Here is a 57671-nt window from a genome sequence, read left to right on the forward strand (position 1 = left end):
ATTTCCATATGTACGTAAGAGAAACTCATATATCATAAAAATGACTCTGCAGTCGTCAATGCGCAGAGTCATTTCTTATTTCTATAATAAGTAAAAACCAATCCCCATAATAATATATGCGGCCAAAAGCGTCGCTCCTTCAAACCAATTTGTCTCTCCATCATTAGAAAGAATAATAATTAAAAACACAGATGTTACCATTACAATCAGTTCCGGAAGCGTAAAGACAAGCGGCATACTTTCAGGAAACAGTAATGAAATCAACACTAACAATGGCGCTACAAACATTGAAATTTGCAAAGTCGAGCCGACAGCAATCTCCACTGCAATATCCATTTTATTTTTAACAGCAAAAATAATCGCTGATGCATGCTCAGCTGCGTTCCCGACAATTGCCACAATGATAATACCGATAAACAGTTCCGTCCAACCAAAATAATTGCCGACAATGTGAAACGTATGTACAAGCTTTTCTGAGATATAAGCAACGGCGACTGTTGCAAGCAGTAAAATAATTAAAGCCTTCTTCCTCGACCACTCCGGCACTTCCTCTTCCTCTTGACTGCTTGAAAACTCATCTGCATGCTGATAAACACCACGATGCGTCACTAATTTGAAAAATAGAGCCGCCAAGTAAAGTAAAATCATAATGATCGATATGCCGACACTTAAAGACATCGTCTGCCGATCCGTCATTGTCTGAGAAAAAATTTCTGGAATGACGAAGGCTACAATGACCGCAAAAACAAGCAATCCCGCGTTATGACGCGCATCATACACATTAAATTTCTGCGTTTTATACTTTAGCCCCCCGATAAAGAACGATAATCCAGCAACAAGTAACAAATTACCAATCACCGATCCGGTCAGTGAAGCCAATACAACGCCGACTAGACCGGCTTTAATGGAAAAAATCGCGATGATTAGCTCGACAGCATTACCAAATGTCGCATTCAGCAGACCACCGACGCGCGGCCCCATAACGACTGCCAAGCTTTCTGTTGCCCTTCCCATGAAACTCGATAAAGCTATAATCGTTAAACAATAAATAACAAACATAAGAATACTCGACCAATTCAGCAGACTTCCAGCTATCGATAAAGGAACTCCTGCATAAACAAGAACTAAAAATATTTTATTAACCATAATCATTGACCTCACTTTCCGACAAACATCAAAGCATAGGTTGTCCTAAAATTCTCGATCTTATGATATTCCCCGTTGATGATAAAATATTTCACGAAAAACTATCCAACTTTCAAATTCAGTAGTAACATAATTTTTAGAAAAATATAAAAGGTTGGGTAATATGATCAATAATCAACTAAGGTTCATCATACTTGTTGCAATTGTCAGTATATCGGGGTTTTCCCAAGGAATGCTAATGCCTCTGATTGCCATTATTTTTGAAGGGGACGGCGTACATTCGTCCATTAATGGGCTGCATGCGACCAGTCTTTATATCGGGGTGCTACTGGCCTCGCCATTAATGGAAGCACCGCTGCGACGATTCGGCTATAAGCCGCTTCTGCTTGTTGGAGCCGCTTCAGTGGCAATAGCTCTGGCATTATTTCCGATATGGAAATCATTCTGGTTCTGGTTTCTGCTTCGACTGATTATCGGGATTGGAGACCATATGCTTCATTTTGCGACCCAGACATGGATTACCTCTATCTCACCGGAAGCAAAGCGAGGACGTAACATCGCTATATATGGTTTGTTTTTCAGTCTCGGCTTTGCGTTCGGTCCGATGATGGCCAATATGGTCAAAATTCATGAAGCAATGCCATTTATTGTTTCATCTATTATTACGGTAATTGCTTGGCTAGCTATATTACTGTTAAAAAATGAGTTTCCCAAATCAACAATCGACACAAGTTCTTTAATGGGAACATTTAAGCGATTTAAAAGCGTATTTAAATATGCATGGGTAGCATTACTTCCACCAATGGGCTTCGGATTTTTGGAGGCGTCTTTAAACGGAAACTTCCCGGTATATGCCTTGCGGAACGGTTTCGATGTCAATGCGGTCGCCATTATTTTGCCGGCCTTTTCAATTGGGAGCATCATCTTCCAAATGCCGCTCGGAATGCTCAGTGATACATATGGACGAAACAAAGTGCTGAAGATTATTCTTTCGCTTGGCGCAGCCGTTTTTCTCGTTGCAGGATTCATTCAAGGCTCTGTCCTCGGGCTGCTCATCTGCTTCGGTCTTGCCGGAATGATTGTCGGCTCTACTTTCTCACTAGGTATTAGCTACATGACCGATTTATTGCCAAGAGATTTGTTACCGGCCGGAAATTTAATGTGCGGGATATTTTTCAGTCTCGGAAGCATGATTGGTCCATTCATAGGCGGGCTGACAATTCACTACTTTGCGGGCGGCTCATTCTTTTATTTACTAAGCATCATGCTGATGGTGATTCTGATTTGTATGTTTTTGTTCAAAGGAGAGACAAAAACAGCATTACACACTCAATGAATGGTGTGTAATGTTGTTTTAAAAATAAAATAATCCTCTCACCGTAAAGTGAGAGGATTATCTCGTTAATGATAGCCGTTCTGCCCGTTAGCAGAGCTTGACGTTTTATGCTTTGGCTTATTTTTGCCTTTTTGTTTCTTTTTCTTAGACATCGTTCCAAACGCCCTTTCCTTCAAATGTGCTAAATATTTTTGCACACCTTTAGTATCGGAAAGCTTGTACGAAACTATGTTGACAAAAAAAGCTAATCAACTCTGCTCCCCATGGCATTGATCTCACTGCCGAGAATGATGACAAAAGCAAGAATATAAAACCAAAGCATCAATATAATGATGCCGCCCAGACTGCCGTAAGTATTACTGTAATGTCCAAAGTTATTAACGTAATATGAAAAGCCGATTGAACCGATTGTCCATCCAAATGTCGCAAATAAAGCTCCCGGCAAAACAAGACGCTGTTTCATCTTCACACTTGGAAACACGCGATATAAAATCAAAAACATAATAAACAGCACAAGCGTACTTAATACCCAGCGGATAGCATCCCACACATCTAAAAAGGCTTGATTAATGCCGATATGCGAAAAAATATATATTGCGATTTGCTTTCCGAATACGGGAAGCAACAGAACAAGTAAAAATACAAAAATCATTCCAATTGTCAAAGCCATTGAAATGAGTCGGGTAAAGAAGTACTTTCTTGTATTGACAATGTCATATGCCACATTAAATGCCTTTGTAATTCCATTCAAAGCATTCGATGCTGTCCAAAGCGTACCAATAATACCGACAGACAATAATGTTCGGCTGCTTGTCATAATGCGATCCAATTGAGAAGTGATTATCGCCATAGACTCCGTCGGAACATATTCACTTAAATAGGTAATGATATAGTCCTCAGTTATAGGAAGATACGGAACAAGTGTGAACAAGAAAATCAAGAGCGGAAAAACAGATAATAAAAAGAAAAAGGCCAATTGAGCAGCCATCCCCGAAACATCATGTTCCATTGTTCGTTTAAAAAGCATTTGTCCAAAAGCAAAGCTTTTTTTTACATTTATCCTATTCAATGCAACACCCCATCGAATAAAAAATCGAATTAATCCTGTTCTTGTTTAACAGAACCGGCAACAGCATCCTTCGTCTCCTTCACAACCGATGCCAATTGAGGAGGAATCTCCTTCAATATTTCTACCTGGTTTGCGATAACAGATACATCTTCGGTTACACTTTCAATAGTGGCTCTTACCTTATCGGATGTTTCCTTAATTTTATCCGTAACGATTTCCGGATTCTCCACTAAATTGTAAGCAGCCTTCGCCCCTTTTTTCGCACATGCAACAGTCGCCTCCCTTGTTTGGCGATCAAGCATGCTAATAGCTGCACCCGCAAGAGCACCTATTAAAATTCCTTTCCATAGCTTGTTTTTACTAGTTGTAGTATATGCCTGCTCCTCTTGATTCATGATATTTGCCCCTTCCATTCTTAATTCAGGTGATGTTCTTCTTTAATTTTCTTTAAAAGCTGCTCGCAGCCTTTTTTCACAAGATCGTGCACCTCTTCAAAGTTCCCAGTGAAATACGGGTCCGGCACATTTTTGATTGCCGTATCCGGCACAAGGTCCAATAAGCGCACAATTACAGCGTCACTCTCTCCTGTTTGAAAGCTTTTCATGTTTTCCATATTACTTTCATCCATGCCGACAATATAATGAAAAGTTTCAAAGTCAGAAGCCTTCATTTGTCGTGCTTTCATCCCTTCATAGCTGACTCCTTTTTCATCAAGCAAATCACGCGTGCCCTGATGCGGCGGATGTCCAATGTGCCAATCTCCTGTACCTGCAGAGTCGATCACGATTTTATCTTCCAGCTTTTCTTTTTTGACTAAATCGCGAAATAATGCCTCTGCCATCGGTGAACGGCAAATATTCCCGAGACAAACGAATAAAACATGTACCAAATTGTCCACACTCCTAGTGATGTTATTCCATACTTACATATTAGTATACTTCCTCTTATTTTTCCTTTCTTTTTTCATGCTATGAAATAATTCATAACGATGTGTAGCAGTTCGTTGACAAGAAAGTATAAGTATGAAAATATGGAATGAACGATAGGGAGAAAGGAAGAGTATAATGGATTTAACTCAAAATACGGCCGAAAACGTGGAGTATATGATAGAAAAGATTAAAGAAAAGCTGCGAATGATGAATATCGGGGCTGTTAAGTCTACTCATTTCAACAGTGATATGTACGATGAACTTCATGATTTATACAAAATGGTTATGAAAAAACAAACATTCAGCCCAAGCGAAATGGAAGCGATCGCTGCTGAACTTGGAAATTTAAAAAAATAACTACTCAGAGTTGCCAATATGGCAACTCTTTTTTCTTCTGACAAAAAACGCCCTCCCTTCATATAACTTGTCGAAAGCTTTTTTGAACATTTTATGACAATTTTATGTATTTTAGGTAAATTTAGTTATATACTATTATTAATTAACAGCAATGTTAAGCATGATCATTCATATCCTTAGGAGGAGTTAGAATGACAATCGTCCACATCTTACATTTTTCAATACCTATTGGAAGCATGCTTGTAATCGGTTACTTGCTTGATAAATTGAGCAAACCCGATCCTAAGCTGCAAAAACAAAATGAGTAACCCTTTATAGGCTGTTACAACGCCAATTAAAGTTCACCTAATAATTCCCCGTTATTTTCCCATAACAATCTGTTATGGGCTTTTTTATGAACAAAAGCGCAAGTGCCCCGTTTAGCACTGTATGAACTGGAGGCCGCCGACCAAGATAAAGAAAACACGAAGAACGATAGTGATTCGATATTGACTTATCGAAGGGAGGTTGCCGAAGGGCAATAGGTGCTGGGCGCTGGAGCTAGACGTCGCTACACTTTTCCCAACTTATACACAATGTAGATTTTTCTAATTTCCAATAGCAGTAGAAAAACCGTTAACGGTCCTTTTCTAAAAACTAAAAAAGACTATTCAGGATGTAATCTTCCCAAATAGCCTCTTTTTTTACATATCCAATTGTGTTCTTGGAGCAATTAAAATTTCCACACGTCTGTTTTTCGCTCTTCCGTCTTCTGTTTCGTTTGATGCAACAGGTTTAAATTCGCCATACCCCTTTGCACTAAACCACTCCGGATTCAGCTGATTATTATCTAAAAGAATTTTCATAAAGTTAACTGCCCGAAGAACACTCAAATCCCAGTTAGATGCAAATTGCGAGTTTGAAATCGGTATATTGTCCGTATGCCCGCTGACAATAATACTTCTGGGTAAATCCATTACTATCAGGTCCGAAATTTCTCTTGCTATGTGCATATCTTGTACCCGAATGTCGGCACTGCCCGATTCGAATAAGACATTATCACGAATTACAACCAATAAACCTTCTCCGGTTAATTTTGTATCAAGTACTTCTGTTAAATTACTTTCCTCAATATACTGGTTCACTTTTTCCTGAAGTTCAGCTAGCTCCTGCTGATCTTTTTCTTCTAATTTCCCGTTGCCTTTCTCCCTATCAACAAGCGCACCTTCATTGTCTTTTGATGGAGGAGAGGAACCGTCAATAGGAGAACTGAATTCTAAAACACCAGTTCCGCCAGCGAATACATCATTAAATGATTTGGAAAGTTGCTGAAATTTTGTGGCATCAACAGAACTCATCGCAAATAGCACAATAAATAAAGCTAATAATAGCGTTAAAATGTCGGCATACGGAAGCAGCCATGACTCATTAATATGTTCTTCATGGTGCTTCTTTTTTCTGCGTCTAGCCATTTCGCTTCACATCACCTTCTAGCCATCTTTTACGATCCTCAGCCGGCAAGTAAGATGTTAGCTTTTGTTCAATTGTACGAGGCGCTTCACCTTCAATGATCGATAACACACCCTCAATCATCATCGTTTTGATTTTCACTTCTTGCCTTGATTTGCGTCGTAACTTATTGGCAAAAGGATGCCATAATACATAACCCGTAAAAATCCCCAATAATGTCGCGACAAAGGCAGCCGAAATAGCAACACTTAATTCATCTGTATCTGCCATATTGGACAAAGCAGCTATTAATCCGACAACAGCCCCTAGTACTCCCAACGTCGGAGCATATGTGCCTGCTTGGGAAAAGATTGCCGAGCCGGTCTGATGACGCTCCTCCATCGCTTCTATTTCTTCTGTTAATATGTCTCTTATGTAATCTGCACTCTGTCCCTCAACTGCCAAGCTTAAACCGTTTCGTAAAAATGGATCTTTGACATTTTCAGAAATTCCTTCAAGTGCCAATAAGCCTTCCTTACGTGCGATAACAGCCCAATCAGAAAAAGTTTTGATCAACTCTTCCGGAGCCACTTCGCTCTTTTCCTTAAAAATAATTTTAAATAACTTCGGTACTCTTTTGATCTCATTAGCAGGAAATGCAATTACAACTGTCGCAACAGTCCCAAGTATAATGATTAGAATGGCTGCCGGATTAATCAGCGCGCTTAAGCTGACTCCTTTTAGCACCATCCCTACTCCTACTGCAATAACTCCCAGTATAACTCCAATAATAGATGTCTTATCCATGAAAACTCACCCGACTTTACTATATTCTATCTATTTATCATATCGGTAAGAATTTTGAAAAAGTGAGTATTTTTAATATATTTAACAAGAAAATTTTAGTTTTCGTAATATAATTCATAAAATTCATACGATTAGTTGTGAAAATATAGTTCCAGAACTTCAGTTAGAAAAAAATATATTATGTTTTAAATCCTCTTACCAGGGACCAAAATATATGGGCGCAAAACCTACCTACTAATACAGAAGATTTTCTTAGAGAATTCCTAGTTCTTTCAAGACAATCTTTTTTTATGTTCTTCCCTATTAAACAAAGTAGTACAGATCATATTTTCTCCACCTTTTTATAGTACAGATAAAAAATATTTACTAGTACAGTTTTATATGAACCGCTTTCAAATGATTCACCTTAAATTCATTATTTTAATATTAAAATAATGAACATCTATAGTTTTTATAGAAAAATTTAGAATAACAATAGATGAAAGCGTTTAAATTCATTATTTTAATATAACTATTCACAAATCGTCCACAATATATAATGAAATAACGCTTCCATGTGTAGTATTCTTTGTATATAATCTGTTATATAGTTAAACGAATAACTGTATTAAACAATTATAAATTATATAAAAAACACTGAAGGGTGGAATACTAAATGCAACAATGGAGAGGCTTCCAAACTGGTATTTGGAACAAAGAAATCGATGTACGTGATTTCATTATCAAAAACATCACAGTTTACGATAAAGACGATTCTTTCCTGGAAGGCCCAACTGAAGCTACAAAACAACTTTGGGCTCAAGTTATGGATCTTAACAAACAAGAACGTGAAGCTGGCGGCGTTTTGGATTTAGATTCTAAAATTGTTTCAACTATCACTTCCCACGCTCCTGGATACTTAAACAAAGAGTTAGAACAAGTTGTTGGTTTCCAAACTGATGCTCCATTCAAACGCTCTCTACAACCATTCGGCGGAATTCGTATGGCTGAGCAAGCTGCTGAATCATATGGTTTCCACGTAGATGAAGAAGTAAAAGAAATCTTCACTAAATACCGCAAAACACATAACCAAGGTGTATTCGATGCTTACACAGATGAAATGCGCCTAGCACGTAAAGCTGGTATCATCACTGGTCTTCCAGATGCATACGGCCGCGGACGTATCATCGGTGACTACCGTCGTGTAGCTCTTTACGGTGTAGACTTCTTAATCGAAGAAAAGAAAAAAGACTTACGCAACACAAGCAAAGTAATGTCTGAAGACACAATTCGCCTTCGCGAAGAACTAAACGAACAAATTCGTTCACTAGGCGAATTAAAACAAATGGCTGCTGCTCACGGATTTGATATCTCAGCTCCAGCTAACAATGCTCGTGAAGCATTCCAATGGTTATACTTCGCTTACCTTGCAGCAATTAAAGAACAAAACGGCGCTGCAATGAGCTTAGGACGTACTTCTTCATTCCTTGATATTTATATCGAGCGTGATCTTCAAGAAGGTACTCTAACAGAACAAGAAGCACAAGAAATCGTAGACCACTTCGTTATGAAGCTACGTCTTGTAAAATTCGCTCGTACACCTGATTACAACGAGCTATTCAGTGGAGACCCAACTTGGGTAACTGAATCAATCGGTGGTGTGTCTCTAGACGGAACTCCATTAGTAACTAAAAACTCATTCCGTTTCTTACACACATTATCAAACCTTGGACCAGCTCCAGAACCAAACTTAACTGTACTTTGGTCAACAAAATTCCCACAAGGGTTCAAAAACTTCTGTGCGAAAATGTCGATCCAAACAAGTGCGATCCAATACGAAAACGACGACTTAATGCGTCTTGAGTATGGCGATGACTATGCAATTGCTTGCTGTGTATCTGCTATGCGTGTTGGTAAACAAATGCAATTCTTCGGAGCTCGCGCTAACTTAGCAAAAACTTTACTATACGCTATCAACGGTGGTGTAGACGAAAAACTAAAAGTTCAAGTATCACCTAAGTTTGCACCTATCACTTCTGAAATCTTAGATTTCGACGAAGTAATGGACAAATTCGATACAATGATGGATTGGATCGCTGAACTTTACATCAATACACTAAACGTTATTCACTACATGCACGATAAATACAGCTACGAAAGAATTGAAATGGCATTACATGACACTCAAATCCTTCGTACAATGGCGACTGGTATCGCTGGTCTTTCAGTAGTAGCTGACTCTTTATCTGCTATTAAATATGGTCAAGTTAAAACAATCCGTGACGAAAACGGTATCGTAGTTGACTTCGAAACAACTGGCGACTATCCAAAATACGGTAACAATGATGACCGTGTAGACCAAATCGCAGTTGAACTAGTTGAAAACTTCATGACTAAACTGAAAAGACATGCTACTTACCGTAACTCATTAACTACAATGTCAATCTTAACGATTACATCTAACGTAGTATACGGTAAGAAAACTGGTAACACTCCAGACGGACGTCGCGCTGGCGAGCCATTCGCTCCAGGTGCTAACCCAATGCACGGACGTGATACAAAAGGTGCTCTAGCATCATTAGCTTCAGTAGCTAAATTGCCATACAAATATGCATTAGACGGTATCTCTAATACATTCTCTATGGTACCAAAAGCGCTTGGTAAAGAAGAAATGAGCCAAGAAGCTAACTTAGCGGCTATCCTTGATGGTTATGCATCTAAGAAAGGTCACCACTTAAATATCAACGTATTTAACCGTGAAACTTTACTTGATGCTATGGAACATCCAGAAGAATACCCACAATTAACAATTCGTGTATCTGGATACGCAGTAAACTTCATCAAGTTAACTCGCGAACAACAAATCGATGTAATCAACCGTACTTTCCACCAAAGTATGTAATTTTAAAAGCGGAAGTGACCGGTTAGCACCGTATGAACTGGACTGCTTCAACTGAAGATAAAGGAAACTCGAAGAGCGCAGCGATTGGATGTTGACTTATCGTAAGGAGGAGCGGGAAGTTCACTAGGTGCTGGTCACTGCAGCTGGATATTACAAAAGCGGAAGCACCCCGGTTAGCGGCAGATGGACTGGAGCTCTCCGACTGGAGATAAAGGAGATACGATGAACGTAGTGAATCGATATCGACTTATCGCAAGGAGGATAGCGAAGGACACTAGCCGTTGGGGTGCTGCAGCTGGACGATATAAAAGCGGAAGTGACTTTTTCACTTCAACTGGACAAAAGCTAAAGTGAAACAAACTCCCCTCCTGACCCCCACTCAGCGGGGAGTCAGGAGGTTTTTTTATGGTAACGGGAAATATTCATTCAGTAGAAACATGCGGAACAGTTGATGGACCAGGAATTCGTTATATTGTATTTACACAAGGATGCATGCTGCGCTGTCAGTATTGCCATAATGCAGATACATGGTCGATTGGAACAGGTAAAAATGTCACTGTCGATGAAATCTTAAACGATTTGGAGTCTTATCGTCCTTTCTTTGAAGCTTCCGGTGGAGGTATTACAGTAAGTGGCGGAGAACCTCTATTCCAAATTCCATTTGTGACAGAGCTATTCAAAGCTTGCAAAAAGAAAGGCATTCATACGACAATCGACAGCTCAGGCGGTTGCTTCTCTGAAAGACCTGAATTCTTAGCCCAACTTGACGAATTATTGGAGTATACAGATTTAATTCTTGTTGACCTAAAACATATCGACCGGGAAAAACATAAACGATTGACTGGTAAATACAATGACCATATTTTAAAATTTGCTCAATATTTATCAGATAAAAACATCCCTGTTTGGATTCGCCATGTTCTTGTTCCAGATGTCACTGATTTTGACGAGGATTTAGAAAAGCTTGGCGAGTTTATCGGTACATTGAAAAATGTACAAAAAGTAGAAGTGCTTCCGTATCATAAATTGGGTGTGTATAAATGGGAAACTCTCGGTCTAAAATACCCTCTTGAAAATACAGAGCCACCTTCTGATGAACGTGTCGAAAATGCGTACAAGCTGTTGACACAGCATCTAAACTTGTCAGTTCCTGCAAAATAAGCAATTATTGTCCGGGAAATATCAGATATTTTGACGAAAAAAGGCAGCCGTGATATCAATCACGGCTGCCTTTTTTCGTCTTAAGAAAGTATATATTTTTGAACTAATATGGCGGTCCAACCTTACACCCCGGTGACGGTTTTTCTTTTTACTTCACTTCTTGCTTTTGCACACCATACACAGACGCATATGTTTTCCAGCCTCCACTTACATTAACTACATCATAGCCATGAAGCGATAATATACGGCTTGCTAAGTATCCTCTCAAACCAACTTGGCATGATACATAGATTGTTTGATTTTGCGGCAATTCATGCAGACGATCACGAATCTCCCCTAAAGGAATATTAATTGAATGAGGAATGTAGCCATTCTCTCTTTCATGTGGGTCTCTTACATCGACTAATAACGCCCCATCTTTCACAAGCTCATCTATCTGATTATAGTGAACAACTTTCGCATCGCCATCCACTATATTCGATGCGACATAACCGAGCATATTGACCGGGTCCTTCGCTGATGAAAACGGCGGTGCATATGCTAATTCCAAATCAGCCAAGTCATATACCGTCATACCGGCTTTAATAGCCGTTGCCACGACATCCACTCGCTTTTCAACGCCGATTTTACCAACCGCTTGCACACCATAGATTGTTCCGTCTTCTTTATTAAATGTCAGTTTTAATGAAATCGGACTGCCTCCCGGATAATAACCGGCATGGGCTGCCGGATGAATATGAATTGCTTCGTATTGTTTTCCTAAACGTTTCAATGTTTTCTCGTTATGCCCTGTAACAGCGACAGTCAAGTCGAATACTTTTGCCACTGCTGTGCCGAGGATACCTTTATACGGTGTCTTCTTGCCGTATAGATTATCAGCGACAATACGACCTTGGCGATTTGCCGGTCCAGCTAGTGGAACCATTGTATCAAAATCAAAAATGTAATCTTTCGTTTGAATAGCATCACCGATTGCATAAATGTGCTCATCACTTGTTTGCAATAATTCATTTACAACAATGCCGCCACGCTCACCTATATCCAAGCCAGCTTCTTTCGCTAGTTCACTTTCCGGTCTGACGCCAATCGACATAATCGTTAAATCACTCTCAAGCTCTTTTCCACTCGCAAGCACAAGACGACCACCACGCTCTTTAAATTGCACCACTTGATCGTTAAATAAAATTTCTACACCTTTTTCTTTCAAATGCGCATGAACAAGGCTCGCCATTTCATAATCAAGTGGACCCATCACCTGATTCGACACTTGAACAACCGTTACTTTCAAACCGCGGTGCACTAAATTTTCTACCATTTCAAGACCAATAAATCCCCCACCTATCACAACCGCATGCTTCGGATTTGTTTCATCCACGACAGCTTTGATTCGGTCTGTATCCGGAATATTTCTCAAAGTATAAAGATGCTCCGCTTCATGTATACCTTCTACGTCAGGCACAATTGCACGTGCTCCAGGTGACAGAATCAACTCATCATACGATTCTTCATACGTTTCACCAGTCGCTAAATTTAAAGCAGAAACTGTTTTTCTATCTCGATTGATTGATATTATTTCAGTTTGGTTGCGAATATCTAAAGCAAACTTCTTCGACATACCTTCTACCGTTTGTACAAGGAGCTTTTGACGATTTTGAATAACTTCTCCTATATAATAAGGCAGTCCGCAATTGGCAAACGAGATGTGTTCTCCTCTTTCAAATAACACAATATGTGATTGTTCATCTAATCGTCGTAACCTTGCAGCTGCTGTCGCTCCGCCCGCTACACCGCCTACGATCACTATTTTCTTCGTCATACCTATTCCCCCAATAACTCTCTAATTTTATATTAGCTTCATTATATACCCCATAGGGTAATATGTAAACCTCATTAATGTTTAGATTTATTGAACATCGGAGGAAGTTGAAGCCAAACATTAAAACACATTTATTTTTTTTATTATGATAAACTTTTATAAAGGAGGATGAAGTATGAATTTAAATGATTGGTTTAATAATGGTATTACAGCTGAGCAATACATAAATAATATGAGCATAAATAAGGAAGAAATGCTAGCAATCAAACAGCACTATTCCCTGAAAGAACCAGATGCCATTCATTCACTGCAAAATCGTCATTTGCGGGCGCTTGTTCTAACTGCCGATTGGTGTGGGGATGCAATGGTTAATCTTCCTATCTTTATGACTATTGCTGATCAAGCAAATATTGATGCAAGATATTTCATTCGCGATGAAAACATGGAGCTTATGGATCAGTTTCTGACAAATGGAACCGCTCGCTCCATACCTATTATTGTATTAATAAACGAAGACGGCAGTGTTCATGCAAAGTGGGGCCCTCGAGCAAAAAAGGTGCAACATCTTGTAGACGAAAGTAAATCTGCGCTCCCACCAAAAGAGCATCCTGATTTTGAGCAGGCTTTCAAACAATTCATTCAAAAAATGACTGTCCTTTATACAACGGACAACGCTATTTGGGAAGTAATTGAAGAGGATATGCTATCAGTTTTCACTAATAACTGACTTTCCATTAAATCCCTATTCGTATTTACTGTCGATGTAGATTTAATATGATAAACTTATTTGTACAGGTTTCGACAATGATTTAAGGAGTGATGTCGCTAATGCGAGTAGTTTTCTTAAAAGTAGAAGGTCATGTACAAGGAGTAGGATTCCGTTATTTCACCTCCCTCATTGCCGAAAACCATCATATTAAAGGCTGGGTTCGTAATACACCAGACGGAAATGTAGAAATTGAAGCAGAAGGCAAAGAGTATAACATTGAAGCCTTCATTAAAAACATTAAAGAAGGGCCTCGCTTCTCAAGAGTAGAGAAAGTTACAGTGACAGAACTCGATCAACCAAAAGATTATAAAAAATTCGAGCTGCGTTACTGATATATATAAGTCATGTTTATGTAATACTATGGAAAGATAACTAGAAAAGGCATTTTTCTAGTTATTTTATTTGGAGGAAATCATCTTGGATATCGTTCATCAAGTTTTATCCACCTATTCATCTTTTTTCGATTTGGATATGTGGGTGCAAGTGCTGACAGACCCCGTATCATGGGGCTTGATTGGTTCTTTAGTTGTCATTGAAGGATTGCTGTCAGCCGATAATGCACTTGTATTAGCTGTTTTAGTGAAGCATCTGCCGGAGAAGCAACGAAAGAAAGCTCTTCTTTACGGTTTGATTGGCGCGTATATTTTCCGATTCTTATTTATTGGCATCGGTGTCTATCTTGTGAAATTTTGGTTCATTAAAGTATTAGGCTCTGCCTATCTTGGCTGGCTTGTTTATAAATACTTCCGCGATAAAAAAGCAGGAGAACATGAAGAAGAGACGAAGAAATTCAATAAAAACAGCTGGCTCGTCCGCACATTCGGAATGTTTTGGGCAACTGTCATTTCTGTAGAACTGATGGATGTTGCCTTTTCAGTCGATAGCATTTTAGCGGCATTCGCAATTTCAGATAAAGTATGGATTTTATTATTGGGCGGTATTCTAGGCATTTTAATGATGCGTACTGTTGCTGGTCTATTCTTAAATTTGATTGTGAAAATACCAGAACTTGAAACAACGGCATTCATTTTAATCGGCATTATTGCCTTAAAAATGTTAGCGAGCGTCTTCGGATTCGAAATGTCCCATGCTGTTTTCTTCACGATTTTGCTGGTAGCATTCACTCTAACATTTATTGTTCATTTCTTGAATAATAAGCGTAATGATGCAGCCAAACAAGAAGCTGCTGCTGCGGCAGAGAAAAACAAATAAAGAATTCCAATGAAACAGGCTGTCTTATAAGTGTCACCACACTTTAAGACAGCCTGTATTTTTATATAGCTTTTAAAGCCTGCTGAAGGTCGTGCCATATATCCTGCCACGCCTCCAAACCGATTGATAGCCGAATGAGCTGATCGGTAATCCCCATCTCCAACCGATTTTTCTCCGGGATTCCGGCATGGGTCATCGAAGCCGGATGCTGAATTAACGTTTCTGTATCCCCAAGACTGACAGCAATCTTTAGCAATTTCAGTTCATTCAGGAATTTTTGCGCATCTTGCTTACTTCCGACAATTTCAAAAGAAATCAAACCTCCTCCTTTTTTCATTTGCTTCTTCATAATTGAATAATCGGGATGATTTTCGTCCTCGGGAAAATAAATCGCCTTTACTTTTTTATGTTTTTTCAGCTTTGTAAAAATCCTTTTGGCATTTTCACAATGGCGATCCATCCGGACCGGCAATGTTTTTAAGCCTCTAAGCAAGAGCCAAGCATCAAATGGCGACAGAATACCTCCCATATCCTTATGTGTTGTTTTTCTGATTAGATTGATTATTTCGTTTGACCCGACTGCCATACCCGCTACTACATCACCATGTCCGCCGATATATTTCGTGGCGCTATGAACAGCTACATCGCATCCGAGCTCTAATGGTTTTTGCAAATAAGGCGTCGAAAACGTATTATCTACTACAACCTTAATACCTTTCTTCTTCGCAAACTCTGCAACCATCTCCAAATCAATCACTTTCATCGTTGGATTAATCGGTGTCTCTATAAAAATACAAGTAGTCTCCGGGCGGACAGCCTTCTTTAACTCCGCCTCACTCGAAAGCCAACTGAACGTATGCTTTATTTGATATTTCTCTTCCATCATTTTTAGCAACCCGAACGTACAACCATATAAACCTTGTGAACAAACGATATGATCACCTGCTTTTGTTAAGGAAACAAGTACAGCTGAAACAGCCGCCATCCCTGAACTAAAGGTTAAAGCGGTTTCTCCACCTTCTAACAGAGCCATTTTCTCTTCCAACGCTACCACAGTCGGGTTACCTAACCGAGAATATATATATCCTTCTTCCTGTCCGGCAAAGCGTTGTTCCCCCTGCTCCGCTGTTTCAAAAGCAAACGTTGAAGTTTGATATATCGGTACAGATAAACTACCTAGATGATTTGCCGCTTCATATCCATGATGGATGATAGCTGTTTCAATATTTTTATAAGACTCCTTCAATCCCATCACTCCTTCTCCACCACTCTTTAATTCCGCTTATTAAAGTATATGAAGAAGACTAGCCGGATGACTAGAAAAACCGCCACCGGTCCTTTTCTAAGTAATGCTTCCCTTATAAAGAAAAAGCCGATACGGAAAGTCAAAGATATGACTTCTCGTATCGACATGTCTACATTATTTCTTATTTATTTTGAATCCAGGCTTTTTTACAGGGCGCTGTGGCTTGTTTTCACGTTTCGCTTCAACAATTTTCCCTTTATAGAACTCTTTCTTCTCTACTTGAAGATCAAGCTTTTTCGTCAATTGTTTTAATTCTTTCTCTTCCGATGGCGTAATGATGCTGATGACTGTTCCGTCATTGCCCGCTCTTCCGGTTCTTCCTGAACGATGTGTGTATTGCTCAAGCGTTCTTGGCAAGTCATAGTGGACAACAGTAGTCAGTCCTTTTATATCTAATCCTCGCGCTGCCACATCTGTGCAAAGAAGCATTGACACTTGACCTTTTCGGAAACTTTTCAAAGCGTTTTCTCTTTCACTTTTGCTTGATTCAGAATGCAAAATCGCAATCGGAAGTTCCTTGAACTTCAATTTGCTTGAAACAAGGTTCATATCACCAATGTCCTTCATAAATACAAGAGCTTTTACGTCCTGCAGACGGGCAATTCTTTCAAGGTAAGCAATTTTATCTCGTTTTTCACAAACGAAATACATATGGTCGACCTTGCCCATGAATTGGTCATCTCTCTTAATCGAAATATCAATCGGGTTGTCCATTAATTGCGCCAATGCTTCCATAATATTCGGCGTAACAGTAGCTGAGAACAGTACCACTTGGCGCTCCTTCATCGTTGACTTAACGATGCCTGCTATAGTATCGAAATGTTCCGGTACAATCAGTGTATCGCCTTCATCTAATACAATTGTTTTAACCGCATGCATTTTCAGCTTTTTCTGCTGTAATAGTTCCTGCACCTTGCCGGGAGTTCCAACAATGATATGCGGCTTTTTCTTTAGCTTCTCTAATTGTCTTTTTAAGTTGGCACCGCCAATAAAAGAGGCACTACGGATGTTAGTTTGTGCCGTCCATTTAATGATTTCCTGATGAATTTGCATAACAAGCTCGCGTGAGGATGCCAATATCACCGTCTGCAACTGGATTGATTCAGCATCGATATTAGCCAATAAAGGAAGCAAATAAGCTAATGTCTTACCTGTACCTGTCGGTGATTGCGCAATTAAATCGCTGCCGTTCATAATAACCGGATAGGCTTCTTCCTGAATAGCTGTTGGTTTTTGAAATCCTTCTTTCTTCCAAGTCTCCTGCAAGAAGTCGGGAAGATTATTTATAAATGATGAGTTCATCAATATTTCTCCTTAAAATCTTTATTCATTGTTACAACTACAATATTTTCAACTGTACCATATTTCAATTGATTTGATAAATCATTAATCCATTCACAACCTATATAATACAAAATTATATTCGAATAAGTTCCCACATATTGCATGCCCTTTAAAGCAAGAACGAACTATACTTGCATATGTTCAGAAAAGTATAGAAAAATAATGATTATCTTGTTATACTTCTTAAAACAACATGACGAAAGGAATGAAACTATGCAAAAACTTTCAAACAAGCAACTTGTTTTAATGAGTTTTATGCTGTTCTCGATGTTCTTTGGAGCAGGAAACTTAATTTTCCCTGCCTTCCTTGGACGCGCTTCCGGCACAGAAACTTGGCTATCGATGGCCGGATTTATTATATCAGCAGTCGGTTTACCCATTTTAGGTGTTATGGCCATTGCAAAAATCGGAAGTTTAAACTCTTTAGGCAACCGTGTATCACCGATGTTCGCACTTATTTTTCCTATTATTATTTACATATCCATTGGACCTTTAATGGCGATTCCAAGAACTGCGACTGTCTCCTTTGAAATGGCGGTAAAACCTTATATTTCTAACAGCTCTCAAACAATGACAATTGCACTTATTATTTATTCCGTTATCTTTTTCTCTGTAGCGCTTTGGCTGAGTCTTTCACCAAGCAAACTAATTGATCTATTCGGAAAACTTTTAACGCCTACTTTACTGATCCTGTTATGTATTATCTTTATTAAAAGCTTAATTACACCGTTAAGCGGTGCGACAGCCCCAACAGCTGATTATAGTGAAGCTACTCTTGTTAAAGGCTTTCTTGACGGCTATTTGACAATGGATTTATTAGCTTCCCTTGTTTTTGGCATTGTCATCGCCAATACAGTTCGCCGGCAAGGCATCACTGATAAGCGAAGTCTTTCTTACTCAATGATGGTTGCAGGAATCGGAGCCGGCATTTTGCTTACGCTAATTTATTGCCTGCTTGGTTATTTAGGAGCTTCAAGCGGAATCAAATTCGGACAAACCGACAACGGTGCTTCTGTTCTGTTGCAAGTAATGGGACAATTGTTCGGCAATTTCGGGACAGTATTTCTTGGACTGATTTTCTTCATTGCCTGTCTATGTGTCGCAATCGGTCTAATTATTTCATGCAGTGAATACTTTTCCATGAATATACCGCGTTTGAGCTACAAACAATGGGCAATTATTATTACAGTTATTAGTGCTATCATAGCTAATTTAGGGCTAAATGCGATTCTTTCCTTCTCAGTGCCGGTTTTAGGATTAATTTATCCTGTGGCTGTTGTTCTAGTCATTTTAGCGATGATTGATGAAATGATTAAGAGCAAAAAATCGATTTACGTATGGAGCATTACTTTAACCGCTCTTTACAGCCTTGTTTCAACAATCAACACTTCTCTACTGGATGCTCAATTAGATGTTTACTTGCAATACATTCCTCTTCATTCAGTCGGGGTAGGCTGGATATTACCGGCTATAATAGGTATTGTGATTGGTGCTATTATCCCACAAACTAAAACTGCTTCTTAACTCTATAAGATATGCTTTCGCTTATGTGAAAGCATCTTTTTATTTACCTAAAAATACTATAAAATCTATAAAATACCATTTTATGATAAAATGTTATAGTAGTCATCTAATTGAATATGGGGAAGGGTGAATTTGCATTGAGTAGTTCATTAACAAAAACGAAAGAAACCACTATTTTTCATCACTCCGGCAACAGCATTCAAACAGCCGACCGAGAGATTTCTATTATTGCCAAATTCGAAGAGCCTCTTGTTGTCGTTCTGGGAAATGTACTGAGCGCCGAGGAGTGTGATGAACTGATTATGTTGTCCAAAGACAAGATGCAAAGGTCAAAAATCGGAGTGACAAGAGAGGTAAACGACATTCGCACAAGCAGCGGAGCTTTCATAGAGGATGATGAACATCCTACTGTCGCCGCAATCGAAAATCGGATCTCTGAAATTATGAATATACCCGTCGAGCACGGCGAAGGTCTTCATATATTGCACTATGCCCCTGGTCAAGAATACAAAGCCCATTTTGATTATTTTTCTGCCAAGAGAAAAGCTGCTGCAAACAATAGAATCAGTACACTTGTCCTGTATTTGAATGACGTTGATGACGGCGGTCAAACTATTTTTCCGAAACTTAATCTATCCGTATATCCTAAAAAGGGTATGGCTGTTTATTTTGAGTACTTTTACAGTGATCAAGAACTAAATGAAAGCACATTACATGCCAGTGCACCAGTCATCAAAGGCGAAAAGTGGATCGCTACCCAATGGATGAGGAAACAGAGAATAAGATAAGTCTTAACTAAAAAAACACTCTATGAAACAGACATTTTCCTATACCTGCTTCATAGGGTGCTTCTTCACTTTATTTTTGAATTACATATGTAATAACCAGATTCTTTGGTATATCCGCATGTGATTCGTAGCTTTTAAATCTTTCACATGTAAATAACTCATATGAAAACTCATGAGCTTCCGACGGAATGATATAATTCGCTCTTAAAATAGCAAACAGCTTTTCCATCGCATCTTCTACGCTTAAATACGCACCTGTCTTATTACATTTCAAACCTTCAACACAAGTCTGGACGACATTTTCACCAATTGTTTCATCTCCATAAACAACTGTGACATCCAGAAGCTCTTCAACTTCTGTATTTTCCAATTCAACCTTTGTTGTGATTTTCATACCCTTCACCCACCTATGTGATCAGTCATTGTCCTAAGTCCGAGTTCGTTTGCTTTATTACTAAGTCAATCATACCATCTAATCTGCATTTAATTGTCAAATAAGTATTCTGGCAATGTTAAAATTAAGTGAATTCTTAAATTTAGGTGAACGTAAAACCGTTACCGGCCCTTTTTCATTTTTGATTTCACGCCTAGATATCACTTCAATGAACAAAACACTGCTACTCTAATCCGGCTTTGATTAGTTCAGCATAATATCCATTGCTCGCTGCTAATTCACGATGTGTGCCTATTTCAATAATGCGTCCGTTTTCCAAAACAATAATTTGATTGGCTTCACGAATTGTGTTTAAACGATGAGCTATAATAAAACTTGTTCTTCCCTCCATTAACCTCCCCAACGCTTCCTGAATATGCAGTTCAGTAATAGTATCAATATTGCTTGTCGCTTCATCCAAAATAAGAATGGACGGTTTGGCCAACATCGCTCTTGCTATCGAAATCAGCTGTTTTTGCCCTTGGCTAAGACTATTTCCTCCATTACTCAAAATAGTATCGTATCCGTCAGGCATAAGTTCAATAAAGCTGTGTGCATTGGCTTGTTTTGCCGCTTCGACGATTTCTTCATCACTGGCATTTAATCGGCCATATCGAATGTTCTCTCTTATGCTGCCTTGAAAAAGGAATGACTCCTGTAAAACAAACGCCATATGTTTTCTTATACTTTCACGGGTATAATCACTCATTTTCTTTCCATCTATCAAAATCTCACCAGAATCATAGTCATAGAAACGGGAAAGCAAATTGATAATTGTTGTCTTTCCGGCTCCGGTTGCCCCGACCAATGCGATACTTTCCCCTTGCTTCACTGAAAATGTCACATTTGAAACGGTAGAGCTTTCGCCATTATACGAAAAGGAGACATTCTGAAAAGAGACGTCTCCCCTAATATTGATCAAATCTTGCTTGTCCTTTTCATCATACGCTTCTTCAGCTAAATCTAAAATCTCAAATACTCGTTCTGCACCAGCGATAGCAGACAGCATCGTATTGAATTGATTTGCCAAATCATTCAAAGGACGGGTGAATTGTCTGGAAAACTCTACAAAAACGACAATCACACCAATCGTAATCCACCCTTTCAGTGCAAAGAAACCTCCGATACCGGCAATGATTGCAAAGCTGGCGTTATTAAGCACGTTCATTACTTTAGGTATCATACCTGAATATATAAACGCCCAAAAGCCTGTATTCTTCAGTTTTTCAGATTTAGAGCTAAACTGTTCATATACATAATCTTCTTGCGAAAAGGCTTTGACAATCGTTAAACCGGAAATACTCTCCTGAATTAATCCATTCAGTTCGCCCAAATTACTTTGCTGTCTTTTAAATAAAATATTTGTACGCTTCGTAATCCACTTCATGCCATAAAACATCAATGGAACAATTGTGAATGTTATTACTGCCAACAACGGACTCAGCCATAACAAAACTGAAACGGTGCCGATAATTGTCAGCGTACTTGATAACACTTGAATGACAGAACTGTTCAATGTAGAGCTGACATTTTCAATATCATTCGTCACACGGCTCATTAATTCACCATGTCGTCTTCTATCAAAAAATGAAATCGGCAGCTTATGGAATTGGCTGAACAACTTGCTTCTCATATGAAGGACCGTTTTTTGCGCAATCCCAATCATAAAATACGCCTGCAGCCACATTGTTAAGGAATATCCGGCATAAATACAAATTAATAGAATAAGTATCCCTGCAAGCCCATCCAGTTCCATTGCGACAATATAATCATCGATAATTTTCCCGATTGTCAACGGTCCAAGCAATGACAGCGCAGAACTGCAAACTACCAAAAAAAGCACAACATAAAATAAGCCCTTTTCTTGCATTAACAACTGCCAAACACGCTTTAAAGTGGAACGGCTGTCTGCAGCACGCTTTTTCTCAGTTTTAACCGTCTTCTTCAAATCTTCTGCCTGCAAAATCTTTTCATAGCGGAACGGTTCACTTAGTTGTTTCCATGACATGACGTTCACTCCCCTCTTCCAGCTGTGATTTCAAGATTGCTTGATACAGCGCTGAATGTTCAGATAGCTCAGCATGTGTGCCTTCAGCAACTTTCTCCCCATGCTGCAGCAAAATAATGCTGTCAGCATGCAAAGCTGTACTGATTTTTTGCGTGATAAAAATCTTCGTACTATTATAAGCTGCCACATCGTGAAGCAGCCGCTTTTCTGTCTTGCTGTCTAAAGCGCTTGTGCTGTCATCGAATAACAGTATTTTCGGATTGCGAACTAAAGCTCTTGCAATCGTCAGTCTTTGCCGCTGTCCCCCTGAGAGGTTAACCCCTTTTTGCCCGATCATTGTGTCGAACTTTTCTGGAAGCGATGCAATACTGCTGTAGATTTGAGCATGCTCACATGCTTTTGCTATCTCTTCATCACTTGCATCACGATTTCCCCAAAGCAAATTCTCTCTTATTGTTCCTGTAAACAATAACGACTCTTGAGGGACAATTCCTATTTGTTCTCGAAGTATACTTTGCTTCCAATCCTTTACATCACGGCCATCAATTGTCACTTTTCCTTCGATCACATCAATTAATCGAGGGATTAGCTGCATGAGCGTTGTTTTTCCGGAGCCAGTAGCTCCTAATATAGCTAACGTTTTTCCCGCTTCTAAAGTGAAACTGACATTTTGTAGCGACCACCTCTTTTGGTCCGGGTACTTAAAACTGACATTCTCAAATGTGATTTCTCCTTCAATTTGTGCTGACTCGCATGCTATTTCCTCATCTCTCATGTCACCTTCTATTTGCAGCACTTCATTTACGCGAGCAGCGGAAGCTTTAGCCCGTGAAAAGACCATAATAATAAAAGAGAATACAGAGAGTGCCGAAGTTATTCTTGTCGCATAGTTAACAATCGCTACCACTTCACCGACATTTGCCGTACCAGATAGCATATCTCTGCTGCCAAACCATAGCAGAAGAACGATTGTTATATTCATAAGCAATAGAAGCACCGGCATCGTAATCTCCATGAAGCGTAAAACTTTTACCGTTCTCTCCTGTAAATCTTCATTTGCCTGATCAAAACGGTTTACTTCATGATTTCTTCTAAGAAAAGCACGGATTAACTTCATTCCTGCCAAATTTTCGCCCATTACATTATTAACCGAATCAAGCTTTTCCTGAACAGAAGCAAACATCTTGCTTCCCCTATTCATTACGAAGACAAGGAAAGCGAACAATATCGGCACTACAGCCGCCAAAAATAAGGCAAGCTTAGGATAAACAACAAAAGCCATCACAAGGCCTCCAATAATTAAAAGCGGCGCCCTTACCATTATCCGAAGCAGCATGAACATTGTATTTTGCAGCTGCTGAATATCATTGGTCATTCTCGTAATAAGCGAACCTGCCGGAAATAGCGAATGCTGCAAATAAGAGAGTTCCTGAACCTTTCTGAAAATATTTTTTCTTACATCGTATGCAAAACTTTGGCTAACATGCGATGCATAAAACGTATTGAAGACCCCTGCTGCAAGCGCCAATACAGAGAAGGAAAGCAAAATGCCTCCCCACAGATAAATGACTGACAAGTTTTGCTCCAATACTCCCTCATTAATAATTTTCGCCATCAGCAGCGGCTGTAACAGCTCTATTACCAATTCAATAAACATAAAAAATAGAGCGAATCCCGCTGCAAGTTTATATGGTCGAACATGTGACCATACACTTTTTTTCATACTATCCCCCCTTATGTTCAAATCTGCTTGTATTTTTATTCACCTAGCAAAATGAAGCAATATGCTATACTATAATTACTGTTCTATATAGGAATTAAATTTTCTTATTTACATATACCATTAAGAAGCTATACGTATTGAAGGAAGGAATTACATAATGAACTATTTAAGTACAGCCTTGAATTTTGTTTTAATCCTGAATATTTTGCTCGCTATTTTCGTCGTTTTCCGAGAAAGACGAGATGCTTCATCTACTTGGGCCTGGCTGCTTGTCCTTTTTTTCATCCCGATTGTCGGTTTCGGGTTGTATTTATTGTTCGGGCAAAACTTAAAGCGGAAGCATTTATTTCAGTGGGATGACCAAAAGAAAATCGGCTTAAAGGAAATGATCCTCGAGCAAGTAAAGGAATTGAAAGCCGGCACATACCCATTTCGTAATCAATCTTCCAAAAAACATTTCGATCTAATCTACATGCACTTAATGAATAACGGTGCGCTGCTATCTGAAGATAACGATGTCACTATTTTCACAGACGGCCAAGAAAAATTCTCTAATTTGATTAAAGACATACGTGAAGCAAAGCACTTCATCCATTTACAATATTACATAATCAAGAACGACCATTTAGGGAATGAAGTATTATCTGAGCTAACCAAGAAAGCCAAGGAAGGCGTCAAAGTCAGAGTATTATATGACGAACTCGGATCTCGAGGTTTAACTTTATCGAATAAAGCATTAGTTGAACTAAGAAATGCCGGAGGAGAAGTAGAAGTATTCTTTCCAAGCAAACTTCACTTAATTAACCTTCGCCTCAATTATCGAAATCACCGAAAGCTCGTTATTATAGATGGTAACATCGGCTATGTAGGCGGTTTTAATGTAGGCGATGAATATCTTGGGCTTAATCCGAAGTTCGGTTATTGGAGAGACACCCATTTACGTGTGACAGGCAGCGCTGTTTATTCCATGCAAATTCGTTTCATACTGGACTGGAATCAGGCATCTCACCGTAACGATATCGCCTATGAGCCATCATTGTTTCCTGACTATAAAAGAACCGGTCATGTCGGGATGCAAATCGTCACAAGCGGTCCCGATTCAGATTGGGAGCAAATAAAACAAGGTTACATAAAGCTCATTTTATCAGCTAAGAAAACGATTCTCGTGCAGACTCCTTATTTCATTCCTGATGTGAGCCTTTTAGATGCTCTGCGAATCGCTTGCTTAACAGGAAAAGATGTCAAAATCATGATACCGAATAAACCTGATCATATTTTCGTTTATTGGGCTACTTATTCACATATCGGACTTCTTCTGGAAGCCGGAGCAAAAGTGTATATATACGAAAACGGCTTTATCCATGCCAAAACAATTGTCATTGATGAAGAAGTCGCCTCTGTCGGCACAGCTAATATCGATGTCCGAAGCTTCAGGTTGAATTTCGAAGTCAACGCCTTCATCTACAGCAATGATGTATCGAATAAGCTAAGTCAGGCCTTCAGTAATGATTTGAAACTGTCACGCCAACTTACTCTTGAAGACTATAATAACCGTTCGCTTAAAATCAGATTTAAAGAATCAATATCCAGACTGCTTTCGCCTATATTATAAAGAAAACTTGCCTTTGGTGAGCCTGATAAGGCGAAGGCAAAGGTCTAGTTGCACTTATACTATAAACCTAAAATTGGCGACTACGTCGAATCTTCAACCTCGTTGCCAATTTATAAGCATTCCTATAGTATAAGAAAAACCGGTACCGGTCCTTTTTCAATTCTGAATTCACTCCTCGCTACTACTTCAATGAAAAAGGAGACATGCGGGAGGACTAAGCTGCCTCCCTCGTGAAACCCGCCTTTGGTTTCACGAGGGAGGCAGCTTAGGCCCAAGCATGGCAGGTATAAGGTTAGACAGCCATCTAAGTTCAAAAAGATATACTTATTTTGTAGGAAAAACCGGTACCGGTCCTTTTTCATTTTCAAATGATAAAAAGGCTTTGCATGGATGCACACATTCCTCTGCAAAGCCCTTTTCTTTTAATAACAAATCCGGTTTAAATAACCTTGTTCTATTTCTGTTTATAAATTAAACAGTAACTGCTCCGACAAAAAAGGCATTATACAGTGCTTGCACCGCTTTTTTCTCATGGACCGCTTTGATTCCGAACATCATAGATACCTCTGATGAACCTTGATTAATCATTTCAATGTTAACACCGGCTTCTGCCAGCGCCTGTGAAGCACGAGCTGTCGTACCTACGTTATGACGCATTCCCTCGCCCACAATCATCAATAAAGAAAGTCCATGTTCAACTTCTACTTTGTCAGCTTGCAATTCACCATAAATACGAGCTACAATATTTGCTTCTTTTTCTTCATCCATTTGATTCTCTCTTAAAATGACCGTAATATCATCGATGCCGGAAGGAATATGTTCATATGAAATTTCATTTTCCTCAAGTATTTGAAGAAGCTTGCGGCCAAAACCAAGCTCTCTGTTCATTAAATACTTACTGATATAAATACTGCAAAAACCTTTATCAGATGCGATTCCAGTTACCGGACCATTTGAATTTTCCCGATCATTAACAATAAACGTACCCGGAGCTGACGGATTATTCGTATTGCGCACATTTACAGGAATACCAGCACGGAAAGCTGGAATTAACGCCTCATCGTGAAAGACGGAAAAACCGGCATAAGACAGTTCGCGCATTTCACGATATGTAAGTTCCTTAATTTCCTTCGGGTTACTAACAATTGTAGGATTAACAGAAAATACGGCATCCACATCTGTGAAATTCTCATACACATTCACTTTAATTCCATTTGCTAAAATAGAACCGGTAATATCCGAACCGCTTCTTGAAAATGTTGCAATATGCCCATCTTTTGTGAATCCGAAGAATCCCGGGAAAATAACAATCCCCTCTATATCACGCAATTTATACAACTGATCATACGATTCCGGCAGCACTTGCGCATTTCCGGGCTCATCACTCACAAAAAGTCCAGCATCCTTTGGATTTACGTATGTTGCTTTCGTCCCCATCACTTGGAAATAGGCAGCAATCAGCTTCGCATTGTTGTCCTCTCCGCTTGCTTTCACTGCATCTAAGTATCTTTCCTTATTGCTGCGATCACCATCGATCACTTGCAGAAAGTCTGCTTCAATTTGTTTTATAACATCAGCAGGAAGATTTAACTCAGTCGCAATACTTCCATATCTATCAATCAACATTTTCAGTTCATTTGATAAATCTTCGCCGTTTATTCGCTTCTCTGCGCAGGCAATGAGAAGGTCTGTTACTTTAATATCTTCAGACGATCTTTTACCCGGTGCTGAAACGACAACAAATTTCCTTTCAGGATCACTCGTTACGATTCCATAAACTTTCTCCAACTGCTCACCCGAAGCCAGTGAAGATCCGCCAAATTTCACTACTTTCATCCCTACAACTCCTATACGTTAAATCGTTGAAATTTTTATACTATTATGAACTTTATAGACTTAAGATGCAACAAATATATTTAAATTAATTAACTGCTCTAGCTGTTGATTATTCCTTATCTTTCTCTTCAGGAGCCGGCGGCGGTATGCTGATTCCTGTACCGTAATAACTTGGAACCTCGCCTTCAATGAAATAGTCGCCTATTTTTACGCTTTGCTTAATCGGCTCGCGATCTGAGTAAAAAGGAATAACGATTTGCATTTCAACCTCTATATCGACAAAAAGCTCAAAGAATGTGTTATTAATGCCGCTATGTGTCATCTTTGTACGGATTTGAGAATCGACATCTCTGACAAGCGACAACCTCACCGGCACTTCCGGACCGGAATTGGCGAATAAGTTGACATTTGTAGCAACACCGAGCGGAATTCGATATACAATATTTTGCATTTGACTATCTGTTCCCTCTTCACCCGGCTGCTCATTCTTTTTTAATCCTAAACGTCTCTCAATATCCTCTGTCGTTGTCGTCAGCGCTTCATTATAAACTTTCGGGTTAAAACTGAAAGTAGATGCGCGACCTTCCCTATGATTCTCTAAAATCAGTTCATCCATATCGATTTTACTTGTAATATTTGCATCAATCGATGCGATGATTGCTTCTGTAGCAGTACGCTGCAGTTCTACCTTCGCTACATTATGAATTATTGGCGTGATACGTTTTTCCACAAAATATAAGGAAATAAAATTAACAAGAAGAAAAAGCAAGAGTGAATACAAAAAAATCTTTTTCCACCCTAAAGGCTTTCTGCGAAAAATTATACTTCTGCGGTATCCCCATCGCTTCACTTACTACCAGCCCCTTTGCATCATACTTATGCCTATCGCGAGCATAAAATGAATACAAGTGGCTATTCTATTAAAGGATTTTGCTTAAGAATGCTTGTGTCCGTTCATGCTGCGGATTTTCAAACAATGCTTTCGGCTCGTTTTCTTCTACTATATAACCACCATCCATAAAGATAACGCGATCGCCAACTTCACGGGCAAATCCCATCTCATGCGTCACAACAACCATCGTCATTCCTTCAAGAGCAAGCTGCTTCATTACTTCAAGCACCTCTCCTACCATTTCCGGGTCAAGAGCAGATGTCGGCTCATCAAACAGCATGATTTTCGGCTCCATCGCCAAAGCCCTCGCAATCGCTACACGCTGCTTCTGCCCGCCTGAAAGCGAATCCGGATAAGCATCAGCTTTGTTTTCCAAGCCAACTTTTCTTAACAGCTCCAAGCCTTTTTCTCTCGCCGTTTCCTTTGAAACTTTCCGGACCTTCGTCGGAGCAAGCATAATATTCTCGAGCGCCGTCATATGCGGAAATAAGTTGAAGTTTTGAAAAACCATTCCGACTTCCATGCGCAGGTTATTGACATTACTTTTTGGATCGGTAATGTCTGTGCCTTCAATATAAATATGGCCTTCTGTAATTTCCTCCAATAAATTAATGCAACGTAGAAATGTCGACTTTCCCGATCCGGATGGCCCTATGACTACAACCACTTCCTTCGGCATAACGTCTACAGAAACACCTTTTAATACTTCATTCTTCCCGAACGTTTTCTTTAGATTATCAACCTTTATCATGACTTATCCAGCCTCTTTTCAACACGATGTAATATGAAACTTAATGTTAATGTAATGACTAAATAAATAAGAGCTGCTGTTAAATATGGCTCCCAAACAGCAAAGTGCGCACTGCTCATATTACGTGCATAATACATAATTTCCGGCGCTGTAATGATTGCGGCTAACGATGATTCTTTTACCAAAACAATAAATTCATTACCTAATGGAGGAATGGAGCGTTTCAATGCTTGCGGCAAAATAACGTATCTCATAGCTTGAATATGAGACATCCCTAATGAACGAGCTCCCTCCATCTGACCTTTTTCAATGGATTGAATACCGCCGCGGAAAATCTCGGCAATGTACGCTGCGGAGTTTAAAGAGAGAGTGGCAATAGCAGCTGCTATCGCATTGGTTTCACCGGTAAATAGCGGTATAACACCGAAGTGGATCAATAACAATTGCACAAAAAGAGGTGTCCCTCTAAAAAAAGCAATATAAGCGACAAACGGAAATGCCACCCATTTGTTGCGCATCATCTTCCCTAGCGCAATGAATAAACCTATTATCGTCCCAAATAAAATCGATACAATCGACAGCCCAATCGTCAGTAATGTTCCTTTCCAAAGGAGCGGGGCATAATCGATGATTAAATCAAAATTAAAATTCATAGTTGTTCCTCCTGCCCAAAACAAGCTTCAGTATATGCCAATCAATGTAAAAATCGCGCTGTCTATTAGAAAAACCGGCACCGGTCCTTTTTCATCATGAATATGCTACTTAGGTTCGGCTCAATGAAAAAGGAGACATGCAGGAGGACTAAGATGAATCACACAAGAAACCCGCCTTTGGTTTCTTGAGGGAGACAGCTTAGGACCGAGCATGGCAGGTGTAAGGTTAGACAGCAATCTAAGTTCAAAAATATAAACATTCTTATCTTTTAAAAACCGGCACCGGTCCTTTTTCATCATGATTATGCTACTAACATTCATCTCGTTGAAAAAGGAGCCATGCGTGAGGACTAAGACAGCCGCTCCGTGAAACCCGCTTTTAGTTTCACAGAGTGGTTGGCTTATAAAGGAACATCGGCTAAGACCGCCACGTCCTGTGGCAACGCCGATGTGACCTACATCCTGTAGGCCTCCGAGCATGGCAGGTGTAAGGTTAGACACTGATTTAAGTTCATATTTATACGTTCTTTAGAACGAACGTGTTTTTTGAAAAATCAAATTATTGTTGAGCTTTTAAGTCTTCAGTATCCGGCTTCTCTCCAAACCATTCTTCATAGATTTTTTCGTAAGTACCGTTCTCAAAAAGTGTATTAATGGCTTCATTAATTTCTTTCTGCAAATCTGTATTGCCTTTAGCGAACATGACACCGTAGTATTCATTCTCAAAGCTATCGTCAGTTATAACTTTAAGTTCCTCATCAGGATTGCTTTTTGCATAAGCTTCCAACACCGGCTGGTCTGCAATGACTGCATCCGCTCCATTTTGAACAAGCTCCATAATAGCCAATGTGTTCTCTTCAAAACGCTTCACATTTGTACTTGTTTTACCTAATAATTCAGTAGCGATAAAGTCTCCGGTCGTCCCTTGCTGAACTGCAATGACTTTATCCTTTAAGTCTTCTGAACTTGCAACTGTACTGTTCTCAGGAACAAGAATTTTGTTTGTTGAACGATAATAAGGAACAGAAAAATCAAATTTTTGCCTACGCTCATCATTGATTGTAATAGATGAAATAGCCATATCCGCTCGCTTAGATTCCATCTCAACAAATAACGGATCCCATCCGATATGTTGAATTTTCAGTTCGTAACCTGCTTCTTTTGCTACTGCTTTAATGAAATCAACATCAAAACCTACTACATCATCCTTGTCCATATATTCCATAGGAGCATAGGCCGCATTTGTTAAAACTTTTAATGTTTTCTTCTCTTCGCCTTCCCCGCTGCTGTCATCAGAAGATCCGCAACCCGCTAATATAGCTAAAAAGGCACATAATAACGTTAAGCTCAACATCCATTTCTTCATACATCCATCTCCTTATTTGAATAATCTATCAATTCAGATTTATTACATTATATTATATTTATACAATAATATGAATAATTAATTTTAATAAAAGCACATTTTTCTTTTAATCTGTCACTATACGGTAACTATACGGTAACTCTCGGTTTGAGCTACATCCTCTCTCAAATAGTTTCACTAATACTCTACATGTACATCTACAATGATAGAATAACTTTTTCTGCCATTCTAATAGTTTAGAAGTATGTAAGAAAAAATTAGTTTATGATTCCGCTTCTCTCAGCAAAGGCATAGAGCAACAGCGAAAAGAACCGCCGGATTTAATAATTTCCGAAAAATCGACTTCCTCTACAATATATCCCCGCCTCCGCAGTTGATCATTCACTCTTTTATTCGTCGGCAAGCTTATGAGCTTCTTATTGCCCAAATTTAAAATATTTGTTCCTAAAGAAAATTGTTCTTCCTCTGTAATTTCAATAAGCTGATATCGTTCTCTGAGCCATTCAAGATCCTCTTTTGCAAATGCCGGAGAATATATAAGTGCTTCATTTTTCGAGAGAATGTTAAATACACAATCTAAATGAAGAAAGCAATCGGCAATCTGAAGTTTTTTAACTTTGCAATTCAATAAACTGCCCAATTCTTGTACTGCAGCTTCAGATGTTCTCTTACTGATTCCTACATAAACCACCTCTTCATCAATGATTACATCGCCTCCCTCAATACTTGCGGTCATCTCTAGAAATGGAAGATGACAGCTTTGCAGCCAATCCTTCAGCAGACTCTCCTCACCTTTCCTTATGTCATGCTGCAAGACCGATATGAAGACTGTTGAACCTACTGTGAAGCCGATGTCTCTCGTAAACACTTGCTCCGGATATTCCTTTAAAGCTGAGAGAAAGACAAGTTCAATCCCATTCCTTTTTAGAACATCGCAAAATTGGTTATGTTGTTTCAAAGCTTTCTTCACATCGATGTTATCTTTTATGTATAATCGCTGTGTTTCATTGATGATTGTTCTGATTGCCATGAACTGCGGCTCACATACAGCCAACAGCTTTAAAGGGTCATACTCATTGCGGCAACATACTGCTTTATATAATTGATCGTTCATTCTTCCCCCTCCTAAGACAGAAAATATTGGCATGAAACCCTTTATTTAAGAGTATCACAATTACTTATTTTGTAAATTGTACACAAAAGAAAAAGATGAAAACATTAGTCTTCATCTTTAACATCCATATCTTCTGGAATTGGCTCATTAGCTAGTTCATTTACGAGCTGCTTGTACTTTTCGAGCTGCTCAAAATGCGTTTTGAACTGGTCTCTATAAATTAAGTAGTTCTCCCCGTCGTGCAGTGTTCTTATTTTCCCCTGCAAAATTAAGTTCTCTATATATGCAACCGAAACAGAAAGCAGTTCCGCTGTTTCTTCTATTGTCAAATACATTTTTTGTTCACCTCTGCCTAATTTAACGTTTCTTTCTTCTTTTACTTTCCATCATTGTAATCCCGGTGACTCCGATAATAAAACTTGCCGCCTGAGCATATTCCACATTCGGAAAATCGCTATTTATAAACGTCGTATACAATGCGCCGATAACGCCTAATATTAACAACGCAATCCCTGCTCTAACCATATTTTCATTCCCTGCTATTAAAGATTCACTGTATCATTATAGCCATAACAAACGAAAAGTAGGAAGAATAACGAAGAATATTGTTGAAACTTTCTGTAGTCGGACTTTCTCCTCTACACCAAATATTAATAAAAAAATCACGGATTAAAGATAAAATAAAACATTTAAAGCCAGTTTCTATATTTTTTTATTTTTCTCCATTGCCCCTAAAAAGTCAAACTCATTGATGTGCATAAGATCAACGCATCTATTAAAGATTGCCAATTAATCAAACGATTGATTAAGAGAATATGGTTAATCAATCGTTTGATTGAAATCGTACTTATTATCTCAGATGAAAATCATGACGAAATTGGTCAAAGCTTGCTATAAAATAAATGGTAAGTACACAATTTGATGTACTCATAATAAGATTCTCCTCTTCCCCCATACATGTATTCTCTGAAAACACCAAAAGAGAACAGCCCAATCTCTTTACTCATGAGAATTGAGCTGTTTGCATTACTTCACAATATTTTTATAGCCGATATAAGTGGCGATAAAATATCCCCCATATATCACGACCATGATTAGCGCCGTGAATAAAGCCGGGATAAAAACTGAAGGTTGCCCCATCATTATCATCTCTTGATTGACAGCTTTTATTCCGAAAATTGAGTGGACAATTGCTAACGATAACGGCATCATAAAGTAAATGAAAATCTGCGCAAAAATTGCTTTATTGATGCCCTTCCTTGTGACACCAATTTTCCGGAGCATGCTATATCTTTCCATATTATCGCTTGCTTCCGATAATTGCTGCAACGCCAGCACAGCCGCGCTGGAAATTAAGAACACAATTCCGATATAGATGCCGATAAAGACAATCATTGTAGAAGATCCGATACTATAATCATAAAATAGTGTCTCTGTCATGCCGAAAAGTACAAAACCATATTTTTCGTACAACTCATTGCTGTTAAATGCATGGTAGAGCGTTTCGTCGTTTTGTTCAGCATGGCCGTCATAATTCAAATTAACAACTGAGCGAGCAATTGGCAATCCTTCAACAGCCTCATCCGGAGCGACAACAGTAAATGCAAACTCTCCAGCATAGGTAGTCATATATTGCAGATTTTCAACCTGTTCATTAGCAATCTTATATTCTGTTTCACTTATATTAATGGTTTGAGTGCTACTGATATAGTTGTTGACCGTCTCAAAGAACTTCTCATCATCCGTAATTATCAACACCTCATCGCTACTCAGTTGCTGTGCTTCTTTCCCTTGCATTTCCATAATCTTTGCATAGTCAGACGCTTTCAGTACTTTAATGCTTTCATATGACATCGCCATATCGAAGTATTTTAGAAGCTCTTCTGTAGAGTATGGAAGCAATAACTCATTATAGTTTGTATTTAGCGCTGAAATATCAAAAACGTGCTTCTCTCCCATTTCATCTAAATCAATCCCTGCCATCTCCGTCGCTTCTGTTATATTTCTTACATCATACCAGTCTTCGACATACAAAGTTGCATCGTATGGAGTCTGTTCATCAAGGTTTCTCTCGCCAGCATTTTTGATGCTGAAGGCCGTCGATAAAACACCGATTGTGAAAAATAGCATTAAACAAATAACCGTCATTGAAACAAAGGTTGTATTCACTTTACTATTAATTTGACGTACTACGAACATATTGACATTTTTAAAGTAAATACCTTTATTTTTCTGCAGCATGTTTAAGATAAATCCGGAAAGGGACATGAAGAACAGAAATGTTCCTAATGAACCTATCGCTACGCATGTCCACATAATTGTCATGCTCTCGAACAGGCCGTATTTTAAAATCACACTGTACGCTGCTGCAAGCAAAGTAATGGATAAAATGAACAATACAATTGAAGTCGATGTCTTGCGAACCTTCAATGTTTCATTTTTTCTTGCTGCTGTCAGCAAATCAATCAGCTTATACTTCGAAATGACGATACTGTTAAAAATCATCACACAGAAAAAGATTAAACCGAAGTAAGTCATTGTCTTAATCATCGCATCTGTTGAGAAAACAAACTTCAACTTCGTAATATCCGCATCGAATAAAGAAACAACCAGTACCGACAATCCTTGTGAGATCACTGCTCCAATAGCCAAACCGGCAACTAGTGAAAGCAATCCGACCAAGAATGTTTCCAGAACGACAATCTGCGATATTTTATATTTGCTCATTCCAAGCGTCATATATAAACCTAGCTCTTTTTTTCGGCGTCTGATTAAAAAGTTGTTGGCGAACAAAATTAAAAAGCCAAGAACGACAGATACAAATACAGAAATTATGGACATTAATTGCGTAATAGATTGAACCATGTCCGATTGACTGATTGTTAACTTTGCCATTGCTCCTGATTCTGAAATCGAGTTAAAGCTGTAAAAGATGCAAACCGCAAAGGTAAGCGTCAAAAAGTAAATCGTATAATCTTTAAAACTTCTTTTAACGTTGCGTGCCGATAATTTAAATAACATTATTCGTGTCACCTCCGAGGAGCGTTACCACCTCAATAATGCGATTGAAAAATTCCTTTCTCGTATCATTGCCTCTAATAAGCTCATTGAATATTTTCCCATCTTTAATAAACAAGATTCTATGTGCATAGCTGGCCGTAAAAGCATCATGCGTAACCATTAATATCGTAGCCTGCAATTCGCTGTTCAGCTTTTCGATAGAATCCAGTAACAATCTAGCTGACTTCGAATCGAGTGCACCAGTCGGCTCATCTGCCAGAATGAGCGAAGGATTTGTAACAATCGCCCTTGCCGATGCGACACGCTGTTTTTGTCCGCCAGACATTTGGTAAGGAAATTTATCCAGTACTTCTGTAATCTCTAGCTTTGCTGCTACATCATTTACCCGCTTAGTTATGTCTGCAGGTTTACAACCTTGAATCGTTAATGCAATCGCAATGTTTTCAAAAGCTGTCAGCGTATCAAGCAAATTGAAATCTTGAAATATGAAACCAAGTTCATCACGGCGAAATTTCTCTAGCTTGCCAGCTTTCAATTTCGTAATATCCTGTCCGTTTATAGTAATTTGTCCAGTTGTGACGTTGTCTATTGTCGAGATGCAATTCAGCAATGTCGTTTTTCCGCTCCCCGAAGGACCCATAATACCGACGAATTCTCCTTGCATCACTTCAAAACTTATATGATCAATTGCTTTTGACACATTGCCTTTATTGCCAAAATACTTTTCTATATCTTTTACTTCTAAAATGTTTTTCATCGTACCTCACCTCTCCTTGATATCTTTAGTATACCCCCTCGTCTGTCACCCTCGTATCGAAGTACCTTGCATGAACCTTACAATTTTGAAAGAAAAACCGTCACCGGTCCTTTTTCATTTTTGATTCTGCTCCTTGATTCTGCTTCAATGAAAAAGGAGACATGCGGGAGGACTAAGATGAATCACACAAGAAACCCGCCTTTGGTTTCTTGGGGGAGGCAGCTTAGGACCGAGCATGGCAGGTGTAAGGTTAGACAGCTATTCAATTCCAAATCGCCTCTTTATTCCACACAAAAAAGAGCCTCTTTCAAGACTCTAACAATACATATTTGCTTTTCGGGAAGATAAGACTCACTTCAGTGCCGACATCTTTCTGTGATTGAATTGTAATTCCTAAATGCAGCTTATCGGCCAACATTTTGCATAAGTATAGACCGATGCCCGTCGACTTCCTGTATATCCGCCCATTCTCTCCTGTAAATCCTTTTTCAAAAACTCGGCCAATATCCTTTTCGTCAATGCCTACACCGTTATCCACAATGTGCAGAATCAAATTATGCTCATGCTTGCTTGTGTAAATATTGATTGTGCTTTCTTCTTTATAGCAGTAATTTATGCTGTTCGCGATAATTTGGTTGATGATGAACTCCACCCACTTCTCGTCACTGAAAACAACATCATGAAAGTCTGCCAACTGAAGCTGAATTTTTTTATGTATAAATGCTTTAGCATTTCGTCTGATTACTTTTGAAACGCATTCTTTTAAACGAAATTCCTTAACAAGGTAATCCTTGCTTGCGCTGCTGCTGCGTGCATAGTAAAGGGCTTGTTCAACATAATCCTCAATCTTTTTCAATTCTTCACTTATGCCGTTAATGGCCTCACCTTGATAGTTTTCAACCATAAGTCTGCTTGCAGCAATCGGCGTTTTAATTTCATGCACCCAAGCTTCAATAAACTCTTGATATTCCAATTGCAAGTTTTTATAAAAGTTGACTTGCTCATGCATTTGCTTATCGCTCGTTTTCAATATATCATATAAAACCTTACCTTCAAGAAAATCAGGTTCATCAATAATTTCAGACAGCAAATACTTTTGATCAAGATTTTCAACCTTTGCTTCAACTTCATCATAAAAAGGTTTTCGTTTTAACAGTTCCATTAAGAAATAAACGAGTAGCGGCCCGAACCAACATATCCCGACTAGCACAATGATAATTTTCGGGACAGAAAGCATTGTTAAAAACAGTGCAACCGCAATAAATAAAACCGCGTTGATGATGAAAAACACCGTACGTTCCTTAAAAAATGCCTTTAACGTCATGATATGATATACCCCATTCCGCGTCTTGTTTCAATCGGATTGTCCATACCGATTGCTTCTAACTTTTTACGAAGACGTGTAATGTTTACGGAAAGCGTGTTATCATCAACAAATAAATCCGATGACCATAGATCTTCCATTAACTGTTCTCTTGATACTATCTTATCTTTATTTTTCATTAAGCAATGGAGTATTTTTAACTCATTCTTCGTCAATTCCTCTTGTTTGCCGCGGTAGGAAATCGTTCCGTTCGCCAAATGGAGCTGCAAATCCTTGAAGGACAATACGGCACTTTCCTGCTTGGCATAAGTTCTTCTCAATATATTTTCGATGCGCGCCAGCAAAATTTGTGTATTATACGGTTTTGTCACAAAATCATCAGCACCAAGATTCATGCTCATCAATTCATCAATCTCCGTGTCTCTGCTTGTCACAATGATAATCGGAACTTGCGATGTTTTGCGGATTTCGCGACAAATATAATAACCGTCAAATACCGGAAGATTAATATCCAGCAGTATTAAATGAATGTCTTCCTGACTAGCGTATTTCATCACATTTTGGAAATCATCAGGCGCCTCTACTTCATATCCATAATTTCGTAAAAAGGCTGCCAATTCATTGCGAAGTGTTTCTGCATCCTCGATGATCAATATTTTTGCCTGTTGCATAAAACTCACTCCTCTTTAAACCTCTGTTTTTGCCGTAAATATTGTCCACCCTTCACTTGATTGTTGCGGATGTTCTTTTTTAATACCGGCAATCCAGACAAACCATTGTAATAGCTGCTTACCGAAATCATTTTCGATCACTGAATTATGTAATTTTTCTATATCAAATCCTGCTTGCTCAAGATGCACTTTTTGTTCTTCAATATAGGCACGGATAATCCCTGCTGTGAATTCCGGATGAAATTGTACGCCATATATATAACTATTCAGCTTAAAAGCGTGATGAGGCTCAAAGGCATTAGCTGCAAGCAAAACTGCATTCTCCGGTAGGTCCACCACAGTTTGAGAATGGGTTACGTGTGAGACAATACCTGTTGAAACATGCTTCTCACCATTCAGAGAGCTGTATAAAACCGGGGATAAGCAACCGAATAAGGCATCATCTCGTCCAGCCTCGGTTAATGAAATAGCTACTGTGCCAATTTCAATACCTTGTGGATGATAATCTACTTTGCCTCCAAATGCTTCTGCCAGCAATTGATGGCCGTAACAGATACCTAAAATCGGGATTTGCAGAGGAACTATTTGTTGAAGCCAGTTCTTTAACTGCTCGCTCCATTCTTCCTTGTCAGTAATCATAGCATGTGAACCTGTAATGATGATTGCTCCTATACTCTCTAGTTCAGGCAGAGCTTCAATCCCCTTTTTATAAACCTGGGCAACGATTACTTCATCCGCCTGTAAGTTTGCACCAATGCGCACCATTTCATCAAAATCGCCGAATTGCTTCTTAATAGCAGGGAATGTTTCGCCGGTTTGAATGATTAACAGCTTCTTCATCGTATCCACAGCCTTTCTATATCATATATCCATAAGTTTAAAGAAAATAAAGTTAGAGTACAATCATGGCTGTAATTTTCTTCATAAAATAAAATAGATGATCTCTTTCACAAACAGAGATCATCTATCTTATTATTTATGCTTTTTTCGTTAAATTAAGAGCTTCCTTAATATTTTTGAAAGATGAAGTTTTACCGTACATCAGTACACCGCCGCGGTAAACTTTTGCTCCAAATACTGCAAGAGCTGCAATTGTCCCTACTAATAAAGCAAGGCTGACTGCTATCTCCCAGGTTGGTACTTCCAACATACCAATTCGCAAAAACATCAACATCGGGCTAAAGAACGGAATGAAGGATGTAACTTTCACAATTCCCGCCTCCGGATTGCTTAAGCCGTACATTGCCAGGAAGAAGCCGACTAATACAAGCATTGTCATCGGTGTAATCATCGATTGCACATCTTCGACACGGCTCACTAATGAACCTAAAAATGCCGCCAATGTCGCATATAAGAAGTAACCTAACAAAGTAAATACAACCGCATAAATAATGACCGATACAGATGTGCCTTCAAAGCCGAATACTGTAAAAAAACCGCCGTTCATATCATCCTGATTCTGCTTTACAGAAAAGTAGCCTACGCCTAAAAGCAAAAGCATCTGCGTTAAACTTACCAGTGCAACGCCCAGTATTTTTCCGAACATCTGCTGAACAGGAGAAACACTGGAAATCAAAATTTCCATTACCCTTGATGTTTTTTCACCTGCTACTTCTGTCGCAATCATGCCAGCATAAGCTAAAACACCGATATAGATGACAATCAAAAGGATATAGACAAGTCCGCGAGCCTGATTCAATTCTTCCGTTGTTTTGGCATTTTCAGAAATCGCTTCTTTTTCAAAAACAGCCGGTTCATAAAGAGAAATCATCTGCTCATTCGAAATATTCAATTGCTGAGTTACGATGATATTTTTGACATTTGTTAGGGCTTGCGATAATTGACCATTTATTGTTTCATCTGAGATTGAATTAGCATGATAGACTCCTTCCGGTAAGCCTTGATCATCGCTTGTTACTACTATATACCCGACAAGGTCGCCGTTGTTTACCAACTTATTTCCTTCTGACTTGCTATCAATCTGTTCAACTTTCAATTCCGAATCGGCTGCCTTTATTTGCGCATCAAAGGCATCATAATATTGGCCGCTTTCATCAACCACCCCGATTGTATCTACTTCGCCACTTTCAAACATATCGATAATTTTAGACATATTCGTTAAAGCCAGCACAATTGCCAGTGTAATAAGTGTTGATATAATAAATGATTTTGCTTTAATTTTTGAAGAATACGTATGCATTACGACAATCCAAAACTTATTCAACTGCGCCACCTACTTTCTCCACAAAAATATCATGCAGCGTCGGTTCTTCCAGTTCAAACTTTCGGATAAAACCCTTCGAGAATAGATCCCTTTGAATATTTTCAGCTACTGCCTCATCTTCTACTTGCAGTCTCACACCTTCAGACGTTTTACGTAGCTTATGAACACCAGCGAAATCAGCTAGATAATTCATACTCAAATCACTGTGTATGACTAGATTTTTCTTGCCAAATGAACGTTTTACGTCCTTTAGACTGCCTTGAACAGCCGGTTTGCCTTTATGCATAATGCAAAGATTTTCACATAGCTCCTCGGCATGCTCCATCCGGTGACTCGAGAAAATAATTGTTGTGCCGCTATTTTTCAGATCAAAAACAGCTTCCTTCAATAACTCGACATTGACTGGGTCAAGGCCGCTAAATGGCTCATCCATAATCAACAACTTTGGTTTATGTATTATAGATGCGATGAATTGAATTTTTTGCTGATTCCCTTTTGATAGTTCTTCTACTCTCTTATTCTTGTAGTCTGGTACTTTAAATCGCTCCAACCAATAATCGAGCTCCTTCAATGTCTCCGCCTTTGGCATATCGCGAAGTTTAGCCAAATAAACGATTTGCTCGCTAACTTTCAATTTGGGATAAAGGCCGCGTTCTTCTGGCAAATAGCCGATCATCGGACTGACCGAGTAATCAATCGGCTTGCCGTTCCACGTAATACTCCCCTCTGAAGCGTCTATCAGACCAAGAATCATTCGGAAAGTTGTTGTCTTCCCGGCCCCATTTGCACCTAAGAAACCAAATATTTCTTTCTCCGGTATTGTAAAATTAATATGATCGACTGCTGTAAAGCTTCCATAACGTTTTGTCACGTTATCCAATATAAGTGCCAAATCTACTCCTCCTTTTCTCAATAAAACATTCCGACTAACAAAATACATGCTACTCTTAAGCGATATCTTTAATACGGTGACATACTGCAGTTTGTTTCAAAAAAATAAATCAGCCAGCCCAAAGATAACCAGCAGACTAAATAACTAGAGCCACACATCGACCTAAATACGATTATGTGGCTCTTGTTTGTTTACTTGCTGTCTATCAAACGATCTCTTTGCCGAATGGCATAAGCGATAGTTTTGCCATTTTCATGAATTGGATTGCAAAAGGAATCCCGATAATTGTAACAGCAAATAGAAATGCACAGATTACATTTGAAATAGCAAGCGCCACCCCGCCAAACACTAACCATAGTATGTTCAACAGGAAATTGCCTGCTCCATTGTCTACTGTCACTACTTCTCTGCCGAACGGCGCCAGCTGAAGCTGAGCCATTTTAAAGCATTGCAGACCTACAGGGATTCCGATAATTGAAATGCACCATAATAAACCGATGATAAACCATCCAAGGGCATTTACGAAGCCTCCGAATAAAAACCAAATGATGTTACCTAAACAGCCCATAACTTCACCTTCAATTTACTACATCTTTAACAAAATTTTACTATATGTAAGTGTTGATGAAAACAATTAAAAAGATAAATTCTTCAAAACCAAAACATATAAATTTTACCCCCATTATGTTCCTTTGAAACTACCAACTAAGAAAACCCTTACATGCATCTCTATACAAACTATCTGCGCAAAATATTATTTATTGTATATTTACAATATTCTAAAATGTATATTTATAAAATAAAATTAATATTTAAACAAACTAAATTCCAGAAACCCTAGCCTCTTACTAAGCAAAATGAGTTTTATTAATTTCAGAAAAGAATAAAAATTCAACTTTTTAGTTGTCTATTTTTCAAAATGAATATAAAATACTTTATATGAGTACAGTACGAAAGCTTAATTATCGGGATGGGCTTCTTGTATTAATATAGGACAAAGGGAGAATGATTAGAAAATGACTACACAACTTCAAGAAATCACAGAGGATTTAACACTTCAAGCAGAACAATATGTTAGTAAAGTATATGAGAGCGTGCAAAAAAGAAACCCTCATGAACCAGAATTTCTTCAAGCAGTGAAAGAAATTTTCGATTCATTAGTGCCGGTTTTCGCAAAACACCCTAAATATATTCAACATAATATTCTTGAAAGAATATCAGAACCAGAAAGAATTATCAGCTTCAGAGTTCCTTGGGTAGACGATCAAGGAAACATCCAAGTAAACCGCGGCTACCGCGTTCAATTCAACAGTAACATCGGTCCATACAAAGGCGGTATCCGTTTTCATCCTTCAGTTAACGCAAGTATCATCAAATTTCTTGGCTTCGAACAAATCTTTAAAAACTCACTTACAGGTCAACCAATCGGTGGCGGAAAAGGCGGATCAGACTTTGATCCAAAAGGCAAATCAGACGGTGAAATTATGCGTTTCACTCAAAGCTTCATGACTGAGCTGTGCAAATATATCGGACCTGATACAGACGTACCAGCTGGAGATATCGGTGTTGGTGCACGTGAAATCGGCTATATGTTTGGCCAATACAAGCGTATTCGTGGCAGTTTTGATGCAGGTGTATTAACAGGTAAAGGCTTAGGGTATGGCGGAAGTTTAACAAGAACAGAAGCAACTGGTTATGGCGCTGTCTATTTCGTTGAAGAAATGCTAAAAGAAAAAGGGCTTAGCTTTAATAAAAGCACAGTAGTCGTTTCCGGTTCAGGGAATGTTTCGATTTATGCAATCGAAAAGGCATATCAGCTTGGAGCAACAGTAGTAGCCTGCAGCGATTCAAACGGCTATATCTACGATCCGAACGGCATTAATTTAGAAACAGTAAAAAGAATTAAAGAAGTAGAACGCAAACGTATTTCAGAGTATGTGAAAGAACATCCTAGCGCTCAATACACAGAGGGCTGCGAGAAGATTTGGTCAATTCCTTGTGATATCGCCCTTCCTTGTGCGACACAAAACGAAATTGACCATTTATCCGCTCAAATGCTTGTAGAAAACGGTGTTAAAGCAATCGGTGAAGGTGCAAATATGCCTTCTACGCTTGAAGCAATAGAAGTTTTCTTAAACAATGACGTTCTATTTGGACCTGCAAAAGCAGCAAATGCAGGTGGTGTAGCAGTGTCTGCACTGGAAATGTCACAAAACAGCATGCGACTATCTTGGACATTTGAAGAAGTTGATGAAAAGCTTCATAAGATCATGGAAGATATTTATCGCAACAGCATGCAAGCAGCTGAAGAGTACGGTCATCCTGGTAACCTACTAGTAGGCGCAAACATTGCCGGATTTATCAAGGTTGCCGATGCTATGATTGTACAAGGTCTAATTTAATTGCTTTATCAAAGGCTGACTCTTTGCAGAGTCGGTCTTTTTTAATAGATAAGTATATTTTCCGTCTAACCTTATACCTGCCATGCTCGGAGGCCAACAGGAAGTTGGTCATATCGGCGAAGACATGCGGACGTGGCGCTTTTAGCCGATGTACCCCTCCTGCCTCCCCCAAGAAACCAAAGGCGGGTTTCTTGGGTGGGGCTCTCACGATGAGAGTCACAGCGACGAAGATATGCGGACATAGCGTTCTTCTGTTTCCTTTATCTCAGTCGGTGGCCTCCAGTCCATACGGTGCTAACCAGGGTGTTTTCACATTTGGTTTTCACCATTTGTTAGACACCCGTTCCGCAAAACCAAAAAAGTCCTTCACCTCGATGACCGTGCCGTCATCTAAAATCGCTTGGCCGGAAAAAAAGCCAAAAACTTGATGCTGATCGCTTGAAATCAGCCAGAGCGATGTATAATCTTGACGATCTAATATTGGCCGGAAGCTCATCTTGAATCTATTGTCGCTTGATGTAAATTTCCAAGGTTTCATATAATCATATTTTTCTCCGTCTTTTGGAATATGGAATTTAACCTCTTCCAGTTTATGAGCGATGCCATCATAGAAGAGAACATTTTCAGTGGCAGCTGATGTATCGCCAAATCCATAGCCAATATTAAATCCAAACGGCACATTATCGACAAGTCCTGAGGCGGAACCCCAATACCATGTATTCTTGTATGTCCATACACCCCGTCCCCAGTCCAGAACAGCAAATGATGAACTTGGATTAAAGCGGTACTCCTTTCTGTCATATTTGGCCACTCCATGCACCTTTATACAATTAATCTTCTGATTATAATAAAACGCCTTGCTGTCCTCAGCAAAAGGAGTTGCTATGACAATCGACTCCTTCGGTTCATCGTGAAGAAGGAACTCGCATTCTATTGATTTACCATTATTGAAATCTTTCATGTAACAAAACAATTTTCTTGATACGCCATTATTCAAAAATTCCATCTGCAGTCTTTGATCTTGATAAATAACATCTCCATGCTTCGAAGTACCGGGAAGCTTAAATTTGCCGAAAGTAAACGGCTTGATTACGCTGGTTGTTTTATACCATGGCTGCCGGAAATCCAATAATGATACGCTTATCAATCCCATATAGGAATTGTCTGCAATCGTCAGTGCAACAGCAAAGTCTTTATTGGCAATCAAATAATAATCCCATTCTTTGATTCGGAAAGGGTTAGCTTTTATATGACGCCGATTATATTCAAGCAGCATTTCTCTGGCAAATCCGCATTCATTCAGCTCACCCTCATCATTCAGGAGACGATTAGTTTTCTTCACTTCCCTTTGCACCAGGTTCCCTCCTTCATATGCTTTATCATTACTATAATTTTACAAGCAACGCATAAAACCCTTTTGTAAATAACGAAAAAAACCGATAAAGAACGGGGTCTTTACCGGTTACTCTCTTTATTATTATTTTCCGCAGCATTTTTTGAATTTTTTCCCGCTGCCGCAACGGCAAGGTTCGTTTCTTCCAATTTTCTCTTGTTGAACAGACTTTTCCTCTGCCGGAGAAAGTTCGGTCGCAGTGAAACCTTTCAGAACCCATAGACGGCTGTTATTCAAAAGGTCAACCAATTTATTGACAAATTGCATCGCTTCTTTTTGTTTAGAGAATTGTACATGTTCGCCAACAAAAGCAACGATTGTATTCAAAGACTCTTCTTGTTGAGCCAATAAAATGCATTGATTGATAATATCAACCATTTGCTCTTCCGGCATATCATAATATTTCTCCATGACTTTCATTAAATCTGCCATTTGAGACGTGCGTTCCCACATTTCTCCGCGCTGCATTCTGAACATTTCGCCTTGAGGAATCGGGTAATAGCCTAATCCTTCTTTTTCATTTTGCTTCGCAAGCAATTGTGCTTCGTCAACAACCAATTCATTGATGATATAATCCTTACTTACGCGGAATGAACCGTAGTAGTTCTCCAAATGCATAATATATTGTTTGAACCATTCACTATCCAGTTCTTCACCAATATATTTCTCGAACATCACTTTTGCATCATGAATGCTGACAACACCATAATACTTCATTGCAGCAAACAACAAGTTCGTGATTTTTTGGTTTCTGTTCACTAGAGCTTTCATTTGCATCGCATCCAGTTGATAGAATTCCTTCATAATCTCTTGAGGCATAACAAGGACTTCCTGTTCTTCTACTTTAGCAGGGTGCGTATAGCCGATACTGCTTAAATAGAAAATATCTTCAAGATCCAATGCTCCCATTTCCACAACGCCGCTTTTTGACATTAAGCGTAAAATTGCAGAATATTGGTCAACATCAAGAAGCTTTGCTCTATCCTCAACAGATTGCGGAATCTTCTCCGCAAGCGCAACAACCAATTCTTTTTTTCTTAAAGAGCTCATATTTTTTAAATCTAAATTGCGGCGAATATTTTTCAGCTGATCAACTTTTAAAGAATCTAAAATACTTTCCAGCCTAAATTCATCCTTCACTTCCACATTCATTAACCTTTATCCTCCTATTTAAAAGAAGCGTTCAGCTTCTGCAAATCAATCTTTTAATTGCCATTCTTATAATTTGAAGGCACATCTTATTATATAAAGTCCGAACACTAGTTTATCAAATTTTTGCCTGAATGAAAAACCACGATGTTCAGTTTATACTGGAAATAGTTACATACACCTATTTTAAGCGTCAAAAGTCACTTCGATCTCAACAATTTCTGATCGACTTCCAAGCCGTAACGGCGGCCCCCAAAATCCGAAACCGGAAGATACAATTGTATGCATAGCGCCTTTTTGTTTATAGCCCCAATCCAATTCATACATTCTTCTTGTAACAAGATGGTTCGGTGCCATCTGTCCTCTATGCGTATGGCCGCATACTAATAAATCAACTCCGCTGTCTGCGGCAGCCTGCAAATCAGTAGGCTGATGGTCCATTGCGATAATCGGTATATTTTTATCAAGGCTTTCCAGCAAATCATTAAAATTTTTCCGTCTGCGAACTGTTTTATCTTTTCTACCGACCAAGTAAAAGCAATCTTCTATTTTAATTACTTCGTCCATTAAAATATCTATACCGCTTTGTTTCATCTCTTCTACAAACTCATATATATCATTGCCATATCCGTATACTTCATGATTTCCGATAACGTCATAAACCCCGATTGGCGCTTTTAGCTTTTTCATTTCCTCGTGCATATTCTTCTTCTTATAAAATACCGAATCATCATCAACGATATCTCCCGGCATCAGCACTATATCAGGTTTGATTTCATTCACCATCTGAACAAGGTTCTTCAAATGCTTTTTGCCAGATAAACCTCCAAAATGCATATCAGAAGCCATCGCGATTTTTAAAGTTTTTCGGTTTGTTTTTTTCGGAATCCGCAAGTTGTAATAGCTGATAGACGGACGATAAGCATTATAAGACCCAAAAATGAGAACGGTTATATAAGCTCAATAAATATCATTGCACTTTTATTAAACGATGTGAATCCGAGCAGCCATACAGCCAAATTACTTATCGGCAGGAGCATAAGACTGTATTGCATAAAACCAAACCAATAGGCCCCGATTATTCGAAAGGCCAAAACTGTCGGAAAGCGCTGCCCAAGAAAATATGTATAAGCCAAAACAGCAACAAGACAACTATAAAGCCAAGCCGCCTCAAGTGATGTGAAGGATTGCAACCAAACCCAACCGTTCCAGCCAATATAAAAGGTAACGATAGAATATCCGAGCAAAAAGAAAACAAATGACGTATATTTTCTCATAAAGAAGCAGCCCCTCAATTTTATGACATATTATAATATTATCCTTCTGAAACAAGACAAAACAAGTAAACGAGAAAAACCGGCACCGGTCCTTTTTCATCATGAATAAGCTACTTAGATTCACCTCGATGAAAAAGGAGCCATGCGGGAGGACTAAGATGAATCACACGAGAAACCCGCCTTTGGTTTCTTGGGGGATGCAGCAAGTAATGAACATCGGCTAAAAGCGCCACGTCCTGTGGCAACACCGATATGACCTACATCCTGTAGGCCTCCGAGCATGGCAGGTGTAAGGTTAGACAGTTATCTAAGTTCAAAAATATAAACTTTCTTATTCTTCAAGAAAAACCGGCACCGGTCCTTTTATATAGCTTCTTAAGAACAAAAAAAAGACCGCAGCAAGCAGAGCCAGCGGTCTTCCCATTTTTAATTAATTTTTCCGTTCACGCAAATCCTGCACAATTTGCCGATACTTACTGTCCAGTTTAAAGAACCAAAGGACAATAACTTGAATGACCGCAATGATAATCGGAATATGAACGTTCAGCCAAATAATCATCCGATCTGCTAAAGCAACTTGCTCACTTATTCCACCGATGTAGCCTCCAAAAGCAAGCAACCAACCTATTAAAGCAAGACCTAATCCATTGCCTACCTTCATTCCAAAACTTGCTCCACTGTTGATGAGCCCTTCAGTTCGCACCCCTGACCTCCACTCACCGTATTCAATCGTATCGTTAATCATTGCCTTTAAGAGGCTTAAAAGCGGCATAATCCCTAGCCCTGCAAGGACTGTCCCAATTAAAAAATATATTAAATAGTCAGGGTTCATAATTTTAATGAACTGTCCAATCATGAGAACGACTGAACCGACTGCACAAACATTCCTTTTCCCAAACCTCTTCACTAGAGGAGCAAGAAAAATAAAACCGAGAAACATCGGAGCAATGGTACTAAAGGCGATAATGGAATATAAATTAGCGTTATTTAAAATATAAGAGGCATAGTAAACACCTGCTGATAAAATGAGCGTAGTCAGCATATTGAACAGCACACACACAATCGTAATGATGAGCAAATATTTATTGACAAACAGCGCTTTAAGCCCTGTTTTGAATAATACCGTTTTCTCACTGCTGGTTGTAACCGGTATTCTTTCCTTTGTTGATTGAAATGTCGTATATAAAGAAATGAAAGACAGTATGGCAAAAATAGCGGATACACTTAGCCACCCGAAAGCATTCGCTAACGGCGTCGCTACTGTCACGACTAAAAGTGTAGCAAATAAGTTGAAAAATCCAAGGTATATATTCGCTAAACTTCTTTTATAACTATCTTGAGTTATTCGTCCAAGAAGTGTTACATAAGGAATCGATACAGCTGTGAAGATTAAATTGAAGGCAATGAAGGTGACATACATATAGAGGATTTTACCTGAGGTTCCCAAATCAGGAACTGTAAAGAGCAATACAGTAGAAACAGCATATGGAAGTGCCATCCACCTGATCCATGGCCTCGCTTTGCCATGCTTTGTATTCGTTCGGTCCACAACGACTCCCATCCCTATATCCGCTACCCCATCCATAAAGCGGACAATGAGCATGAGCGTTCCGACCACAGCTGCTGAAATCCCAACTAAATCTGTGTAATAAAAAGCCAGAAACGTTCCGACTAGTGTCCAAGCGCCGTATAAGCCGATTCCTCCTATCCCAAAACCGAATAATTCCTTGTGCCTTGGCTCAGCGCTCGTCACAGCAGTTTGTATTATTGCTGCTGAATTCATGTTTCTCTCCAACCTTTTTTCCCTCCTTCGCCCTAAAAAAGAAAACGCTTTCAAATTTATTATCAACCGAAAACTGATAATAGTATATATGCTAAATTAACCATAAAAAATGCCCCAAAAGCGGAAATCACTTTTGGGACATTCTCATTCTGCCGGCAATCCATTTTCTTATTTCTTCTAAAGTAATGAGGATTAACGGACACACAAGCAGTAATGCTAAGTGTTGCAATTTAATCGCTGTCGTTTCAAACAACAAATTGAAAAACGGTACATACGCAATCAGTAAGAACAATGCAACCTCTGCGATGACACCGGCAATCATCAAATTGTTTTTCTTTCTAAATGATTTATAGACAGGTATTCTGTCGGAACGGCATTCAAGCACGTTGCCGATTTGAGCGGCAATGACCGCTCCAAAACCAAGTGTAATCGCATAGCTGTATACATACATGACATCACTTGCCGCTGTCCCATTTTCAATAGAAGCAGACAATGCTCTCATGTCTCCAAGCGTATAGCCAAAATGATGCCAAGTGAAGAAAAACATCGCAAATAGCAAGCAGGCTTCAATTATGCCTAGAAAACTGTAAGAACGAAACAATACCTTTCGATTTAATATGTTGCTGTTTTGCTCCCTTGGCGGCTCATCCAATATATCTTCATCCGGAAGTTCCTTACCTAATGAAATCGCCGGAATTAAATCTGTTCCAAGGTCGATGGCCAAAATAAGCAACACAGTCAAAGCCAACGGAATATCTAAAAGGCCCATCGCCAAAAATGGAATGACTTCAGGAACATTGGAAGCCAGGATATACGAAATGAATTTTTGTATATTTTTATAGATTGCACGTCCTTCTTTGACAGCCTCAACAATCGTGACAAAATTATCGTCTAAAAGGACAACATCCGATGATTCAATTGCAGCATCCGAGCCGTTTTTACCCATCGCAATCCCAATGTCGGCTTTACGAAGCGCCAATACGTCATTGATGCCGTCACCTGTTGAAGCAACTACATGACCTAAGCTTTGATAAGTTTCAACGATTTTTAATTTATGCTTTGGCTTCGTCCGGGCAAAGATAACCGGCAAATCTGTATTGATCTTATCTGCAAGCTCTTCCCTGCTCATTTTCTCTACTTCTTCACCCGATACTGTGACATATTTATCTTTTATGATGCCGATTTGTCTTGCGATTGCAGCAGCTGTTAAGCTGTAGTCACCGGTTACAACCGAAACTTTAATACCGGCACGGTAACAATCTTGAATCGCTTCTTGGACCCCTGCTTTCGGAGGGTCATACATAACAGCTAAACCAAGTAATGTTAAGCCTTGAGTTGAAGCCTTTCTTTGTTCTTTGCGATCAGCATAGGAAATGGCCAGCAAGCGATAGCCTTCATTTGCCATTTGGTCATTAAACTCTCTCATATGCTGCTTCATTTTTGCTGTTGCTTCAACAGGCTTGCCATCCTTATAAATGAACGAGCAGAGCTCAATCATTTTAAGGGGATCACCTTTTGTAAACTGTATAACTTGCCCGGTTTCTATCAAAGGATGTGTTCTATTGACAGCTAAAACAGACATTTGTTTAATGTCTGAGCTAAATGGTATTTCCTCTAAAACCTCAAATTGTTCTTTTCTTTCTTTTGCATTGATGCCGTATTTGTTCGCAGCAATTAAAATAGCAGCTTCTGTAGGGTTTCCGATTACTCTCCACTTACTGTTGTCTTCTTGCGATACATGAATTTCCGTATCCGAACAAACCGAAACAGCCGTGAATAAATTCTCCAATGTATCTCGATTACTGTCTGTAATGCCCTTTACTTGTCCGGCAATTCCGTAGCCTTCGCCGCTAATATCTACGATGCCGTCCGCTGTCCATATTTTCTTGGCAAACATCGCATTTTGCGTAAGCGTCCCTGTTTTATCGGTACAGATAACGGAAGTAGCGCTCAATGTTTCAATAGCCGATTGCTTCCGGATCAGTGCATTTTTCTGTGCCATGCGTTGTGCACTCAAAGCAAGCGAAAGGCTGACTGTCGGCATAAGACCTTCAGGGATATTTGCCACAATAATACCGATTGCAAAGATTAAAGCGACACTGATATGCACTTCGGTTAAGAAAAGAGAAATCAAAAATGACAGGATGCCGACAATGATGGCAATTGTCACAAGTATTTTCGTAATCCGTTGAATTTGGATTTCTAATGTACTTTTTCTTTTAACAATTTCCGTTGTCGTTTTTGTTAAATTACCAATTTGTGAGTCTTTCCCGGTAGCAAAAACAACACCCTTTCCTGTCCCTGAGGAAATGGACGTTCCGGCAAACAATAGATTAGTCTTGTCTAAAAGATTGCTATTGCGGTCATGCACCGCCAAAGCATCACGATCTACCGGAACAGACTCGCCTGTCAGCATTGAATTATCCACTGATAAGCCATCAGCAGCCACAATACGGATATCAGCCGGCACTTTATCGCCTGCTGATAATGAAACAACGTCACCAGGCACAAGCTTTTCTGCCATACTTATCGAAAGATTTCCTTCCCGAAACACTTTTACATTGTTCGGAATCATTTTCGATAATGCTTGCATGGCTTTATCCGCTTTACTTTCTTGAACAAAAGAGAATACAGCATTAATCAAAATGATGGCCCATATAACATAGCTCAAGATTGGTGTTCCTGAAATGAGCGCCAGAAAGCTGGCAACCCATAGCATAATGGCCATCAGGTTCACAAAGTTTTTAGCAAAGCTCTTCCAAGGTAAGAATGAACGTTTAGTTTTCACCGTATTCTCGCCGTATTGATTCAACCTTATAGTGGATTCTTCTTCCGATAAACCCTTTTCGCTTGTTTTCAAATAAGTATAAACATCTTTGGCTTCCAGTTCTGATATGTGCAACGATCCTTCCGATTCAGTTGCATCATGGTTTTGGATATGTAATTGACTTATAGACATATACAACCTCACCTCTGACATTAAAACAAACTTTTCTATAGTACCATTTCTTTACCCCAGTTTTTAGTCAGAAAACAATATCAGCCGAAAAAGCCTTAATAGAGAGTTGATTCCCACTGTGGGCGGACGCCAAGCCGCCTCGTCGCTATTGCTCCTGCGGTGTCTCGCCTTGCAGGCTTTGGCACACAGGAGTCGCCGCCCTCCAATCCAATCAACGTGTTATTGCATCTCAATTAAATTTACTATTCATCAAAATTATCTTCTTTATCTCTTTGTTTATATCGGTAAATCTCTTTTATTAAACGCATAAAGAGCCAGAGTATACAGCAATATGCCGGCAAGAACTAAGATTGCCATCATTATATAGGCATTGCTGTCTCCTGCGATGATTCCTTCTGCATCAAATAACGTAAAAAACGTCATATATTTCAAGTTTTCCAGTTTATCTCCGACATTGGCAAGCATTTGCAGCAAATACGATAATACAATGAAACCGGCGCCAATGAATAAACTGCTTCTCATTTCATTGGTAATACATGAAGCGAGAAAACAAAAACCTCCGATGGCAAAATGTAAACTGAGCACACCGACATTGAGCATAATAAATGATTTTATATCCAACTCACCGGGAAACATCCACTCACTCATGGCGATGCCAAGAACGGTACCAAATAGAATCAGCGCAAATACTGCCGTAATGTAAACAACCATCTGCGTCAATATCACTTTCACCCTCGTTTGCGAAGCAGCTAATAAATAGGCCATAGAACCTCGGTCAACATGTCGGACAACAAGGCTATTCGCCACTATAATCGTAAATACAAAAGGAAAAACAAGCATAATAAATCCGTACAAATACGTCGACAAAAAGCTGATTAATGTCGCTCCGGAGGCCGTCATTCCGAACATCGCCATCAGTTCCGGCATCGTTTGTGAAAATTCATCCAATGCCTGGCCAAGATCGGGGTCAAACATAGTCACAATTGTAGATATGTACAATAGGAAAACCGCCATGAAAATGAGAAGCGGCTTGTAAACAGACTTCATTCCCAGCTTATAAAGCGGGCGGCTAATCACGGGCGTTCACCTCCATAATAGTGCAAAAAGATTTCTTCAAGGCTCTGGTTTACCTCATGAATATTTGTAACCGGATATTTATTCATCACCTCGATAAACTGCTTCATATCGTTTTTAATCGTTACGGTCACATCACAGTCTGCGATAGCTTCAACATGAAGCGTCTCTTTGGCAAAAAGCGCCGCTGACTTCGCGTCCTTCAAAGTGATGGTATATTTTTTTGTTTTTGTCTGCTTAATTTCTTCGATTGAATCGACCGTGACGATGCGCCCTTCTTTTATAATTCCTATACGTGAGCATGTGCGCTCCACTTCCTCAAAAATGTGCGATGACATTAGTATCGTTTTCCCAAGTGCCTTCTCCTCCAAAATCAAATCGACAAATGTATTTTGCATCAGCGGGTCCAATCCGCTCGTCGGTTCATCGAGAATCAGCACTTCAGGGTCGTGCATAAAGGCGCAGACGATGCCCACCTTTTGCTTCATCCCTTTCGACATCTTCTTCAGTTTCCCATTCGGATTCAGGTCGAATCGTTCTATTAAATTCCTGGCCTTTGATAAATCCCTCAAACCTCTATATTCTGCCATAAACTTAATGAAAGCCATACCTGTCATATTATCGATGAATGCCATTTCACCAGGTATGTAGCCTAATGATTGCTGTATTTTTGCAGCACTTCTCCGGCAGTCCAAACCGTTAATCATTGCTCGGCCTTTCTGAGGATTTGAAAATCCCATCAGATGACGAATTGTTGTCGTTTTACCTGAGCCATTAGGACCGAGAAAACCAAACACTTCTTCCTTCTCTACCGAAAAAGAAACATCAAAGATGCCTTTCCCATTCCCATACGCTTTAGTTAAATTCTCAATTTCAATAACAGCCATACCATTCACTCCTCACGCGTGTGCTTTGAATGACTCTCTTATTTTTCTTGCGAAAATTTTATCACTTTTGCCAGATTTCCTCCGACAACCGTATTATCTGGTACATCCTTCGTTACAACCGCACCTGATGCAATAACGGCATTGTTTCCGATTTTCACTCCCGGATTGATTATCGCTCTTCCCCCTATCCAAACATTGTCTCCGATTGTAACCGGCGTGCCGAATTCTGCTCCGGATATTCGTTTCTGTGCTTCCAAAGGATGTGTCGCAGTATAAATGTGCACACCTGGCGCAACAAAACAATTACCACCAATACGGATTTCGCAAACATCCAAGAACACACAATCAAAATTTGCATAAAAGTTCTTGCCCACATGAATGTTATACCCGTAATCACAGAGAAATGTCGGTTCAATATATATAGCCTCTCCTATCGATCCGGACAGTTCCTGCAAAATTTCCGCCCTTTTGTCTATTTCCGTTTCATTGGATTGATTAAACAACCTGGAATATAAGAATCAGCAGCTAGAACGGACAGTGGACAAGCTTTAGGAACTTGAACAGGCTATGAAGCGACATCTTCAATTACAAACTAGCCGATTTATTGGGAATTTCGGAAGGTTACATTCGTAAATTAAAGAAAAAATTAATAGTGCGTACTGGTTGTCCTCTTAAACCTTAAATATAATTGGACTAGCTTTTTTATAGGGTTCTTTTTTGCAGTACTGTCTTGCTACAGTGCTTCTTTTTTTCTGGTTTAGTTTATATACTAGATAATTTTACTGTTATAATTGACTTAAACATTAATTACGTTGGTTAATAACAAACCATTAAGACCCTTTTTAAGAATTAAAAGGGTCTTAATGGTCTATATTGGAAACCAACTTGGGGGATTGGTTTATTCATTTGAATTTTAATTTTCAGTTTAAAGTTGCGTCAACTATCTCTTTTACGACTTCTTCTTGTTCATATGACGTGGAATCAATTGATTTTAATCCAGGTCCAGCTGCAGCAGCGGTTAAGTAGAAAGTCACTGCTCCAGCATGAGTAATTGCGGCTCCTACAGTGAATACGACTGCTGCATAAACGGCAAAAACTACTGCAAGAGATGCATTTGGATCGACTTGGCCTTTGTTTGTGACTACAACGTCATCTCCAATGTTCTCTAAAGCTTTTATGAATAGATCTTCTCCATCTGTTAGAATATTATTAGTTTCTACATAATTTGCATTGTAGACAGCTGTCTGTAATTCTGAAAAGTATTCTGGTTCCATATCTTTAATTTCTGAAACAATATCTTGTCCCAATGCTACTGCTTCTTTCGAGTTGTTGGTTTTAAACTGGTCTTTAGTCCATAAATGTTTGTATTTTTCTTTTGCTAGCTGACCTTGTCCCATGACTACTGCCAAGAACAATTCTTCCCCTGTATATTCTTTTGATTTGGATTTCTTAGCTGCGGATACCCCAAATGGTGAACTAAATCCAGTACTCAATACTAAAATTGCAATCAGTAAAATAGGTAAAAATTTACTTTTAAGCACTTTTCATTTTCCTCCCATCTAAAAATTGTTTTTTGTTTTTTTTGAAAATTGCAGGCTTTTTGAATTCAAATTCAGTTGGCCTAAAGTATAAAATTAAAATTGCAACCATTGTAAGTGAAAATGTTAGTAATCCTAAGAAGATTGCGAAAATCTCATGCATTAGAATTGCTAATATAAGTAATGTACCTCTTTTCTCTTTTGGTGCAAGGATTCCTGCAAACAATATTGTTTGCAAAATTAGAGTTCCCCAAGTTGGTATTACCACAAGTTTTGAAGCTAAGAACCAATTGAACATATCAAATAGAACAGGGTTTAGACCTAACATTTTGTCCTGCATGTAGTACCAAACCGCAGTTCCGTTTTGCCATTCTAAAACTTCTAATTTGGCAACTGTTGCATGAAAATATAAAATAGCAATCTGAACTCTAATTGCTATTAAACTAACTAGTGCAATAACTTTTCTCTTTATGTATCTATCAGATTCCTCAACCTTTTCCCAATGCCATTTTCTAGGGTCTGTAAGAGTTATTGGGATTAGTAAAAGAGTAATAGTAGCCGCAACACTATCTCCGCCATCAACGGCCATAGCAGATTGTACAAAACTAAATGACACATACCAATGGATTATTCCTGTAATTCTTGGTCTCCAACCACTGGCAACAATAAGAAGTAGGATTACACAAAAAAGTCTAACTATATCTAAGTAAAAGTAATCATTAGGTACCAAACAAAATATGCTAATTTGGCCTAAACCTCTACAAACTGGAAATTCTGGGGAGTCTGAATTGGGAAGGAAAAATATATCTGCTTTATTAAATAACAAGGTCATGGCAGTTGCAAAAGCAATAATGCTTCGTGCTACCCCGTAAACATTTGTCCATACATCTGCATACCTAATCCAATTTTCGAGTTTATTTTCTAGTTTATCGAGCATACTACTTCCACCTTTACAACCTCTGAAGGCATTTCTACTTTAGCGTCTCCCCATGACCAAGGAACTTGTTCTTCGAATGAAACTGCCCATAATCCACACAGTTCCGGACGGGGGTTTTTATTTTCCACGATTATAATATCTTCAGTTTTTATATTTTCTGCACATTCTTTAGTATTTCCATTACATTTTTGAAACTTTTCCTTTGGTATGTCACTTATGAGTGCTCCAAGCTCTATTCCTTGACTTCGTCCTATCCTTTTCAGTCCGAAGAAATTCTTAGCCCTATTGTTAGGCCATGTTATTTCTTCTTCGTTATCTAGAGGGATCGCATTTAACATAGGCTCTCGTGGATTCTTACTAAAAAAACCCCAACCTTGATAGATTACTGTTGAAATTAATTGCTCAGTGTCTTTTGAAAAAGACATGGGCCCTTTAGGTAATACGGCAATTACGGTTGAAGCTAGGAAGATAAGAAAAGCAAATGCAGTGCCTATAAAAGTTATGGAAAGTTTATATCTCATATTTGCTCACCTACTTTAGATTGTATTTTTATAGAATGTTTTCACTGCAATTAAACTTATTACCACATTTTTTGTTTTCTTTGTCAATAGTTACAAAAATACACAATATTTGACAAAAAAATATCGATTTTTATACAAAAAAATTCAAATTCCTTGTAAAAAAACTTGAACTTCAATATTTTCCAAACGTTGGATATAATGTATTTGTAGAAAACAAAAGTTTTGAAGGGGGGTTATTCTGATGTCATACAATAAAATAATTCTTTTTGACGGTGACTGTAACTTTTGTAATAAAAGCATAAACTTTATCATTAAGAGGGATTCGAAAAACTTGTTTAAATTTGCTCGTCTGCAAGGAGTTATTGGGAAGTCTCTTCTCAATCAACACAATCTAAAATCAGATTTATCAAGTCTAATACTGATTGACAATAAAAAGGTTTATGATAAATCATCCGCAGTGCTCAATATATTAAAATCATTAGGAAGTTTTTACGCACTTCTGTATTTATTTATTTTTGTACCAAAACCTTTAAGGGATTTTTTATATTCATTATTTGCGAAATATCGGTATAAATTTTGGGGAAGCTCGGATTTTTGCTTA

Annotated in this window: 50 protein-coding genes and 2 pseudogenes (1 of these 52 only partly in view); 13 read left to right on the forward strand and 39 right to left on the reverse strand. The window is 38.9% G+C overall.

Translation table 11 applies throughout. The features are described from left to right. Positions 1–81: 81 nt before the first annotated feature. Positions 82–1146, reverse strand: coding sequence for a calcium/proton exchanger (cax, locus tag IEO70_RS10335; RefSeq protein WP_190998299.1), 1065 nt, complete (start codon positions 1144–1146; stop codon positions 82–84). Between the two features lie 163 nt (positions 1147–1309). Here cax and IEO70_RS10340 point away from each other — a divergent pair, with 163 nt between their 5' ends. Beyond that, positions 1310–2482 carry an MFS transporter gene (locus IEO70_RS10340; protein WP_190998300.1) on the forward strand — a complete coding sequence of 391 codons (1173 nt, stop codon included), beginning with the start codon at positions 1310–1312 and terminating at the stop codon, positions 2480–2482. A gap of 244 nt (positions 2483–2726) precedes the next feature. Here IEO70_RS10340 and IEO70_RS10345 read toward each other — a convergent pair whose 3' ends face one another. The 3 genes from IEO70_RS10345 to IEO70_RS10355 are packed head-to-tail and all read right to left on the reverse strand — an operon-like array spanning position 2727 to position 4440. Continuing rightward, the gene (locus IEO70_RS10345) at positions 2727–3551 is read right to left on the reverse strand and encodes a YihY/virulence factor BrkB family protein (protein ID WP_235973567.1); all 825 of its coding nucleotides are present in this window, start codon (positions 3549–3551) and stop codon (positions 2727–2729) included. 29 nt (positions 3552–3580) lie between these two features. After that, positions 3581–3946 carry a YtxH domain-containing protein gene (locus tag IEO70_RS10350; RefSeq protein ID WP_190998301.1) on the reverse strand — a complete coding sequence of 122 codons (366 nt, stop codon included), beginning with the start codon at positions 3944–3946 and terminating at the stop codon, positions 3581–3583. Positions 3947–3966: 20 nt separating this feature from the next. After that, positions 3967–4440, reverse strand: coding sequence for a low molecular weight protein-tyrosine-phosphatase (locus IEO70_RS10355; protein WP_190998302.1), 474 nt, complete (start codon positions 4438–4440; stop codon positions 3967–3969). 175 nt (positions 4441–4615) lie between these two features. Here IEO70_RS10355 and IEO70_RS10360 point away from each other — a divergent pair, with 175 nt between their 5' ends. Next, positions 4616–4837 (forward strand): DUF1128 domain-containing protein, encoded by a 222-nt coding sequence (locus tag IEO70_RS10360; protein ID WP_190998303.1) that lies wholly within the window; start codon positions 4616–4618, stop codon positions 4835–4837. Positions 4838–5520: 683 nt separating this feature from the next. Here the strand turns inward: IEO70_RS10360 and motB are convergent. Then, entirely contained in the window at positions 5521–6288 is a 768-nt protein-coding gene (motB, locus tag IEO70_RS10365) for a flagellar motor protein MotB (RefSeq protein WP_190998304.1), read from the reverse strand. Then, entirely contained in the window at positions 6281–7072 is a 792-nt protein-coding gene (gene motA / locus IEO70_RS10370; RefSeq protein WP_190998305.1) for a flagellar motor stator protein MotA, read from the reverse strand. Before motA ends, motB begins: the two co-directional genes overlap by 8 nt. A 655-nt stretch (positions 7073–7727) precedes the next feature. On the opposite strand from motA, the gene pflB reads away from it, so the two are divergent. The 3 genes from pflB to pflA all read left to right on the forward strand — a co-directional run bounded on the left by pflB (position 7728) and on the right by pflA (position 11114). After that, a complete protein-coding gene (pflB, locus tag IEO70_RS10375; RefSeq protein WP_190998306.1) occupies positions 7728–9953 on the forward strand; it encodes a formate C-acetyltransferase in 2226 nt (741 codons plus the stop codon). 222 nt (positions 9954–10175) lie between these two features. Beyond that, the gene (locus tag IEO70_RS20195) at positions 10176–10307 is read left to right on the forward strand and encodes a hypothetical protein (protein WP_268938729.1); all 132 of its coding nucleotides are present in this window, start codon (positions 10176–10178) and stop codon (positions 10305–10307) included. A gap of 51 nt (positions 10308–10358) precedes the next feature. Next, entirely contained in the window at positions 10359–11114 is a 756-nt protein-coding gene (gene pflA, locus IEO70_RS10380; RefSeq protein ID WP_190998307.1) for a pyruvate formate-lyase-activating protein, read from the forward strand. 148 nt (positions 11115–11262) lie between these two features. On the opposite strand, the gene IEO70_RS10385 is transcribed toward pflA, so the two are convergent. Next, positions 11263–12930, reverse strand: a complete 1668-nt coding sequence (locus tag IEO70_RS10385) for a CoA-disulfide reductase (protein ID WP_190998308.1) — start codon at positions 12928–12930, stop codon at positions 11263–11265. Positions 12931–13105: 175 nt separating this feature from the next. Between IEO70_RS10385 and IEO70_RS10390 the strand changes: the two genes are divergently transcribed. The 3 genes from IEO70_RS10390 (at position 13106) to IEO70_RS10400 (ending at position 14911) form a co-directional block, all read left to right on the forward strand. Beyond that, positions 13106–13657, forward strand: coding sequence for a thioredoxin family protein (locus IEO70_RS10390; protein ID WP_190998309.1), 552 nt, complete (start codon positions 13106–13108; stop codon positions 13655–13657). 101 nt (positions 13658–13758) lie between these two features. Continuing rightward, complete coding sequence (locus tag IEO70_RS10395) at positions 13759–14031, forward strand: acylphosphatase (protein WP_190998310.1); 273 nt, start codon at positions 13759–13761, stop codon at positions 14029–14031. Positions 14032–14116: 85 nt separating this feature from the next. Then, complete coding sequence (locus tag IEO70_RS10400; protein WP_190998311.1) at positions 14117–14911, forward strand: TerC family protein; 795 nt, start codon at positions 14117–14119, stop codon at positions 14909–14911. A 61-nt stretch (positions 14912–14972) separates the two neighbouring features. Here IEO70_RS10400 and megL read toward each other — a convergent pair whose 3' ends face one another. Together megL and IEO70_RS10410 are read right to left on the reverse strand one after the other, a co-directional pair. Continuing rightward, positions 14973–16163, reverse strand: coding sequence for a methionine gamma-lyase (gene megL / locus IEO70_RS10405; protein ID WP_190998420.1), 1191 nt, complete (start codon positions 16161–16163; stop codon positions 14973–14975). A 168-nt stretch (positions 16164–16331) separates the two neighbouring features. Next, the gene (locus tag IEO70_RS10410) at positions 16332–17519 is read right to left on the reverse strand and encodes a DEAD/DEAH box helicase (RefSeq protein ID WP_190998312.1); all 1188 of its coding nucleotides are present in this window, start codon (positions 17517–17519) and stop codon (positions 16332–16334) included. A 255-nt stretch (positions 17520–17774) separates the two neighbouring features. On the opposite strand from IEO70_RS10410, the gene brnQ reads away from it, so the two are divergent. Continuing rightward, positions 17775–19085: a branched-chain amino acid transport system II carrier protein gene (brnQ, locus tag IEO70_RS10415; RefSeq protein ID WP_190998313.1), complete on the forward strand. Its 1311-nt coding sequence runs from the start codon at positions 17775–17777 to the stop codon at positions 19083–19085. Positions 19086–19222: 137 nt separating this feature from the next. Next, the gene (locus tag IEO70_RS10420) at positions 19223–19873 is read left to right on the forward strand and encodes a 2OG-Fe(II) oxygenase (RefSeq protein ID WP_407949065.1); all 651 of its coding nucleotides are present in this window, start codon (positions 19223–19225) and stop codon (positions 19871–19873) included. Between the two features lie 70 nt (positions 19874–19943). On the opposite strand, the gene IEO70_RS10425 is transcribed toward IEO70_RS10420, so the two are convergent. The 3 genes from IEO70_RS10425 to IEO70_RS10435 form a co-directional block, all read right to left on the reverse strand. Next, the gene (locus IEO70_RS10425) at positions 19944–20267 is read right to left on the reverse strand and encodes a hypothetical protein (RefSeq protein ID WP_190998314.1); all 324 of its coding nucleotides are present in this window, start codon (positions 20265–20267) and stop codon (positions 19944–19946) included. Between the two features lie 223 nt (positions 20268–20490). Beyond that, a complete protein-coding gene (locus IEO70_RS10430) occupies positions 20491–22314 on the reverse strand; it encodes an ABC transporter ATP-binding protein (RefSeq protein WP_190998315.1) in 1824 nt (607 codons plus the stop codon). Further along, the gene (locus IEO70_RS10435; protein WP_190998316.1) at positions 22292–24037 is read right to left on the reverse strand and encodes an ABC transporter ATP-binding protein; all 1746 of its coding nucleotides are present in this window, start codon (positions 24035–24037) and stop codon (positions 22292–22294) included. Before IEO70_RS10435 ends, IEO70_RS10430 begins: the two co-directional genes overlap by 23 nt. Before the next feature lie 157 nt (positions 24038–24194). Between IEO70_RS10435 and cls the strand changes: the two genes are divergently transcribed. Continuing rightward, positions 24195–25649 carry a cardiolipin synthase gene (cls, locus tag IEO70_RS10440; RefSeq protein WP_190998317.1) on the forward strand — a complete coding sequence of 485 codons (1455 nt, stop codon included), beginning with the start codon at positions 24195–24197 and terminating at the stop codon, positions 25647–25649. Between the two features lie 471 nt (positions 25650–26120). On the opposite strand, the gene IEO70_RS10445 is transcribed toward cls, so the two are convergent. The 16 genes from IEO70_RS10445 to IEO70_RS10520 form a co-directional block, all read right to left on the reverse strand. Further along, positions 26121–27485: an aspartate kinase gene (locus IEO70_RS10445; protein WP_190998318.1), complete on the reverse strand. Its 1365-nt coding sequence runs from the start codon at positions 27483–27485 to the stop codon at positions 26121–26123. A 109-nt stretch (positions 27486–27594) separates the two neighbouring features. Next, positions 27595–28335, reverse strand: coding sequence for a sporulation protein YunB (gene yunB, locus IEO70_RS10450; protein ID WP_190998319.1), 741 nt, complete (start codon positions 28333–28335; stop codon positions 27595–27597). A gap of 70 nt (positions 28336–28405) precedes the next feature. Next, complete coding sequence (locus IEO70_RS10455) at positions 28406–29128, reverse strand: amino acid ABC transporter ATP-binding protein (RefSeq protein ID WP_190998320.1); 723 nt, start codon at positions 29126–29128, stop codon at positions 28406–28408. Then, positions 29125–29781, reverse strand: coding sequence for an amino acid ABC transporter permease (locus IEO70_RS10460; protein ID WP_190998321.1), 657 nt, complete (start codon positions 29779–29781; stop codon positions 29125–29127). Before IEO70_RS10460 ends, IEO70_RS10455 begins: the two co-directional genes overlap by 4 nt. A 559-nt stretch (positions 29782–30340) precedes the next feature. Beyond that, positions 30341–31147 (reverse strand): basic amino acid ABC transporter substrate-binding protein, encoded by an 807-nt coding sequence (locus IEO70_RS10465; RefSeq protein ID WP_190998322.1) that lies wholly within the window; start codon positions 31145–31147, stop codon positions 30341–30343. Between the two features lie 262 nt (positions 31148–31409). Next, positions 31410–32261, reverse strand: coding sequence for a dimethylarginine dimethylaminohydrolase family protein (locus tag IEO70_RS10470; RefSeq protein ID WP_190998323.1), 852 nt, complete (start codon positions 32259–32261; stop codon positions 31410–31412). Between the two features lie 104 nt (positions 32262–32365). Further along, entirely contained in the window at positions 32366–32596 is a 231-nt protein-coding gene (locus tag IEO70_RS10475; protein ID WP_190998324.1) for an excisionase family DNA-binding protein, read from the reverse strand. A gap of 22 nt (positions 32597–32618) precedes the next feature. Then, positions 32619–32786: a hypothetical protein gene (locus IEO70_RS10480; protein ID WP_190998325.1), complete on the reverse strand. Its 168-nt coding sequence runs from the start codon at positions 32784–32786 to the stop codon at positions 32619–32621. A gap of 501 nt (positions 32787–33287) precedes the next feature. Continuing rightward, positions 33288–35282, reverse strand: coding sequence for an FtsX-like permease family protein (locus IEO70_RS10485; RefSeq protein ID WP_190998326.1), 1995 nt, complete (start codon positions 35280–35282; stop codon positions 33288–33290). Beyond that, positions 35272–36039, reverse strand: coding sequence for an ABC transporter ATP-binding protein (locus IEO70_RS10490; RefSeq protein WP_190998327.1), 768 nt, complete (start codon positions 36037–36039; stop codon positions 35272–35274). The genes IEO70_RS10485 and IEO70_RS10490 overlap by 11 nt, the downstream gene beginning before the upstream one ends. 307 nt (positions 36040–36346) lie before the next feature. After that, positions 36347–37363 carry a sensor histidine kinase gene (locus tag IEO70_RS10495; RefSeq protein ID WP_190998328.1) on the reverse strand — a complete coding sequence of 339 codons (1017 nt, stop codon included), beginning with the start codon at positions 37361–37363 and terminating at the stop codon, positions 36347–36349. Beyond that, positions 37360–38034, reverse strand: coding sequence for a response regulator transcription factor (locus IEO70_RS10500; RefSeq protein WP_190998329.1), 675 nt, complete (start codon positions 38032–38034; stop codon positions 37360–37362). Before IEO70_RS10500 ends, IEO70_RS10495 begins: the two co-directional genes overlap by 4 nt. Before the next feature lie 15 nt (positions 38035–38049). After that, positions 38050–38874 carry a glutamine amidotransferase gene (locus tag IEO70_RS10505; protein ID WP_190998330.1) on the reverse strand — a complete coding sequence of 275 codons (825 nt, stop codon included), beginning with the start codon at positions 38872–38874 and terminating at the stop codon, positions 38050–38052. 136 nt (positions 38875–39010) lie between these two features. Further along, entirely contained in the window at positions 39011–40258 is a 1248-nt protein-coding gene (locus tag IEO70_RS10510; protein ID WP_190998331.1) for an ABC transporter permease, read from the reverse strand. Continuing rightward, positions 40251–41150, reverse strand: coding sequence for an ABC transporter ATP-binding protein (locus IEO70_RS10515; RefSeq protein ID WP_190998332.1), 900 nt, complete (start codon positions 41148–41150; stop codon positions 40251–40253). Before IEO70_RS10515 ends, IEO70_RS10510 begins: the two co-directional genes overlap by 8 nt. A 205-nt stretch (positions 41151–41355) precedes the next feature. After that, positions 41356–41718 carry a YccF domain-containing protein gene (locus IEO70_RS10520; protein ID WP_190998333.1) on the reverse strand — a complete coding sequence of 121 codons (363 nt, stop codon included), beginning with the start codon at positions 41716–41718 and terminating at the stop codon, positions 41356–41358. A 448-nt stretch (positions 41719–42166) separates the two neighbouring features. Here IEO70_RS10520 and gdhA point away from each other — a divergent pair, with 448 nt between their 5' ends. Beyond that, a complete protein-coding gene (gene gdhA / locus IEO70_RS10525) occupies positions 42167–43552 on the forward strand; it encodes an NADP-specific glutamate dehydrogenase (RefSeq protein WP_190998334.1) in 1386 nt (461 codons plus the stop codon). Positions 43553–43874: 322 nt separating this feature from the next. Here the strand turns inward: gdhA and IEO70_RS10530 are convergent, their stop codons facing one another. From IEO70_RS10530 to IEO70_RS10580, 11 genes and pseudogenes are all read right to left on the reverse strand, one after another. Beyond that, positions 43875–44906, reverse strand: coding sequence for a DUF2804 domain-containing protein (locus tag IEO70_RS10530; RefSeq protein WP_328820911.1), 1032 nt, complete (start codon positions 44904–44906; stop codon positions 43875–43877). A gap of 123 nt (positions 44907–45029) precedes the next feature. Next, a complete protein-coding gene (locus tag IEO70_RS20365; RefSeq protein WP_328820912.1) occupies positions 45030–46097 on the reverse strand; it encodes an SEC-C metal-binding domain-containing protein in 1068 nt (355 codons plus the stop codon). A gap of 183 nt (positions 46098–46280) precedes the next feature. After that, a pseudogene (locus IEO70_RS10540) lies at positions 46281–47371 on the reverse strand (metallophosphoesterase). A gap of 430 nt (positions 47372–47801) precedes the next feature. Continuing rightward, positions 47802–49166, reverse strand: a complete 1365-nt coding sequence (locus tag IEO70_RS10545) for a glycoside-pentoside-hexuronide (GPH):cation symporter (protein WP_235973568.1) — start codon at positions 49164–49166, stop codon at positions 47802–47804. Positions 49167–49281: 115 nt separating this feature from the next. Beyond that, on the reverse strand, positions 49282–52113 hold the full coding sequence (locus IEO70_RS10550; RefSeq protein ID WP_190998335.1) for a cation-translocating P-type ATPase: 2832 nt from the start codon (positions 52111–52113) through the stop codon (positions 49282–49284). A gap of 276 nt (positions 52114–52389) precedes the next feature. Next, complete coding sequence (locus IEO70_RS10555) at positions 52390–53190, reverse strand: ABC transporter permease subunit (protein ID WP_190998336.1); 801 nt, start codon at positions 53188–53190, stop codon at positions 52390–52392. Then, a complete protein-coding gene (locus IEO70_RS10560) occupies positions 53187–54074 on the reverse strand; it encodes an ABC transporter ATP-binding protein (RefSeq protein WP_190998337.1) in 888 nt (295 codons plus the stop codon). The genes IEO70_RS10555 and IEO70_RS10560 overlap by 4 nt, the downstream gene beginning before the upstream one ends. 38 nt (positions 54075–54112) lie before the next feature. Then, a pseudogene (locus IEO70_RS10565) lies at positions 54113–54583 on the reverse strand (sugar O-acetyltransferase); the annotation flags it as partial. A 411-nt stretch (positions 54584–54994) separates the two neighbouring features. Continuing rightward, positions 54995–55615 carry a sporulation delaying protein family toxin gene (locus IEO70_RS10570; RefSeq protein ID WP_190998339.1) on the reverse strand — a complete coding sequence of 207 codons (621 nt, stop codon included), beginning with the start codon at positions 55613–55615 and terminating at the stop codon, positions 54995–54997. Next, positions 55608–56549, reverse strand: a complete 942-nt coding sequence (locus IEO70_RS10575; protein ID WP_190998340.1) for a sporulation-delaying protein SdpB family protein — start codon at positions 56547–56549, stop codon at positions 55608–55610. Before IEO70_RS10575 ends, IEO70_RS10570 begins: the two co-directional genes overlap by 8 nt. Beyond that, positions 56534–57070, reverse strand: coding sequence for an SdpA family antimicrobial peptide system protein (locus IEO70_RS10580; protein WP_190998341.1), 537 nt, complete (start codon positions 57068–57070; stop codon positions 56534–56536). Before IEO70_RS10580 ends, IEO70_RS10575 begins: the two co-directional genes overlap by 16 nt. A gap of 241 nt (positions 57071–57311) precedes the next feature. Between IEO70_RS10580 and IEO70_RS10585 the strand changes: the two genes are divergently transcribed. After that, positions 57312–57671: the 5' portion of a thiol-disulfide oxidoreductase DCC family protein gene (locus IEO70_RS10585; RefSeq protein WP_190998342.1), read on the forward strand. The gene runs 39 nt beyond the window's last position; 360 of the gene's 399 nt are visible here — the first part of the coding sequence; it begins with the start codon at positions 57312–57314; its stop codon lies beyond the right edge, outside the window.

The sequence above is a fragment of the Peribacillus faecalis genome (assembly GCF_014712675.1).
Classification (GTDB): Bacteria; Bacillota; Bacilli; order Bacillales; family DSM-1321; genus Bacillus_AD; species Bacillus_AD faecalis.

Excerpts from the sequence above, each read along its gene's own strand:
- cax (WP_190998299.1), bottom strand. The coding sequence starts at position 1,146 with ATGGTTAATAAAATATTTTTAGTTCTTGTTTATGCAGGAGTTCCTTTA.
- IEO70_RS10340 (WP_190998300.1), top strand. The coding sequence starts at position 1,310 with ATGATCAATAATCAACTAAGGTTCATCATACTTGTTGCAATTGTCAGT.
- IEO70_RS10350 (WP_190998301.1), bottom strand. The coding sequence starts at position 3,946 with ATGAATCAAGAGGAGCAGGCATATACTACAACTAGTAAAAACAAGCTA.
- IEO70_RS10360 (WP_190998303.1), top strand. The coding sequence starts at position 4,616 with ATGGATTTAACTCAAAATACGGCCGAAAACGTGGAGTATATGATAGAA.
- motB (WP_190998304.1), bottom strand. The coding sequence starts at position 6,288 with ATGGCTAGACGCAGAAAAAAGAAGCACCATGAAGAACATATTAATGAG.
- motA (WP_190998305.1), bottom strand. The coding sequence starts at position 7,072 with ATGGATAAGACATCTATTATTGGAGTTATACTGGGAGTTATTGCAGTA.
- pflB (WP_190998306.1), top strand. The coding sequence starts at position 7,728 with ATGCAACAATGGAGAGGCTTCCAAACTGGTATTTGGAACAAAGAAATC.
- IEO70_RS20195 (WP_268938729.1), top strand. The coding sequence starts at position 10,176 with ATGAACGTAGTGAATCGATATCGACTTATCGCAAGGAGGATAGCGAAG.
- pflA (WP_190998307.1), top strand. The coding sequence starts at position 10,359 with ATGGTAACGGGAAATATTCATTCAGTAGAAACATGCGGAACAGTTGAT.
- IEO70_RS10385 (WP_190998308.1), bottom strand. The coding sequence starts at position 12,930 with ATGACGAAGAAAATAGTGATCGTAGGCGGTGTAGCGGGCGGAGCGACA.
- IEO70_RS10390 (WP_190998309.1), top strand. The coding sequence starts at position 13,106 with ATGAATTTAAATGATTGGTTTAATAATGGTATTACAGCTGAGCAATAC.
- IEO70_RS10395 (WP_190998310.1), top strand. The coding sequence starts at position 13,759 with ATGCGAGTAGTTTTCTTAAAAGTAGAAGGTCATGTACAAGGAGTAGGA.
- megL (WP_190998420.1), bottom strand. The coding sequence starts at position 16,163 with ATGGGATTGAAGGAGTCTTATAAAAATATTGAAACAGCTATCATCCAT.
- IEO70_RS10410 (WP_190998312.1), bottom strand. The coding sequence starts at position 17,519 with ATGAACTCATCATTTATAAATAATCTTCCCGACTTCTTGCAGGAGACT.
- brnQ (WP_190998313.1), top strand. The coding sequence starts at position 17,775 with ATGCAAAAACTTTCAAACAAGCAACTTGTTTTAATGAGTTTTATGCTG.
- IEO70_RS10425 (WP_190998314.1), bottom strand. The coding sequence starts at position 20,267 with ATGAAAATCACAACAAAGGTTGAATTGGAAAATACAGAAGTTGAAGAG.
- IEO70_RS10430 (WP_190998315.1), bottom strand. The coding sequence starts at position 22,314 with ATGTCATGGAAACAACTAAGTGAACCGTTCCGCTATGAAAAGATTTTG.
- IEO70_RS10435 (WP_190998316.1), bottom strand. The coding sequence starts at position 24,037 with ATGAAAAAAAGTGTATGGTCACATGTTCGACCATATAAACTTGCAGCG.
- cls (WP_190998317.1), top strand. The coding sequence starts at position 24,195 with ATGAACTATTTAAGTACAGCCTTGAATTTTGTTTTAATCCTGAATATT.
- IEO70_RS10445 (WP_190998318.1), bottom strand. The coding sequence starts at position 27,485 with ATGAAAGTAGTGAAATTTGGCGGATCTTCACTGGCTTCGGGTGAGCAG.
- IEO70_RS10455 (WP_190998320.1), bottom strand. The coding sequence starts at position 29,128 with ATGATAAAGGTTGATAATCTAAAGAAAACGTTCGGGAAGAATGAAGTA.
- IEO70_RS10460 (WP_190998321.1), bottom strand. The coding sequence starts at position 29,781 with ATGAATTTTAATTTTGATTTAATCATCGATTATGCCCCGCTCCTTTGG.
- IEO70_RS10465 (WP_190998322.1), bottom strand. The coding sequence starts at position 31,147 with ATGAAGAAATGGATGTTGAGCTTAACGTTATTATGTGCCTTTTTAGCT.
- IEO70_RS10470 (WP_190998323.1), bottom strand. The coding sequence starts at position 32,261 with ATGAACGATCAATTATATAAAGCAGTATGTTGCCGCAATGAGTATGAC.
- IEO70_RS10475 (WP_190998324.1), bottom strand. The coding sequence starts at position 32,596 with ATGTATTTGACAATAGAAGAAACAGCGGAACTGCTTTCTGTTTCGGTT.
- IEO70_RS10480 (WP_190998325.1), bottom strand. The coding sequence starts at position 32,786 with ATGGTTAGAGCAGGGATTGCGTTGTTAATATTAGGCGTTATCGGCGCA.
- IEO70_RS10485 (WP_190998326.1), bottom strand. The coding sequence starts at position 35,282 with ATGTTATTTAAATTATCGGCACGCAACGTTAAAAGAAGTTTTAAAGAT.
- IEO70_RS10490 (WP_190998327.1), bottom strand. The coding sequence starts at position 36,039 with ATGAAAAACATTTTAGAAGTAAAAGATATAGAAAAGTATTTTGGCAAT.
- IEO70_RS10495 (WP_190998328.1), bottom strand. The coding sequence starts at position 37,363 with ATGACGTTAAAGGCATTTTTTAAGGAACGTACGGTGTTTTTCATCATC.
- IEO70_RS10500 (WP_190998329.1), bottom strand. The coding sequence starts at position 38,034 with ATGCAACAGGCAAAAATATTGATCATCGAGGATGCAGAAACACTTCGC.
- IEO70_RS10505 (WP_190998330.1), bottom strand. The coding sequence starts at position 38,874 with ATGAAGAAGCTGTTAATCATTCAAACCGGCGAAACATTCCCTGCTATT.
- IEO70_RS10520 (WP_190998333.1), bottom strand. The coding sequence starts at position 41,718 with ATGGGCTGTTTAGGTAACATCATTTGGTTTTTATTCGGAGGCTTCGTA.
- gdhA (WP_190998334.1), top strand. The coding sequence starts at position 42,167 with ATGACTACACAACTTCAAGAAATCACAGAGGATTTAACACTTCAAGCA.
- IEO70_RS20365 (WP_328820912.1), bottom strand. The coding sequence starts at position 46,097 with ATGAATGTGGAAGTGAAGGATGAATTTAGGCTGGAAAGTATTTTAGAT.
- IEO70_RS10550 (WP_190998335.1), bottom strand. The coding sequence starts at position 52,113 with ATGTCTATAAGTCAATTACATATCCAAAACCATGATGCAACTGAATCG.
- IEO70_RS10560 (WP_190998337.1), bottom strand. The coding sequence starts at position 54,074 with ATGGCTGTTATTGAAATTGAGAATTTAACTAAAGCGTATGGGAATGGG.
- IEO70_RS10575 (WP_190998340.1), bottom strand. The coding sequence starts at position 56,549 with ATGCTCGATAAACTAGAAAATAAACTCGAAAATTGGATTAGGTATGCA.
- IEO70_RS10580 (WP_190998341.1), bottom strand. The coding sequence starts at position 57,070 with ATGAGATATAAACTTTCCATAACTTTTATAGGCACTGCATTTGCTTTT.